At 61.0% G+C, this 57,671-nt stretch carries 44 protein-coding genes (2 of these 44 cut by a window edge); 20 read left to right on the plus strand and 24 right to left on the minus strand.

Annotation, left to right across the window (positions count from 1 at the left end; all coding sequences use genetic code 11):
• The 3 genes in view from AC0V6T_RS02260 to AC0V6T_RS02270 are tightly spaced (at most 2 nt apart) and all read left to right on the plus strand, a layout consistent with a single transcriptional unit that may run on beyond the window.
• A protein-coding gene (locus tag AC0V6T_RS02260) for a heme-binding protein (protein WP_486123969.1) crosses the window boundary here: on the plus strand, positions 1-645 show its end. 1,350 nt of this gene lie to the left of the window's left edge; the window shows 645 of its 1,995 coding nt (coding positions 1,351-1,995); its start codon lies off the left edge, out of view; the stop codon is at positions 643-645.
• A 2-nt stretch (positions 646-647) separates the two neighbouring features.
• Positions 648-2,651, plus strand: coding sequence for a hypothetical protein (locus AC0V6T_RS02265; RefSeq protein WP_486123971.1), 2,004 nt, complete (start codon positions 648-650; stop codon positions 2,649-2,651).
• Positions 2,651-7,162, plus strand: coding sequence for an LVIVD repeat-containing protein (locus tag AC0V6T_RS02270; protein WP_486123973.1), 4,512 nt, complete (start codon positions 2,651-2,653; stop codon positions 7,160-7,162). The genes AC0V6T_RS02265 and AC0V6T_RS02270 overlap by 1 nt, the downstream gene beginning before the upstream one ends.
• Positions 7,163-7,449: 287 nt before the next feature.
• Here AC0V6T_RS02270 and AC0V6T_RS02275 read toward each other — a convergent pair whose 3' ends face one another.
• From AC0V6T_RS02275 to AC0V6T_RS02290, 4 genes are read right to left on the minus strand one after another with little or no spacing between them, the layout of a single operon-like run.
• Positions 7,450-8,334, minus strand: a complete 885-nt coding sequence (locus AC0V6T_RS02275; protein ID WP_007165040.1) for a phosphodiesterase — start codon at positions 8,332-8,334, stop codon at positions 7,450-7,452.
• Positions 8,335-8,336: 2 nt separating this feature from the next.
• Complete coding sequence (locus AC0V6T_RS02280) at positions 8,337-10,292, minus strand: cytochrome c3 family protein (RefSeq protein ID WP_486123975.1); 1,956 nt, start codon at positions 10,290-10,292, stop codon at positions 8,337-8,339.
• Positions 10,293-10,302: 10 nt separating this feature from the next.
• A complete protein-coding gene (locus AC0V6T_RS02285) occupies positions 10,303-11,166 on the minus strand; it encodes a hypothetical protein (protein ID WP_486123977.1) in 864 nt (287 codons plus the stop codon).
• Positions 11,166-13,682 (minus strand): NAD(P)-binding domain-containing protein, encoded by a 2,517-nt coding sequence (locus AC0V6T_RS02290; RefSeq protein WP_486123979.1) that lies wholly within the window; start codon positions 13,680-13,682, stop codon positions 11,166-11,168. Before AC0V6T_RS02290 ends, AC0V6T_RS02285 begins: the two co-directional genes overlap by 1 nt.
• A 111-nt stretch (positions 13,683-13,793) precedes the next feature.
• On the opposite strand from AC0V6T_RS02290, the gene AC0V6T_RS02295 reads away from it, so the two are divergent.
• A complete protein-coding gene (locus tag AC0V6T_RS02295; protein ID WP_486123981.1) occupies positions 13,794-14,735 on the plus strand; it encodes a tetratricopeptide repeat protein in 942 nt (313 codons plus the stop codon).
• 84 nt (positions 14,736-14,819) lie between these two features.
• Here the strand turns inward: AC0V6T_RS02295 and gdhA are convergent, their stop codons facing one another.
• Complete coding sequence (gene gdhA / locus AC0V6T_RS02300) at positions 14,820-16,172, minus strand: NADP-specific glutamate dehydrogenase (RefSeq protein ID WP_007165035.1); 1,353 nt, start codon at positions 16,170-16,172, stop codon at positions 14,820-14,822.
• Positions 16,173-16,392: 220 nt separating this feature from the next.
• On the opposite strand from gdhA, the gene AC0V6T_RS02305 reads away from it, so the two are divergent.
• From AC0V6T_RS02305 to AC0V6T_RS02315, 3 genes are all read left to right on the plus strand, one after another.
• A complete protein-coding gene (locus tag AC0V6T_RS02305; protein ID WP_486123983.1) occupies positions 16,393-18,108 on the plus strand; it encodes a BCCT family transporter in 1,716 nt (571 codons plus the stop codon).
• Between the two features lie 374 nt (positions 18,109-18,482).
• On the plus strand, positions 18,483-21,140 hold the full coding sequence (locus AC0V6T_RS02310) for a TonB-dependent receptor (protein WP_486123985.1): 2,658 nt from the start codon (positions 18,483-18,485) through the stop codon (positions 21,138-21,140).
• A 79-nt stretch (positions 21,141-21,219) separates the two neighbouring features.
• Entirely contained in the window at positions 21,220-23,184 is a 1,965-nt protein-coding gene (locus AC0V6T_RS02315) for a tetratricopeptide repeat-containing sulfotransferase family protein (RefSeq protein WP_486123987.1), read from the plus strand.
• Here the strand turns inward: AC0V6T_RS02315 and AC0V6T_RS02320 are convergent.
• A complete protein-coding gene (locus AC0V6T_RS02320; protein WP_486123988.1) occupies positions 23,181-23,522 on the minus strand; it encodes a tRNA-binding protein in 342 nt (113 codons plus the stop codon). The genes AC0V6T_RS02315 and AC0V6T_RS02320 overlap by 4 nt on opposite strands.
• A 76-nt stretch (positions 23,523-23,598) precedes the next feature.
• On the opposite strand from AC0V6T_RS02320, the gene AC0V6T_RS02325 reads away from it, so the two are divergent.
• From AC0V6T_RS02325 to acs, 6 genes are read left to right on the plus strand one after another with little or no spacing between them, the layout of a single operon-like run.
• Positions 23,599-24,078 carry a (2Fe-2S)-binding protein gene (locus tag AC0V6T_RS02325; RefSeq protein ID WP_486123990.1) on the plus strand — a complete coding sequence of 160 codons (480 nt, stop codon included), beginning with the start codon at positions 23,599-23,601 and terminating at the stop codon, positions 24,076-24,078.
• 3 nt (positions 24,079-24,081) lie between these two features.
• Positions 24,082-26,334 carry a xanthine dehydrogenase family protein molybdopterin-binding subunit gene (locus AC0V6T_RS02330; protein WP_486123992.1) on the plus strand — a complete coding sequence of 751 codons (2,253 nt, stop codon included), beginning with the start codon at positions 24,082-24,084 and terminating at the stop codon, positions 26,332-26,334.
• A gap of 16 nt (positions 26,335-26,350) precedes the next feature.
• Complete coding sequence (locus AC0V6T_RS02335) at positions 26,351-26,791, plus strand: c-type cytochrome (protein WP_486123994.1); 441 nt, start codon at positions 26,351-26,353, stop codon at positions 26,789-26,791.
• Positions 26,792-26,796: 5 nt separating this feature from the next.
• A complete protein-coding gene (locus AC0V6T_RS02340; protein ID WP_486123996.1) occupies positions 26,797-27,741 on the plus strand; it encodes an XdhC family protein in 945 nt (314 codons plus the stop codon).
• Positions 27,734-28,312, plus strand: a complete 579-nt coding sequence (locus tag AC0V6T_RS02345) for a nucleotidyltransferase family protein (RefSeq protein ID WP_007165026.1) — start codon at positions 27,734-27,736, stop codon at positions 28,310-28,312. Before AC0V6T_RS02340 ends, AC0V6T_RS02345 begins: the two co-directional genes overlap by 8 nt.
• 54 nt (positions 28,313-28,366) lie before the next feature.
• Complete coding sequence (acs, locus tag AC0V6T_RS02350) at positions 28,367-30,292, plus strand: acetate--CoA ligase (protein WP_486123998.1); 1,926 nt, start codon at positions 28,367-28,369, stop codon at positions 30,290-30,292.
• Between the two features lie 6 nt (positions 30,293-30,298).
• On the opposite strand, the gene AC0V6T_RS02355 is transcribed toward acs, so the two are convergent.
• Positions 30,299-31,693 carry a TolC family protein gene (locus AC0V6T_RS02355; RefSeq protein WP_486128475.1) on the minus strand — a complete coding sequence of 465 codons (1,395 nt, stop codon included), beginning with the start codon at positions 31,691-31,693 and terminating at the stop codon, positions 30,299-30,301.
• On the opposite strand from AC0V6T_RS02355, the gene AC0V6T_RS02360 reads away from it, so the two are divergent.
• Positions 31,596-31,814 (plus strand): hypothetical protein, encoded by a 219-nt coding sequence (locus tag AC0V6T_RS02360; RefSeq protein ID WP_486124000.1) that lies wholly within the window; start codon positions 31,596-31,598, stop codon positions 31,812-31,814. The genes AC0V6T_RS02355 and AC0V6T_RS02360 overlap by 98 nt on opposite strands.
• On the opposite strand, the gene AC0V6T_RS02365 is transcribed toward AC0V6T_RS02360, so the two are convergent.
• Both AC0V6T_RS02365 and AC0V6T_RS02370 read right to left on the minus strand, forming a co-directional pair.
• Complete coding sequence (locus AC0V6T_RS02365) at positions 31,774-32,820, minus strand: HlyD family secretion protein (protein WP_486124002.1); 1,047 nt, start codon at positions 32,818-32,820, stop codon at positions 31,774-31,776. The two genes, AC0V6T_RS02360 and AC0V6T_RS02365, sit on opposite strands and share 41 nt — an antisense overlap.
• On the minus strand, positions 32,817-34,526 hold the full coding sequence (locus AC0V6T_RS02370; RefSeq protein WP_486124004.1) for an ABC transporter transmembrane domain-containing protein: 1,710 nt from the start codon (positions 34,524-34,526) through the stop codon (positions 32,817-32,819). Before AC0V6T_RS02370 ends, AC0V6T_RS02365 begins: the two co-directional genes overlap by 4 nt.
• A gap of 244 nt (positions 34,527-34,770) precedes the next feature.
• Here AC0V6T_RS02370 and AC0V6T_RS02375 point away from each other — a divergent pair, with 244 nt between their 5' ends.
• Genes AC0V6T_RS02375 through AC0V6T_RS02390 form a run of 4 tightly spaced genes read left to right on the plus strand, consistent with a single transcriptional unit; the run spans position 34,771 to position 40,014 of the window.
• Positions 34,771-35,898: an FAD-dependent oxidoreductase gene (locus AC0V6T_RS02375; protein ID WP_486124006.1), complete on the plus strand. Its 1,128-nt coding sequence runs from the start codon at positions 34,771-34,773 to the stop codon at positions 35,896-35,898.
• 54 nt (positions 35,899-35,952) lie between these two features.
• A complete protein-coding gene (locus tag AC0V6T_RS02380) occupies positions 35,953-38,091 on the plus strand; it encodes an FAD-dependent oxidoreductase (RefSeq protein ID WP_486124008.1) in 2,139 nt (712 codons plus the stop codon).
• 38 nt (positions 38,092-38,129) lie between these two features.
• Positions 38,130-39,407, plus strand: a complete 1,278-nt coding sequence (locus AC0V6T_RS02385) for a NupC/NupG family nucleoside CNT transporter (protein WP_486124010.1) — start codon at positions 38,130-38,132, stop codon at positions 39,405-39,407.
• Between the two features lie 4 nt (positions 39,408-39,411).
• The gene (locus AC0V6T_RS02390; protein ID WP_486124012.1) at positions 39,412-40,014 is read left to right on the plus strand and encodes a CDP-alcohol phosphatidyltransferase family protein; all 603 of its coding nucleotides are present in this window, start codon (positions 39,412-39,414) and stop codon (positions 40,012-40,014) included.
• Between the two features lie 7 nt (positions 40,015-40,021).
• Here AC0V6T_RS02390 and AC0V6T_RS02395 read toward each other — a convergent pair whose 3' ends face one another.
• Positions 40,022-40,825, minus strand: a complete 804-nt coding sequence (locus AC0V6T_RS02395) for a DUF1499 domain-containing protein (RefSeq protein WP_486124014.1) — start codon at positions 40,823-40,825, stop codon at positions 40,022-40,024.
• Between the two features lie 288 nt (positions 40,826-41,113).
• Between AC0V6T_RS02395 and AC0V6T_RS02400 the strand changes: the two genes are divergently transcribed.
• Positions 41,114-41,587, plus strand: a complete 474-nt coding sequence (locus tag AC0V6T_RS02400) for a c-type cytochrome (RefSeq protein ID WP_156777236.1) — start codon at positions 41,114-41,116, stop codon at positions 41,585-41,587.
• 137 nt (positions 41,588-41,724) lie between these two features.
• On the opposite strand, the gene hemA is transcribed toward AC0V6T_RS02400, so the two are convergent.
• From hemA to bchF, 14 genes are all read right to left on the minus strand, one after another.
• Positions 41,725-42,945: a 5-aminolevulinate synthase gene (gene hemA, locus AC0V6T_RS02405; RefSeq protein WP_040464880.1), complete on the minus strand. Its 1,221-nt coding sequence runs from the start codon at positions 42,943-42,945 to the stop codon at positions 41,725-41,727.
• A 38-nt stretch (positions 42,946-42,983) separates the two neighbouring features.
• The gene (gene puhE, locus AC0V6T_RS02410) at positions 42,984-43,823 is read right to left on the minus strand and encodes a putative photosynthetic complex assembly protein PuhE (protein WP_486124017.1); all 840 of its coding nucleotides are present in this window, start codon (positions 43,821-43,823) and stop codon (positions 42,984-42,986) included.
• On the minus strand, positions 43,817-44,878 hold the full coding sequence (acsF, locus tag AC0V6T_RS02415; RefSeq protein ID WP_486124019.1) for a magnesium-protoporphyrin IX monomethyl ester (oxidative) cyclase: 1,062 nt from the start codon (positions 44,876-44,878) through the stop codon (positions 43,817-43,819). Before acsF ends, puhE begins: the two co-directional genes overlap by 7 nt.
• The gene (locus AC0V6T_RS02420; RefSeq protein WP_486124021.1) at positions 44,875-45,216 is read right to left on the minus strand and encodes a hypothetical protein; all 342 of its coding nucleotides are present in this window, start codon (positions 45,214-45,216) and stop codon (positions 44,875-44,877) included. Before AC0V6T_RS02420 ends, acsF begins: the two co-directional genes overlap by 4 nt.
• 3 nt (positions 45,217-45,219) lie before the next feature.
• A complete protein-coding gene (gene puhC, locus AC0V6T_RS02425; RefSeq protein WP_486124023.1) occupies positions 45,220-45,699 on the minus strand; it encodes a photosynthetic complex assembly protein PuhC in 480 nt (159 codons plus the stop codon).
• Positions 45,696-46,418: a photosynthetic complex putative assembly protein PuhB gene (gene puhB / locus AC0V6T_RS02430; RefSeq protein ID WP_486124025.1), complete on the minus strand. Its 723-nt coding sequence runs from the start codon at positions 46,416-46,418 to the stop codon at positions 45,696-45,698. The genes puhC and puhB overlap by 4 nt, the downstream gene beginning before the upstream one ends.
• Positions 46,409-47,236 carry a photosynthetic reaction center subunit H gene (gene puhA, locus AC0V6T_RS02435; RefSeq protein ID WP_007165008.1) on the minus strand — a complete coding sequence of 276 codons (828 nt, stop codon included), beginning with the start codon at positions 47,234-47,236 and terminating at the stop codon, positions 46,409-46,411. The genes puhB and puhA overlap by 10 nt, the downstream gene beginning before the upstream one ends.
• A gap of 85 nt (positions 47,237-47,321) precedes the next feature.
• Positions 47,322-48,755, minus strand: coding sequence for a BCD family MFS transporter (locus AC0V6T_RS02440; RefSeq protein WP_486124027.1), 1,434 nt, complete (start codon positions 48,753-48,755; stop codon positions 47,322-47,324).
• Positions 48,752-49,459 (minus strand): magnesium protoporphyrin IX methyltransferase, encoded by a 708-nt coding sequence (gene bchM, locus AC0V6T_RS02445; RefSeq protein ID WP_486124029.1) that lies wholly within the window; start codon positions 49,457-49,459, stop codon positions 48,752-48,754. The genes AC0V6T_RS02440 and bchM overlap by 4 nt, the downstream gene beginning before the upstream one ends.
• On the minus strand, positions 49,459-50,355 hold the full coding sequence (gene bchL / locus AC0V6T_RS02450) for a ferredoxin:protochlorophyllide reductase (ATP-dependent) iron-sulfur ATP-binding protein (protein ID WP_007165005.1): 897 nt from the start codon (positions 50,353-50,355) through the stop codon (positions 49,459-49,461). Before bchL ends, bchM begins: the two co-directional genes overlap by 1 nt.
• Before the next feature lie 14 nt (positions 50,356-50,369).
• Positions 50,370-54,008, minus strand: coding sequence for a magnesium chelatase subunit H (locus AC0V6T_RS02455; protein ID WP_486124031.1), 3,639 nt, complete (start codon positions 54,006-54,008; stop codon positions 50,370-50,372).
• Positions 53,998-55,560, minus strand: a complete 1,563-nt coding sequence (gene bchB / locus AC0V6T_RS02460) for a ferredoxin:protochlorophyllide reductase (ATP-dependent) subunit B (protein ID WP_486124033.1) — start codon at positions 55,558-55,560, stop codon at positions 53,998-54,000. Before bchB ends, AC0V6T_RS02455 begins: the two co-directional genes overlap by 11 nt.
• Positions 55,561-55,562: 2 nt before the next feature.
• Entirely contained in the window at positions 55,563-56,861 is a 1,299-nt protein-coding gene (locus AC0V6T_RS02465) for a ferredoxin:protochlorophyllide reductase (ATP-dependent) subunit N (protein WP_486124035.1), read from the minus strand.
• Positions 56,858-57,331: a 2-vinyl bacteriochlorophyllide hydratase gene (gene bchF, locus AC0V6T_RS02470; protein WP_486128478.1), complete on the minus strand. Its 474-nt coding sequence runs from the start codon at positions 57,329-57,331 to the stop codon at positions 56,858-56,860. The genes AC0V6T_RS02465 and bchF overlap by 4 nt, the downstream gene beginning before the upstream one ends.
• 325 nt (positions 57,332-57,656) lie before the next feature.
• On the opposite strand from bchF, the gene AC0V6T_RS02475 reads away from it, so the two are divergent.
• Positions 57,657-57,671: the 5' end (the start) of a cobalamin B12-binding domain-containing protein gene (locus tag AC0V6T_RS02475; RefSeq protein ID WP_486124037.1), read on the plus strand. It continues 900 nt past the right edge of the window; 15 of the gene's 915 nt are visible here — the first part of the coding sequence; its start codon is at positions 57,657-57,659; the stop codon falls past the right edge of the window.

Genomic DNA, 57,671 nt, shown 5'->3' on the forward strand with positions numbered 1-57,671 from the left:
ATTGCCGCGCAGGACTTCTCGGCGGCTCCGCCCGAAGTGGCGGCAGTGGTGCAGCGGGTGCGCGATTTCCTTGGCGATCCCAATGCCCTGACCGGGACATTCGCCTTTGCAGACCGTTCGGGCGGCAACCTTGCGCGTCCCTATTTTCCTGACGGTGAAGTCGGCCCGATCGCAGGGCCCCTCTCGGTTGAGGATCCGCAAGAGTTCAGCCCGTTCGCGACTGGGCTTCAGCTGACGCTAGTTGCCGGAAACATCTTCCAGCACGCGGGCTTTATTGTGAGCAACGGGACACAGCCTGATACGCCGCGTGCCTGCACAGGGCTGCCCAACACTTCGCAAGGCACGCCGCGCATTTCCAACGGCATCCAGATATTCCCCGGCTCGGTCCCGATCTATCGCGGCGGCCAGCTGATTGGCGGTATCGGGGTTTCGGGCGACGGTATCGACCAGGATGACATGGTCAGCTTCCTCGGCCTTCACAATGCAGGGGTGCGTACCGGGTCGATCAACAACGCGCCCAACGACATCCGCGCGGACCGCATCGTCGTGAACGTCGCCGGGCGGCAAGTCCGGCTGCGCTACGTGAACTGCCCGTTCGCGCCGTTCCTCGATGATCCGACACAGAACGTATGTGAGGGGCTGTAACCATGTCGGCCTTCTCGCTTCTCCCGCTCGTTATCCTCTCGCAGCCAATGGCGCAGGACTCCGGTGGCGGCGTGCAGCAGGAGCAGCCGCCTGAGCCCGAACAGAGCCAGGGGCAGGAGCAGGATCACAATCGAAGCGTAGGCGAAGGCCTCAACACCACCGCGCGCGAAGAGGGTGAGGATCTCGACCGGCAAATCCTCGAAGGGCGCGAGCGTCCCGGCTTCAATGAAGAGCTTCCCGAAGAGGTAATACAGGTGAACGAGGGCGCCGTTCGTGCCCCGCCGCCGCAGGCTTTCGATCCCTCGCAGGTGCCGATCCCGGATCGCTGGCGTCTGATTGAATCGCTTGGCGTGGTCGAGGAAGACTTCTTCGACCCCTACGCGCAGAACACCTACAAGGGCGACCGGCCGATCTGCATTCCGACCGAGGACGAGCAGGAACGCCGCCGCCGCCTTCGCGAAGCGGCAGAGGCAGCGGGCGAAGAACCGCCCTATGGCAGTGCGCCGTGCGGAACGCCAAAGTTCCTCGGACTCAAATCGCCGGGCAAATGGTTCTTTGTCCTGAACGCGATCAGCGACACGGTTTACGAGCCGCGCACTTTCCCGATTCCCGTCGGCGTTCAGACGACCGAAGACCCGGACCGGCTCGACGTGTTCGGCAACGATTTCTCGACCGTGCTGTCACAGACTTTCATCGTCGGCGCAGCACTGCTCAAGGGTAACACAGCCTATCAGCCGCCATCGGTCGAATACCGCGTCACGCTTGCCTACAACGTGAACTATGTCGACGTGCCAGAGCGGCGCGTTCTGTTTGTTGAGCCGTCGAAGGGGACCGACCGTCTCGACCATTTTCTGGGCGTCCAGGAATTGTTCGTCGACTACCACTTCACCCCGCTCGACACCGATCGGTTTGACTTCATCTCGATCCGTGCCGGCATCCAGCCGTTTCAGGCCGATTTCCGCGGGTTCCTGTTCAACGATCAGCAGCTCGGCGTGCGCCTGTTCGGCAATCGCGACAACAACCGTTTCCAGTTCAACCTCGGCGCGTTCTGGCGGCTTGAGAAGGACACAAACAGCGGTCTGAACTCGGTCGTTCAGGAACCGCGCGACGATTTCGTCTTCATCGCCAACGCCTATCGTCAGGATTTCCTGATCCCGGCGCTGACCAGCCAGATCACCTTTGCCTATAATCGCAACCGCGAGGGCAACGATATCGAGATCGACGATAACGGCTTCCCGGTTCGCCCGGCGCTGCTCGGCGATATTCGCGGGCGCGATTACGACGTGTTCTACCTCGGCTACAACGTTGATGGCCGCATTGGGCGGATCAACATCACGGGCAGCGCCTATTGGGCGCTGGGTGAGGACCGCAACAACTTCTTCACTGGCGAAGAGGCCGACATCAACGCGCAGTTTGCTGCCGTAGAGCTAAGCTACGACCGCGACTGGGCGCGTTTCCGCCTGTCGGGCGCTTTCCAGAGCGGCGACAGCGATCCCTATGACGACACAGAGGGCGGGTTCGACGCGATCTTCGAAAACCCGGTCTTTGCAGGTGCTGACACCTCCTACTGGATCAGACAGACGATCCCGTTCGCAGGCGGAGGCCGCGCGGTTGCGGTCAATGGCCGCAACGGCATCCTCAACAACCTGCGCTCCTCTAAAGAGCAGGGGCAGTCGAACTTCAACAATCCGGGGCTGTGGCTGGTCGGCGTTGGCGCGGACTTTGACCTGACGCCGGAATTCCGCCTTAGCGCGAACGCAAATCACCTCTGGTTCGAAAATACGGCAACGCTTGAGGCACTGCGTGTCGAAGGATCGATCCCGAGCGAGATTGGCTATGACCTTTCGGCCTCGGCCATCTGGCGGCCCAAGGCCAACCAAAACATCGTTTTCCGCCTGTCGGGCGCAGCGCTCCTTTCGGGCGACGGGTTCAGGGACCTGTTCGACAATCTCGGCAACCAGGATGAGTATTACTCGATCCTCGCAAACGTGACGTTGACCTACTGATGCTTGGCAAACTCATCTCGCTTCGAGGCCTCATTTCACCTGCTCAGGCGCTTTTTGCGTTTGCCGTGATGGTGCTTGGCGTATCGGTATTCCAGTCGACCGGATTTGCGGCGGCAGAGGAAAAGCCGGTCTATCGCAATTACAAGGACGCAGGCGTGCTCGCGCCGCCCGCTCCTGCGCGGCAGTCGCAGGCCGAGGCCGATGCGAAGTCGATGGGCTGCAAGACCTGCCACAAGGCAAGCGATGCGGCGACGATGCACGAGACACCTGCTGTCGTGCTGGGCTGCACCGACTGCCACGGCGGTAACGCAGGCGTCGAAGGCAATCCCGCGCTGCCTTACGACCACCCCGATTATGCAGCCGCGCGCGATGCTGCACACGTCCTGCCCAAATATCCCGACAGCTGGCACGCCCCCTCATCGGCTAACCCCAAGCGCTCCTACGCGCTGCTCAACAAGGAATCGCCGGAGTTTGTGAAGTTCGTGAACCCCTCGGATTACCGAGTGGCGCGCGAGGCATGTGGATCTTGCCACATCCAGTCGATCGAAGCCGCCGAACGTTCGATCATGGCAACCGGCGCGATGCTGTGGGGTGGGGCGACCTACAACAACGGCATCTTGCCCTTCAAGAATTACATCCTTGGCGAAGCCTACACCCGCTCGGGCGACCCGGCGACGATCTCGGGTGTTGCCAATGTCATCTCCTCGCCCGGCTATGGCGAAGACGGCACGCTTTCCGAGGCTCAAGAGGCGCGCGGCGTGCTCGGCCAGCTTTATCCGCTGCCGACATGGCACGTGATCCCGCCTGCCGACGTCTTCCGCGTGTTCGAGCGTGGCGGACGCACAATCAACTCGCAATTCCCGGAGATCGGCCTGCCGAGCCCGACCGGCCTCATTCAGCGCCTCGAGGAGCCGGGCCGTCCCGACCTCAAGCAGTCGAATCGTGGTCCCGGCACCGGCCTTCGCGTTGCGATCCCGGCCTTGAACATTCACAAGACCCGCCTCAACGACCCGTTCACCTGGTTCATGGGGACGAACGACCAGCCGGGCGACTATCGCCACTCGGGCTGCGCGAGCTGCCACGTCGTCTATGCGAACGACCGTGAGCCGCGTCACAGCCTCACTTACGCGCAATATGGCCGCGACGGGCAGACGCAGACGGTCGACCCCTGCATCAACCCGGTTGCCAACGCCAACGCCGCCGCTGCTGCCCAGTGCTATTCGCGAGAGAGTGCTGGCTACGGCGGGCGCATTCCTGGCGAAGGCTATGACGGTAACGGCCACGGGGATGACCATGGCGGCGACTACACCGACGGCCACGGCGCGCTGAAGGGGCCAGGCGACGATCCCTATGGCGACGGCCACGACGCGCATTCGGACGAGCCCAAGCGTGAGAGCGGTCACCCGATCCGCCACGTCTTCACCCGCTCGATCCCGACCGCGCAGTGCATGAACTGCCACATGCACCAGCCCAACATCTTCCTGAACTCGTATCTCGGCTACACGATGTGGGATTACGAGAGTGATGCGCCCTTCATGTGGTCCGGCCCGGAAAACACCACCCCGCGCCCGCACGGCATGAGCGACGAGGATTACGAGGCATTCTACAAAGAACAACGCTTCCCCACCGCCGAGGAAGTGCGCGCCATCATGGATCGCAACCCTGAAGGCGCTGCCGCTCGCGGGATGTGGGCAAACCTCGATTTCCTGCGCAACGTCTATGAGCTGAACCCGGAGCTCGAGCACACCCAGTTTGCCGACTATCACGGCCACGGCTGGAACTTCCGCGGCATCTTCAAGCGCGACCGCGAAGGCAATCTGCTCGATGCCGAAGGCAACATCCTGCGCCCCGGCGATCCGGAAACCGACAGCGCTGAGGAATTTGCCTACCACCAGGATCGCTGGCGTCAGCGCTGGCGCAAGGATGGCGAGGAATTGTTCGTCGAGGTTGAGAAGAACCCGGCTGAAAACGACACCAACAATCCCGGCGTCGCGGTCCACATGATGTCGATCCACGCCGAGGCTGGGATGCAGTGTGTCGACTGTCACTTCGAACAGGACACCCACGGCAACGGCCTCATCTACGGCGAAGTCGCCAACGCGATCGAGATCGGGTGCAAGGATTGCCACGGCACCGCCGATGCATATCCGACACTTCGCACCAGCGGTCCTGCCGCGCCGCCCGAAGGCCACAACCTTGCTCTCCTTCGCAACCCGGACGGCCAGCGCCGGTTCGAATGGAAAGAGGACGACAAGGGCCACCGCATCCTGATCCAGCGCAGCCTCGTCGATCCCGAACTCGAATGGCAGGTCAGCCTCACCAAGGACTCGGTCAATCCCGAGCTTCCGGCCTGCGACAACGAAGGCAGCACCTCGAACGGTGCATGCTTCAACGACCGCTCGGCCCGCTCGAAGCTGATGAGCAAATATGGCGGCGAAACCGGCCGCTATGAATTCGGCCCCGGTATCGCCGAGGAAGACCGCGCTCACCGCGATCCGGAAATGGCATGCTTCACCTGCCACCTTTCCTGGACGACATCGTGCGGCGGCTGTCACCTGCCGATCGAGGCAAACTGGAAGACCAAGTCGCACCGCTACGAAGGTGGCGAGACGCGAAACTTTGCGACCTACAACCCGCAGGTTGCGCGCGACCAGATGTTCCAGCTTGGCGTGCACCAGACGACCAAGGGCAACCAGACCGCTCCGATCCGGTCGTCTTCGGCGCTGATCCTGTCCTCGACCAACATCAACCGCGAGCGCATCTACGTGCAGCAGCCGCCGATCAGCGCGGTCGGCTTCTCTTCGCAAGCCTTCGCGCCGCACTTCCCGCACACGGTCCGGTTGAACGAGACCAAGACCTGCACCGATTGTCACCTCTCACAGGCAGAGGACAACAATGCGATCATGGCGCAGCTGCTGCTGCTGGGCACGAATTACGTCAACTTTGTCGGGATGCATGCCTTCACCGGCCTCGAAGGCGGCATCAACGCCATTCGTGTCACCGAATATGACGAGCCACAAGCAGTGCTCGGTTCGTACCTCCACCGTTATTCGTATCCCGACTATTGGCGCCGCCACGTCGAGGACAACGGGCGTGAGCTCAAGAACTGGGTGCGCGGCGAAGCGTTCGATGATGATTATTCGGGCGAGACCAAGCCGTTTGAGGAATTCGTCAACGTCCACGAAGGCACGCGCGACCGCGTCGGCTGCCTTCAGATGCGCGGCGAATATCTGTTCGTCGCCGAAGGGCGGGGCGGTTTCCGCGCCTATGACATCGCCTCGATCGGGAACAAGGGCATCTCGGAACGCATCATTACCGCGCCGTTCTCGCCGCTCGGCCACGATACCCATGTCGACACCGAAGACGCGACCTGCATGGCGGTTGCTACCAACCAGCCAATCGCGCCTGAGCGCAACACCGCCCAGATGCGCGAAGTCAATCAGGAGCAGGCGTTTAGCCCGGTCTATGACTACGCATTCATCACTGACAGCGTCGAAGGCCTGATCGCGGTCGACGTCAACACGCTGGCCGACGGCGAATTCCGCGACAACTTCTTCGAGCGCGCGATCTTCCCCGATGGCTCAGATGCGTGGAACCCGGACGGTGTTCTGACCGGCGCCAAGCACATTACGCTCGCAGGCGATTATGCCTACATCACTGCAGATGCAGGGCTGGTCGTGGTCTACCTTCCCAAGGATATCGCCGATGATCCGGCGACCGCCTGGCGCGATGAGTGCGAAGTCGATCCCGAAAACCCGGCAGAAAGCTGCCTCGCCCCGCGCGTAACCAAGGTCATCCCGATGACCGACGCGCGTGCGACGACGATCCAGTTCCGTTATCTTTGGGTGACCGATGCGGAAGGCCTCAAGGTCTTCGACGTGACCAAGATGGATGATCCTGTCGCGGTCCCCGAAGCGACCTATCCGATTGCCGATGCCCGCCGCATCTACGTCGCACGCACCTATGCCTATGTCGCGGCGAAGGGCGACGGATTGATGATCTTCAACGTGACCAACCCGCGTGCGCCCAAGCTTTACCAGCAGGTAACGCTCGACGGGACGCTCAACGATGCAGAGGATGTTGTGGTCGGTTCGACCAATGCCTCACTCTTCGCTTACGTCGCGGACGGGGTGAACGGGATGAAGGTGCTCCAACTGACCTCGCCCGACAGCCAGCGCAACTTCTACGGCTTCAGTCCGGCGCCGATGCCCGAACTCATTGCCTATGCGAAGACACCATCGCCTGCGATTGCGCTTTCCAAGGGCCTCGACCGCGACCGCGCGGTGGATGAGACCGGCGGCCAGATGGCAGTGTTCGGACGGCTCGGCTCGCGGCCCTTCACGCGCGAGGAGATGGAGAAGCTCTTCATCACCCGCTCGGGCGTGCCGTACCGCGTGACTGACGAGGTCGACATGAGCCGCTGGGTCGGGCGCAACAGCGTTTGGCGCCGCAGCGCTGGCATGGACGCCGAGCCCGAAGAGACGGACGAGATCGCTTACAGCTCACGCTGAGTTAGGGCGGGCGGATTACGCTCCCCCTCACTTCAACTTTCCTACAAGGGGCCGCTCGCACTAGGGTGCGGGCGGCTCTTTGATTTGGTGGTTGGCTTTGTCGGAAGATTGCGCGCGCCGGGCGCGAACTTGGAAAGTCACACGTCCTACAAGTGCAAGCGCGTTCTGGAATGCCCGCAAACCCCGGTTTCGCGCGATTTTCGAGCTACTGGGCGGGGCGAGCACGTTTTTCCAAACGCACCCCCTGCGTGGTCCACTCGCTTGCAGATTAGGTGGGTGCCGAGGGCCTAGACGCGCTCGGCGAACAGGCCCTTCATCATCGGCTTCAGGTGCTCCTCGAAGCGAGCGAGCGTCTGCCAATGGCCGACGGGTTGAAAGTGCGAGACGAACTCGCCACCGCGCCACAGGTGGAGCGAATAGAAGGGTGGCTCTGCTGCGACGATCGGGCGGCTGTCCGCGACCTCGGCATCCATCGGCCTTAGGTCGAGTGCGACCGCCGGCGCGACGGCCGGTGTGACGCTCAAAGGAATGCCTTCGACCACCGAGTGCAGAGGACGGTGGAGGTGCCCTGCCTGGATCGAGATGATCTGGTCATGACCCTTCACGGTGTCATGGAAGCGCTTGAACCAGGCCTCGCCGGGCTTGGGGTCCATCCAGTCGATCCCTGCTACCACCGGTGGGTGGTGCATGAAGATGACTGTTGGCGTATCGGGATGCGCGGCAAGCTCTTTGGCGAGCCAGGCAGCGCGCACCTCGCAAAAGGCGCCGCCATGGCGGCCCGGCTCGAACGAATCGAGACAGAGCACCCGGAGAGCATTGCCCGCTCCATCGTCGCAATCGATCGCGAATTGCGCAAACCCATCGGCCGTGGGACAGTCGGGGAAGGCCTTGAGCAGCTCATCGCGCGAATCGTGATTGCCCGGGATCACATGGACCGGAAAGGGGCACTCAGCGACAAGCTCGCGAATACGGGCGTAGCTGTCTGGCTGCCCGCCGTCGGTGAGGTCGCCTGAAAGGATCAGCATGTCGGGCAGGATCTTCTGGTTCAGCAGATGTCCCAAGACATTGCGAAACCGCACGAAGTTGAATTCGTTCTCTCCCGCCTCCGGCTCAAAGCCGACATGCGTATCGGTGATCTGTGCTATCAGCACACCGCGTTTCTCGCTCTCCATTCTTAGCGTCTTAGACTGCTCAAGATTGCTGCGACATTATCGTTAGCACCATTTCCGGGCATATCTGGATGATCTTCGGGCCGCCAGGGAGAGGTTGGCGTGTGATAGCCGTGGCACATCGCGCAGGTCGAGGGCACGATTTCCTCGGTCTTTGCTGCGGTTTCGCCAAGGTGGCAATCGCGGCAGCTTTCAAGGTCCGGGATCAGCAGATCGGTCGCTTCGTTCGAGGTGCTGGTCGCATGGCACTCGGTACATTCGAGCGAATTGCCGGCTGCGTCTTCCTCATGCGCAGAGTGATAGAACGCACCGTGCATCAGGAAGCGGTTGGGCAGGTTGACCGGCGTCAGGTCGCGCCTGCCATCGGTCATGGTCGGAATGTGGCACTCGCCGCAGACCCCGTCTCGCTCCAGAGCGCGGTTGATCGCGATGTAGAGCCCCATGGGACGGCCAAAGTTCGAGTAGTAACGCCCCCCACGCGCAAACTGCCCCGGACGACCGCGCCCGCTCACGATATCGCCGCGCGGACCGCGGTCCATAGTGGCAAGGTCGGCCATCAGGTCATCGACATTGCCGTGGCGCAGGGTTCGGAAAGCGGGGCCAGCGCGGTCGAAGACGAGGCTGTGACATGCCTCACACGAATCCTCCATGACGACCGGCTTGTAGTCGCCAAGGTCCTCAATCCGGCGCTTTGAAAGGCCAGACTGCTTGAGGTTCTTGAGATCGGCCTGCGACCACTTCACGTTGCCCAGGGTTCCGATGGCAGCATCAGTAAGCCCGCCCTCGCGCATAATGTCGCGTTCCGCGTCACTCCAGTCCGAGTGGCAGTCGCTGCATTCGAGCGGCGCACCATACTTGCCGAGGCTGATCGCCATCCGCGCAACGCCGCCTTGCTCGTCCATGTGTTCGTCATGCGTGAACTTGAGACCGCTCATTTCGACCGGCTCGGTGTCGAGCGACACGCGCACTGGCTTGTCCGAGAAGTGCGCGGTGTAGATCAGCGGACGGAATTGCGGGTGCTTGTCGCCAAAGTCGTTGGCGTTGCCGAAACTGACGTCGGTCAGCCGCGCGTCGAGATCGTCGTGGCAGTCAGAGCAGAATTGCTGGTCCCAGAACTGGTGCTCTTCGGCGGCGAGATCGACTGGTCCCTCATGCTCGGAATGGCATGAGACGCAGCCAAGCGGGCCTTCCTTGCCGAGCGTTTCGGCAATCGACCACTGGATCGCATCGCCGGTGCTTAGAGGCGCCATGCCTTCGCGAAGGCGCGGCATCTCGGCGTGATCGCCAAGGCCAAGTTCTTCGTGGCACGACAGGCAGGTTTCGTCCTGGACCGAGACGAAGGGCGTCGCGTGGCAGGCTTCGCAATTGTCTTCGAGGTGCGCGTGCTCAACGCTCATCCCGCCCGAGATCCAGGCGGCGTCGAACTTGGTTGCGCCCACGACGTCTTTGTCCATCGGGTCGTTTTCGGGCGGCGTGCTTGCAAGGTTGGTGACGATAGGAACCGCGAGCAGGAGGCCCAGGATCGCGACCGTGAAGCCCCATGCCATCGTGCGCTTGCTGGGCAGGGCGGCGGCAAGTGCGAAGGAGGACAGCGCGTCGCCTGCTGCCTCGTCCTTCTCGACCTGCTTGATGATGATCTGGACCGGGCCGTCACCTTCGCGCGAGATCGCGAGGCGCGCAGAGCCGACAGACACTTCGGCCCCGACATTGGGATCAATGGTCCCTTCCTTGACCGAGCGGCCGTCCAGCCCGAATTCGAGCCCACCGAGCGACTCCGCGCTCAGCATTCCGCCGCCCGCATCGGCAAGGCGCACGTGGCGTTGCTCAACCGCGAGGTCGGCCAGGTGAATATCGCTTTCCGCTGCGCGGCCGACGACAAGTTCGGACTTGCCGACTTCACGGTCGCGGACAATCTCGCGGCCCGAAGCGGTGATGTCGATGGTGCGGATCAGGAATGCCATGACGCCAGCCTCACCAGTAGTAGAACACGCTCACGACATGCGCGAGCAGTGCGGCGAGCAGGGCAATCGTCGCCGGAATATGGATGAAGAGCCACACCTCAAGCAGCGCCCTGATGCGCAGGTGGCGGCGGATCTGGCCGAGCTGGTCGGCACGTTTGACGAGCAGCGCATGGACGCGCTCTTCAGCCTCGCTCCCGCTCTCGGAAATGCGAGCGAGGGCGCGGTTGGTCTTGCAGCCCGGATAGGTTCCGGTGAGCCGGCCCCATGCCCCGCCATAAAACACGTCCTGTTCGAGCGCGGCGATGACGAGGTCGGTCTGCTCACGACCCAGCGGCTGCGCTGCGCTTTCAAGTTGGCGGTCGAGCGCGGTCAAAGCATCGAGCATCTCTGCACGCGTCATCTCCTTGCGGTTGGACGAAAGCGTGGAGGGCAAGGTGGCGTAGGCGATGACCCCGTAGATGCCGCTGATGATGACCAGCAGCATCAGGAAATAGGCGAGCGTGTGGACGTTCCACCCGATCTGGAACCCGGTGTGGAGCGTGCCGACCACGATCAACGCAAGGCCGAGGTAAACATGCGCACTGGTCCACGCCTTCAGGCTCCACTGGCCGGTCGTGATCTTGCGTTTGCGGATGCCGAGCAGCGAGAGCCAGACGATCAGCAGCAGCCCGATCGTGCCAAGCGTGTAGCCATACCAGCTGCCGCCATTCGGGCGCGGTTCCTGGTCGATCATCGCGTAACCGAGCCCAGTCACGATGCACAGCATGAGCGCGATCCAGAGCCAGCGGAAACGCCGGTGCTTCAAGAAGCTGACATGATCGGCGTTGCGCCGACGCTCGTCCTGTTTGAAACGGTTGCCTGCCACGCTCGCCATCAGTCTTCGACGTCCTCTGTAATCTTGGCAAAGGTGAGGAACTTGTCAGGCGCCACGCGGATGGCAGCACCGGTCGGGCAGGCGCGCACGCAGGCGGGACCTCCGTCGATGCCAGCGCACATATCGCACTTGATCGCCTTCTTCGCGAGGTCGGGGTCGCCGTGAGACTTGCGCCACGAATACGATGCTTCGCCAGGACCAGGGCCGCTGCCGAAGAACAGCCAGCTGAGCAGCGATGGCTTCTTGGGTGGCACCGGATCCATGCGGATCACGCCGTAAGGGCAATTGCTCTTGCAGTTGCCGCAGCCGATGCAGGTTTCCGCATTGATCGAGACCTCACCATCGGGACCGCGCTGGATCGCGTTGGGTGGGCAGTCGGCCATGCAGTGCGGGTGTTCGCAGTGACGGCATGACGTCGGAACGTGGAGATGAGCAAAACTCTTGCCCGCCTCACGGTCGAGCCGCGAGAGCCCTTCATGCGCGTCGGCACAGGCCCGCTCGCAATTGTCGCAGCCGATGCACAGCTTCTCGTCGATGAGGAGCGCGTCGGTTGCCTCGCCGATGCCTTGTTCGGACAGGAACTTGGCAGTTTCGGTGTAAAGTTCGAGCGCGTTGTCGACGCTGTCTTTCTGGCTTTCGATGAAGTCGGTAGTGCGCCGGCGATCCGCCATCACGTCGAGCGCTCGTTCACGCAACTGCGGCTTCTTGTCGAGCAGTTCGAGGAAGCCGTCGCCCGGTAGGCGGATGACCTCAGACTTCACCGATGCCTTGACCGTTGCTGTGCGTTTTGAGCCGTCGATCACAGCCATTTCGCCGAAGAACGTGCCCGCGGGCAGATAGGACAGGAAGATCTGGCGATCGCCGATCGCCTTCTCGACCAGCATTGAACCGAAACGCAGGATGAAAAGGTCCTTGTCGTCGTCGCCTTCCTGGATAACGATCTGGCCCGCGCGCACTTCCTCTGTCTGCGCGCTGGCGACCAGAGGAGCGATGTCGTCAGGCGTTAGGCCCGATCCGAACATCTGCAGGATCTGGCGCTCGATCGAGATGCGTTTCACAGTCTCGTTCGCTTCGGGCGAGGAACCGATCAGCTTGAGCGCAGCCTTGCGCGACAGTTCGACCACCACAGTTTCTTCCGCAGCGCGGATCGTCGAACCGCGGCGGCGGCCCGAAATCAGACCGACCTCACCAAAGATCGACCCTTGGCCGATCGGCACGGTGATCGAGGGATCGTTCGGGTCGACCTCAACCGCCACGCTGCCTTGCGCGATAGCGAATAGCGAAGAGCCTTGTTCGTTGCGGCGGAAGATCACTTCGCCCGGCGCAAAGGCCGTGCAAGTGGAATCGAGCATGAGCTCACGCATCTGCAGCGTCGATAGACCTTTGAAGATGTCGACGTTCTTCTGGTAAACCTCGAGCCAGTGATCGACCGGCTTGTTGCCGGGAAGGCCAGCAAAGACTTCCTCTAGCAGCGGTTCGTCGGCAGGTTTGGGCGATTCGCCGGTCGCGAGATATTCGACGACGTCGTAGCCCTGGTTCATGCAGTGCTTGATCAGCGGATAGCCCGCCAGCGCCCCGATCACGAAGATGCCTGGCTTGGTCGATTCAAACACCGGCGAGAGGATCGGAAACGCACTGCGGTCTTCGCTGGTGAATTCGACGCCCATCGCCTCGATGAACTTGCGTGGCGGTTGCGAGCCGATGCGCGCAATGATCGTATTGCAGGGAATGGTTTCCTGACCGGTCTCGGTCTCCAGCAACATCTCCCCATCGCGCACCTCGGCAGGCGAAGTCTTGAAGCGAATTTGCAGCTTGCCATCGTCATGCGCGGCCTGAAGCAGGTCGGCGTTACGCTGCTTTGCCTTTGCAAAGTCGGTGCCACGGTTGAGGATGGTGACGGTGTTGCCGAGAGCTTCTTCCGACAGCCCGAGCGCGTTCTCGATCCCTGCATCGCCCGTACCCACGACGGTGATATGCGTGTCATGGAAGTCAGCGGGATCGTCGAGCTGCGAGGTGATCATCGGGTGATCAGCCCCCGGGCAGCGTAGCTTATTGGGGTTACCCTGAGTACCGATGCCCAAGATGATGGTCTTCGCGCGGAATGTCGCCCCGGCTTTTGTCTTGAGCGTGAAGTCGCCTTTCTCGCCCGAAACTTCGACCACTTCGGCGTTGTATTCGACATTGACGCCCATCTCGGCGACCTGGCGATCCCAGGTGTCGAGAATGAATTCGCGCTTTCCTTCGTCGAATTCCATGCCGGCGTGCGCGCCCTCCTCGTACCCGCCAGCGCGCAGCTGGAGGTTCGAGGGCGTCGCCATGACGTGCTTGCCCTTCTGGTATTTGTAGATCGTGTCCGAGAGGTGGTCGGTCTTTTCCAAGAGGACGTGCGACAGGCCGCGCTTGGCAGCCTGACCAGCGGCGCTCATCCCGGCAGGACCGGAGCCAATAATGGCGACTTCATACAAGTCTGACAATCTACCCCCCCCTTTGGATAGATCAAATCCCAGTGCCACCATAAGGAAAGTGGCCCCCAATGCCAGAGTCAATTGCCGTTTTCTGCACCGCTTGCTAGTGAATTTCTTATGTGATCCGATGCAAATAGCGCGATTGAAGGGATTTATAGCATTATGTCTGGGGGTAAGGCGGGCTGGGTCCTGCTAGGTGGTGCGGCTGTGCTTGCGGCCGGTTCGATTGGTTATAACGTTATTGGCAGCGGTGAACCCGAGGCTGAGACCGTCGCTACGGCTGATACTGGCCCGTCGATGGAAGACCTTCGCGCCGCAGCAAACGCGTCGAGCGACGATGCAGGGCCGTGGAGCGAGCTCGCCTTTGCGCATTTTCAACGCAACGAATTCGGCGATGCCGTGAGCGCCTATGAACGCGCGGTCGAGATTGACGACAGCGCCGCTTCATTGTGGTCGGCACTTGGAGAAGCGCGGGTCATGGCGGTGGATGCAGCGAGTGCCGCTGCCGATCCGTTGCCTCAGATTGCACTCGATGCTTTTGAAAAGGCCCTTGAACTCGACCCATCCGATCCACGCTCGCGTTACTTCCTTGCCGTGAAGAAGGATATCGACGGGGATCATCAGGGTGCGATTACCGACTGGCTTGCGCTTCTTTCCGACACGCCTCCGGGCGCTCCTTGGGAATCGGACGTGGTGCGAACAATCCAGCAGGTCGGTGCAATCAACGACATTGCCGTCGACCAGCGTCTGGCAACGGTGATGGAAACCCGCGCGGCGCAGACCCCGATGCTTCCCGGTTCGGGCGCGGCGGCTGGGCCGGCAGCATCGGCCAACATTCGCGGCCCCTCGGCACAGCAGGTTGTCGAAGCGAGCCGCATGCCTCCGGGGGAACAGCTCACGATGGCCGAGGGCATGGTGGCGAGGCTCGAAAGCCGGCTCGAAAGCGAGCCCACCAATGTCGATGGCTGGGTAATGCTGATGCGCAGCCGGATGACTTTGGGTGAGCCCGACGCGGCACGCGCTGCGCTCGATTCCGCTATTGCGGCGAACCCTTCGCGGGCCGGAGAATTGCGCGCCGCAGCAGAACAACTGGGCGTGCGGTGACGGGCTGGGGGCCTATAACCGTCATGAAAAAGGGGCGCCTCCGTGCAAGGAGACGCCCCTTTTTCTTGGCTTGAAGCGAGCGGCTTAGACGACGCCGAATGCGAGCATTGCGTCTGCGACCTTCTTGAAGCCCGCGATGTTTGCGCCCTTCACGTAGTCGACGTAACCACCGTCCTGCTCACCATATTCGGTGCACTTTTCGTGAATGCCCGACATGAGATCTGTGAGCATTTCACCGAGGCGCTCGTGGTTCCAGCTGATGCGCTCGGAGTTCTGGCTCATCTCGAGGCCGGAGACGGCAACGCCGCCTGCATTGGCCGCCTTACCGGGGCCGTACAAGATTTTGGCGTCATGGAAGACCTTCACGCCTTCGAGCGTCGTAGGCATGTTCGCGCCTTCCGACACGCCTTTGCAGCCATTGCTCACGAGCGCCTTGGCCTCGTCTTCGTTGAGCTCATTCTGCGTTGCGCATGGAAGGGCTAGGTCAGCGGCGATGTTCCACGGACGACCTTCGTGGAAGGTCGCACTCTTGAACTCATCGACATACTCGCTGATCCGGCCACGCTTGACCGTCTTGAGATGTTTGACCCAGTCGATCTTCTCCTGGTCGATGCCATCAGGATCGTGGATGAAGCCGCCCGAATCCGACAGGGTAAGAACCTTGCCGCCCAGCTGAGTGATCTTTTCGGCAGCGTGCGTTGCCACATTGCCCGAACCCGAAATGACGGCGGTGTGCCCTTCGACATCCTTTCCCTGGTGCTTGAGCATATTCTGCAGGAAATAGACCGCGCCGTAGCCGGTCGCTTCGGGACGCATCTGCGAGCCGCCATATTCCTGGCCCTTGCCCGTCAAAACGCCTTCCCAGCGATTGGTAATGCGCTTGTACTGGCCGAACATGTAGCCGATCTCGCGACCACCAACGCCGATGTCACCCGCGGGAACGTCGGTGTCAGGCCCGATGTGGCGGTAAAGCTCGGTCATGAAGCTCTGGCAGAAGCGCATCACTTCGGCGTCCGACTTGCCCTTCGGATTGAAGTTCGCGCCGCCCTTACCGCCGCCCATGGGCAGGCCGGTCAGCGAGTTTTTGAAGGTCTGCTCAAACGCGAGGAACTTCAGAACGCTTTCGGTCACGCTCGGGTGGAAACGAATGCCGCCCTTGTAAGGGCCGATCGCGTTGTTGTTCTGAACGCGCCAGCCACGCTGGACTCGGATGTTGTGATTGTCGTCTTCCCAGCAGACGCGGAACGACACGATGCGATCCGGTTCTGCGATACGGCGCAAGATCTGCGCTTCGTGATATTCGACCTTGTCTTCCATAAACTCGAAGATGTCCTGTGCAACTTCATGCACTGCCTGGACAAATTCGGGCTGTCCCGGATTACGCTTTTTCACGCCTTCCATGAACTGTTCGAGATTTACGTGATCAGTAACGGCCATTGCTTTCTCCCCCCACTAGGAAACACGCGACCTATCAAACTATGTTCTTTTTGTTGCGCCCTTGTATCTGCGTAAAGTCCTGAATGCGCAAGGGGCTTGGGAGCGAATGTTCCGAAGTGAACGCAAAAAGGGGGTGGGGTTGCAAAGAGCCGCTTGGCCCCTGTAGGTGCGGTGCTTCCAATAATGGCACCCGCGAAAGGTTGCCGAACCAAGGTTGCACATGACCAGCGAAAGCGCTGACGCCTCTTCTACCGGAAATTATCCGATTGATCCGCCGATCATCGAACTTCCCATTTCAACCCATGACAGCGGTTTTTATGACGGCTTCAGCCGTGAAGTGACGATCCCGGGCAAGATCATTGTCTCGCTGATCATCATGTGGGCGATCTTCTTCCCTGTCAGTGCGATGGAGACGCTGCAGGTTGCCAATTCGACGATTATCTCTTCTTTCAGCGCCTGGTACGTCTACCTCGTGGCCGCTCTGATCGTGGTGTGTGGAGCGCTCGCGCTGGTGCCTCAAACGGGCTCGCTGCGGATTGGCGGGCCGGACGAGAAACCGGAGTTCTCGCGCTTCTCTTGGTTCTCAATGCTGTTCGGGGCAGGGATCGGTATTGGGATGCTGACCTATTCGACGGGAGAACCGCTCGCACATTTTGCGAACAACCCCGACATCATTCGCGGAAGCATCGAGGCAGGCACAGCCGAAGCCGTGCGGCCAGCTTACATGTGGACCTTCCTGCACTGGGGTTTCGGCGCATGGTGCACCTACGCGCTTGTCGGGCTGGCAATTGGATATGTCGCACATCGGCGCGGTCTGCCTCTAACGATCCGTTCGAGCCTTGCGCCCATTTTCGGCAAGTCGATGTCGGGCATTGCGGGCCATGTCGTCGATATCGTCGCGGTGGTCGCCACAATCCTGGGCGTTGCGGTTACGATGGGGCTGGGCGTGCAGCAATTCGTTGCAGGGCTCTACCGGGTCGGAATGGGTGACTGGCTGATGGTTGAAGCGGGCGACGGCAGCGGGCTAACTGCTTCGGCTGTTGCCATCGTGACCGCGCTCTTGGTGCTTGTCGGCGCATCCACGTTAAGCGCGCTGTCAGGAGTTGGGCGCGGAATCAAATGGCTTTCCAACATCAATATGGCCTTGTCGTTTGGTTTGCTGGCATTGTTCGCGACCGTCGGCGTCGGGCTGGGCGGGTTGGAGCTGCTGGCCCTTGGAATCTGGGATTATATCGTCACGCTTCCGGCCAACTCGCTGACCCTGTTCACAAGCGATGGCAGCGCAGCTGGGGATGCACTCGTGCAATGGCAGCTCGACTGGTCGGTCTTCTATTGGGCGTGGTGGATCGCCTTTGCGCCCTTCGTCGGAATGTTCATCGCCCGCATCTCGCGCGGGCGCACGATCCGTGAATACGTGCTGGGCGTGGCTCTGGTGCCGTCGCTGATGTGCTTCTTGTGGATGGCGCTTGCTGGCGGGACGGCGATCGAGCTGGAGCTCAGCGGACAGGCCGGTGGGCAAATCCTTGAAACGGGTATTTCCGATCAACTCTATGCAACTCTTGCGGTGCTCCTCAGCCCGGGAGTGGCATTAATCGTATCGGGTCTCGTGGTGGTTCTCTTGATGACCTACCTCATTACCTCGGCGGACAGCGCGATCCTGATCGTGAACACGATCAACGGCGCCGGGGATGACGAGGGCGCTCGCCGCTATCACATCATCTTCTGGGGCATGGCGCTCGCTTTCGTAGTCGGCTCAATGCTCATTCTTGGCGGTATCGAGGCGATCCGTATCACGATGATCATCGGCGCATTGCCTTTCTCGATCGTAGTCGTGGCGATGTGCGTAAGCATCATCAAGGCGGTCGTATTCGACCTCATCCGCAAACGGCACGGCGTTCCGACGACTGCCGAGGCGTGCGAAAGCTGGGCTGGCTAAGTAACAGTTTTCACGAGGACTTTGCTTTTCACTCGGCGAATAACCAGTAAAAAGTTATATTTTCTGCACTTTTCTTGAGTTATTTGCGGGGCCCCACGCACCTTTGCAAATATAAAATAAGTTGATCTTCGCTCCATTTGAGTGACGAAGAGTTATATTTGCAAATTGCGTTTTTATCCATTTCTGTGTGGTTATTCTGCAACAAGCATCCGCAGCTTCTGCAAAACACACCTGACCCGGTGGTCAGACACGGTTCGGGTTGATACCCGACCCTCACACGCGCGCCGTTACTTTCATGAGCGCGCGGGTTTGCTTGATCCTGCTGATGCGTCCCACGCATCGCGCAAACAACAAAAACCTTAAAGGGGTTCAGAATGAGAAAACAAATTGCTGGCGCGTCGATGGGCGCGCTTGCGGTCGCACTCGCAGCGCCAGTCGCCGCGCAGGAACAGGCTCCGGCCCCTGCGCAAGCAGAACGCCAGGGCGGCGTTCGCACTATCGTCGTCACCGCGCAGCGTCGCAGCGAAGACCTGCAGGACGTGCCGGTTTCTGTCTCGGCCATCGGCGCACAGGAGCTTGAGGAGCTCAACATCGACACGTTCGAAGATTACCTCGAACAGATCCCGTCCGTGACCGCAGGCGGTAACGGCCCGGGCCAGAGCACGATCTACATTCGTGGTCTTGCCTCGACCACGCCGAATATCACGGTGGCAGGTGTCGCAGGTCTCGCGCCGAACGTTGCGCTCTACCTCAACGATCAGCCGCTTTCGCAGCCAGGGCGCAACCTCGACGTCTACGCTGCTGACCTTGAGCGTATTGAAGTTCTGTCGGGCCCGCAGGGCACGCTTTTCGGTGCGAGCTCTCAGGCAGGCGTTGTTCGCCTCATCACCAACAAGCCCGACTTAAACGGCTTCTCGGTCAATGGTTCTGCTGGCGTCTCGTTCACCAAGGGCGGCGAGAGCAGCTATCAGGGTGAAGTTACGGTCAACGTGCCGGTCACCGACACCTTCGCGCTGCGCGGGGTGGTCTATCTCGACGACCAGGGCGGCTACATCGACAACGTCCAGGGCACGCGCGATCTTACGGAAAGCGCTCGCTTCCGCCCTGAAGGCTTCGTGCGCGAAAACGGCGTTCCGGTGAACGCCAACCGCGCCGGTTTCCAGTCGACCTCCGACCTTTCCGGCGTCACCTTCCTCGAAACCAACAACGCCGGGCTTGTTGAAGACGACTTCAACGACACCCAGTATGCCGGTTTCCGCATCAGCGGCCTCTGGGAAGTCACACCTGACTGGACCGTCAACGTCTCGCACCAGCGCCAGAGCCTTGAATCGGACGGCGTATTCTTCGCCGATCCGGAACTTGGCGGTCTCGACGATCTGGAGATCGAGCGTTTCGAAGAAGATCGCCTCGAAGACGATTTCTCGAACACCAGCTGGACTGTCGAAGGTCGCATCGCGATGCTCGACGTGATCTATACGGGCGCATACACCGACCGCGAAAGCGACCAGCGTGCGGACTACACCGACTACCTGTTCGCAGGTCAGTACCTGCCGTACTACATCTGTGACGGATCGGTGAGCTATCCGGGTTCCGCTGATCCCAGCGGCACATGTCAGCCGCCCAACCTTTACATCAATTCGTTCTCCAAGACCGAGGTGTTCACGCAGGAACTGCGTCTGAGCACGCCGGATGACTGGCGTGTTCGCTTCCAGGGCGGCGGCTTCTATTCAGACCTCAGCCTCGAAGAGCGCGTCGACTTCGCCTATCCGGGCAATGTCGCAGCGGCACCGTTCGGTCCGTTCAAAACCAACTTCCCGCAGATGACTGGTTTCGTCTCGGATCCGGGTCCATTCCCGGCTGACACGATCTTCCGCAACGACATTCGCCGCACCGACGAACAATTCGGCATCTTCGGCGAAGTCAGCTTCGACATCGTGCCCGACCTGCTTACGGCAACCTTCGGTGCGCGTTACTATGACGTCGAGGTCGATTTCGAAGGAAGCGCGAACGGATCGTTCTGCAACAGCTTCAGCGCGGAAGACCAGAACGCCTTCGGCACCGATATCAGCGACCTCTATAACGGCGACGGCGTGTTCAACTTCATCGGTTCGTGCGATCCGGCTTTGCGCCAGACGTTCGACCTGAACGACACGCTTGAGGACATCCAGAACGCGGGGCTGAGCGCAGGCCAGGCACAGCAGGTCTTCAACGCCATTCGCGCGCCTGACACGGCATCGACCAGCGGTACGATCTTCAAGGGTACGGTCACGCTGACCCCGACCCCCGATCTGTTGTTCTACGCGACTTACTCGGAAGGCTTCCGTCCGGGTCTGCTCAACCGTCCGGGCGGCGCAGTCGCTCCGGGTACGGGTTTCGTGGTGCCGTTCGAAGTCGATACCGACGAGGTGAAGAACTACGAGCTTGGCTGGAAGATGGACCTCATCGATGGCCAGTTCCGTTTCAACGGTTCGGCCTTCTTCGTGGACATTTCGAACCTGCAGACGCAGATTTTCGATCCCTCGATCACCAACCTCTTCTTCTCGTCGAACGCGGCGGATGCAGAGATTTACGGGATCGAAGCGGACTTCGTGATTGCGCCGTTCTCGACACCGGGTTTGACGATTGCAGGCGCATTCTCGATCCTGGACACCGAGATCACCGACGTGCTCATCCCGACCACCGATGTGATCGAGGGCGAGGAACTGGCATACGCGCCGGGCTTCCAGGGCAACCTGCGCGCTCGGTATGAGTGGGATGTTTCTGACGAGCTGACGGCCTACATTCAGCCGCAGGTTTCCTACTCGGCCTCGAAGTTCACCGACATCATCGAGATCAACAAGATCGAGCTCAATTCCTACACTTTGTTCGACCTTTCGGTCGGCGTGAAGGCAGAGCAGTGGGGCTTCGAGATTTTCGGTGAGAACCTGAGCGACGAACGCGCCGAGATCTCAGGCATCTTCGGCAACGATCGCGAACGCATCATCACAAACCGTCCGCTGACGGTGGGTGCACGGGTGACGTTCAACTACTGAACGAAAGCGATCCAGCAATAGGCGGCGGGGGTGAACGGACTGTTCACTCCCGCCGTTTGCTGTGTAACAGGCGGGCATTATGAGCTCACGCGACGAACAGCTTAAGACTGCGCAGACCGCGCTGCAGGCAGGCCGCTTTGCCGAGGGACTGGCGCATGTCGAGGGGGTGCTGTCGGGAGACGCGGCTGATGGCGAAGCGCTCTACATAGCGGCAGTTGCGTGCCGTTACCTGAAGCGGTTCGATGATGCGTCGACGTATCTCCAGCGGCTCCACGCCGCGATGCCCGAGTATGGGCGCGCTTGGCAGGAGGAAGGCCACCTTGCGCTTGCGCGTGGCGATGCGAACGCGGCGCTGACTGCGTTCGCGCAGGCAACCCGGTTCAATTCTGCGCTCGAAGCAAGCTGGCGCGAGCAGGCGCGGCTGGCAGGCCAATTGGGGCGCGATGATGATGCCGTGGCCGCAAAGGCCCAGCTTGAGCGATTGCGTTCCCTGCCGCGCGAATTGGTAGCGGTGACCAACCATTTGCACGAAGGGCGCTTGCTGCGGGCAGAGGAAATCTGCCGGCACTTCCTTCGCCAGAACCCGCGAAACGCTGAGGGCATGCGACTGCTCGCGCGCATTGGGATTGAGCTTGGCGTGCTCGACGATGCGGAGTTCCTGCTCGAGACTGCAGTGACCTTCGAGCCCGAGAACATCCAGCTTCGCCTTGATTTTATCGACGTTCTGCGCCGCAAGCAGAAGTTCGAACGCGCCTGCGAAGAGGCGGAGGCGCTCTACCAGCGCGACCCGGACAACGCCTTGTTCCAGTCACGGCTTGCGATCGAGAGTATGCAGGCTGGCGAGTACGAGCGCGCCTTTGAATTGTTCGACAAGGTGCTTGAAAAGCTGCCGCGCGACCACTCGACCCTGACGAGCAAGGGGCACGCGCTCAAGACCATGGGCAAGCAAGACGAAGCAGTCGCAAGCTACCGCGCCGCCTTCGCGGTGCGCCCCGATCACGGCGATGCCTATTACGCGCTCGCCAATCTCAAGACCTATCGCTTCACCGACGGTGAGATTGACGCGATGCGCGAGCAGGCGGCGCGCGGCGATCTGGCTTTCATGGACCGCGTTCACATCGCCTTCGCACTCGGCAAGGCTTTGGAAGATCGCGGCGAATACGAAGCGAGCTTCAAGCACTACGATGAAGGCAATGCGCTGAAGCGCGCACAGACCCGCTACAGCGCCCAAGGAATGAGCGAGGAACTGGCGCGGCAGAAAGAGTTCTGCACTGCCGGCCTGTTCGAGAGACTTGCGGGTGTCGGCCACGATGCACCCGATCCGATCTTCATACTCGGCCTTCCGCGCGCAGGCTCAACGCTGCTCGAACAGATCCTCGCAAGCCATTCGATGATCGACGGGACGCTCGAGCTGCCCGATATCCTCGCGCTTGCTCACCGCCTGAGAGGTCGAAAGGCGGGCGCTCCGCTTTATCCCGCCAATCTGCACGATCTGAGCGCCGAGGACTTTGCCAAGTTCGGCAAGCAATTCATCGAGAACACCCGCGTCCATCGTCAGGGTGCGCCGTTCTTCATCGACAAGATGCCGAACAACTTCCGGCATATCGGGCTGATCCATCTGATCTTGCCCAATGCGAAGATCATCGATGCGCGGCGCGCGCCGATGGATTGCTGCTTTTCCGGTTTCAAGCAGCTTTTCGCACAGGGGCAGGAGTTCACCTACGGGCTATACGAGATTGGCCGGTACTATGCCGATTATGTCGACCTGATGGATCATTGGGACAAGGTGCTTCCCGGCAAGGTCCTGCGCGTCCAGCACGAGGATGTGCTTGACGATCTCGAAGGGCAGACGCGGGCGATGCTCGACTTCCTCGAAGTGCCGTTTGAGAAACAATGCCTCGCCTTCCACAAGACCGAGCGCGCCGTACGCACCGCTTCGAGCGAGCAGGTGCGCGAACCGATCAACCGAAAGGGGCAGGGCGCGTGGAAGCCGTTTGAGCCGTGGCTCGATCCGCTCAAGGAAGCGCTCGGCGACCTCGCCTAGGCCATCCGTGCGCCGTTGGGCACCTGCCTGTCTGGCGCAGCGAGAACGATTGCACCTTCCGCATCCGGGAAGCCTAAGACCAGCACCTCGGACATGAACGGGCCAATCTGGCGCGGCGGAAAGTTCACCACCGCCATGACGGTGCGACCCACCAACTCATCGGGCGAATAGTGATCCGTGATCTGCGCTGAGCTTTTCTTCACGCCGATCTCCTCGCCGAAATCGACCCAAAGCTTGATCGCGGGTTTGCGCGCCTCGGGGAAGGGCTCGGCTGCAGTCACGGTGCCCGCGCGGATATCGACCGCCATGAAGTCGTCAAAGCTGATCGTGTCCACCATCGTTCCCCTTTTACAAGCTCGCGCCCATCAGATAGATTGCGGATAGCAACTCAAGAGCGCTCGGGGAAATCAAGTTATGGCAAGTTTCATCCTCAATGGGGAGCCGGTAACAATCGATGCCGATCCCGCGATGCCGATCCTTTGGGTCGTGCGCGAAAAGGCAGGGCTTGCCGGCACGAAGTTTGGCTGCGGCATCGCACAATGCGGCGCTTGCACCGTGCATCTCGATGGTCAGCCGGTGCGTTCGTGCTCGACACCCATCTCTCAAGCAGAGGGCCGCGAAGTCACCACTATCGAAGGTGTTGCCGGACCTGAGGGTGAGCTCTCCGTGATCCAGAAAGCCTGGATCAGTGAGCAGGTCCCGCAATGTGGCTATTGCCAGTCGGGCCAGATCATGAGCGCGACGGCCCTGCTGCGCGACAACCCGAACCCGAGCGATGAAGACATCGATATGGCCATGCGCGGCAATATCTGCCGCTGCGGCACCTACACCCGCATCCGCCGCGCTATCAAAGTCGCCGCCGGGCAAGCTCAACCCCGCAACGAGGAGGCATAAGCCATGAACGACATGTCTCCTGAAAAGAAAGAACGCTCGCGCCTCGCCAAGTGGAGCCGCCGCGGATTCATCGGTGCTGGCGTGCTTGCGGGCGGCGGCCTGCTGATCGGTATCGGCGTTCGTCCCGGCAATCCGATTGGCAAGCTTTCTTCCAAGGTCGCCCCCGGCGCGGATGAGCAGCTGGTCAACAGCTGGGTGAAGATCGACACCAACAACATCGTCACCGCCATCGTCCCGCACTGCGAGATGGGGCAGGGCGCTCACTCGGTGCTCGCGCAGATGCTCGCGGACGAGCTTGATGCGGACTGGAGCAAGGTCAACGTCATGCAGGCGCCGACCGATGGCTCCTACATCGTGACCGACACGGCGCGCATGTTCGTCGCACCGTTCACGATGAACGCCGCCGACTGGATTGAGCCGACCTGGAATGGCTTGTTTACCCAGATCGGTCGCCTCGCTGACGCGCTTATCACTGGCGGTTCGTCCTCGATCCGCACGACGGGTCAGTACCAGATGCGCGTCGCTGGTGCGGCAGCGCGCAAGATGCTGGTCGGAGCAGCTTCCGATGAATGGGGCGTGCCCGCAAGCGAGATCGAAACACGCGACAGCACGCTGATCCACGAGGCAAGCGGCAGGCAGGCAAGCTATGCCGACTTCGCAACCGCTGCGGCAGAGCAGCCCATGGATCAGACGCCTGAGCTTAAGTCACCCGACCAATATCGTCTGATTGGCAAGAGCAAGGCGCGCACCGACATTCCGGCCAAGGTCGACGGCACCGCCAAGTTCGGCATCGACGCTGCCCCCGAGGGTGTGGACTACGCCTATGCGGCAAGCGTTCGCCCGCCCGTGCCCGGTACGCGCGTCGCAAGCATGGACGCGTCAAAGGCCCAGACCATGGGCGGGGTGCTTCAGGTCCTCAATATGGGTGATTTCGTCGCAGTGGTCGCCGACAGCTACTGGCAGGCGCAGCAGGCGCTGGGTCAGATCGACGTCACCTGGACAAAGTCTGAAAGCCCGATCCGCTCAACACAGGACCAGTTCGCAGCCTATGCCAAGGCTATCGACGACGCCGGGGCGACCGGCGGCGAGGAAGCGGCTGCCAAAGGCGATGTGCAGACCGCTCTCGGCAACGCCGCCACTGTGATCGAGGCCGAATACAAGGCGCCCTATCTCGCGCATGCACCGATGGAGCCGATCAACTGCACTGCGCAGGTTACGGACGGCAAATGCGACGTCTGGACCAGCACGCAGGTTCCGTTGATGGTCCGCTCTGCGCTGTCTGATGCGCTCGGCATTTCGAAGGACGATATCACCGTCCATCATCCTTATCTGGGCGGTTCGTTCGGGCGGCGACTTGAGGCGGTCTATGCGGTGATGGCAGCACGGGTTGCGCAGGCGACCGGCTATCCGGTCAAGTCGATCTGGAGCCGCGAAGAAGATACCCAGAAGGCGCTCTATCGTCCGGCTGAATTGAGCCGCTTTAAGGGCGGGCTTGATGAAAGCGGCGCGCTGGTTGCCTATGACAACATCTTCACCCAGCGCCACGATCCGGCTGAAGCCAGCGTACCGGGTATCTACGAAATCCCCAACACCAGCGTCCGCGTCGCAGAAGCGCCTTTGCACTTACCCTTCGCGGCATGGCGCTCGGTCGACCATTCGCAGCACGGCTTCTTCATCGAGAGTTTCATCGATGAGGCAGCGCATGCGACTGGCAAGGACCCGATGGATTATCGTCTCGCGATGGTTTCCGGCTCGCCGCGCCATGTGGCCGTGCTCGAAAAGCTTCGCGAGATGAGCGGTTGGGATGAACCGCGCTCCGAGGGGACGGCGAAAGGCGTCGCAATCGTTGAAAGTTTCGGCACGATCGTTGCCGAGGTGATCGAGATCGACATGAGCTCAGGGAAGCCAAAAATGCTCAATGCGTGGGCGGTTTGCGACGCGGGCTATGTCGTCAATCCGGATGGGTTTGCGAACCAGATTGAGGGCGGGATCGTCTTTGGCCTGACCGCTGCGATGTATGGTGAACTCGATCTAGAGGACGGGGCAATCGTCCAGAGCAATTTCCACGATTACAAGATGCTGCGCATCGACGAGACACCCAACATTGAAGTCGCGGTGATCAATAGCGGGCTTGTCCCGATTGGCGGTGCGGGCGAACCCGGTCTTCCTCCGGCAGCGCCTGCCCTGACCAACGCGATATTCGCAGCCACGGGCAAGCGCCTGCGCGAACTGCCGATTGCCAAGCAGTTTGCCTGACCGAAGGGCGTGAGGGATGAGCATTCGCGCATTGGGCGCATCGGGGCTTGCAATCCTCATCGCCAGCGCCAGCGGCGCATCGGAAACAGAGCCTCCTGCGAGTTTCGATCCAAGCGATGTGGCGTTTGGCCGCGAGGTCTTCGATATGTGCGACGGGTGTCACACGGTCGAGCCGGGCGGGACCTCCGCTGCGGGGCCCAACCTGCTCGGCGTAGTCGGGCGAAGGGCAGGCAGACTTGAGGGATATCTCTTCACCGAAGCGCTGGCTTCCTCCGAGATCACCTGGGACGCCGCTCATCTCGATGCCTATCTGGCCGATCCCGAAGGCTATGTGCCGGGCACCGATATGGAGCGCGGCACGGTGAGGGAACCCGAGTTTCGACGCGCGCTGATTGCCTACCTCTCAAATCTGAATGAAGCGGCGTCGGAGCCAACTGCGACCGAGACAGGCGAGTAGTTGCCTTGGACCTGAAGCACGTCTGCCAATTCCTCGCCGATGCCACTCGCGCGGGAAAGAACTGCGTCCTTGTCACGGTGGTCGCGGTCGAAGGGTCGTCGATGCGCAATCCGGGCACGATCATGGGCGTTGCCGAGGATGGCACCTACGCCGGTTCCTTATCCGGAGGCTGCATCGAGAATGCGGTGGTCGCCGAAGCGCGCGAGGTCTTTACTAGTGGCGACGCTCGGATCGTGCGCTTTGGCGCCGGGTCACCCTATCTCGACATCAAGCTTCCATGCGGTGGAGGGTTGGATCTCCACTTTCAGCCTTTGAAGGACGCTGAGCTTTCAAAACAATGCCTCAGTTCCATCGCGGAGCGCGCTCCCTTCTCCATCGCTCTTGGCACCGATGGGGCAAGGCACGTGGGAGAATGGTTGCCACCGACCTTCGATGCCAACGTCGGCATGGCAGCGTTTGGCCATTGGCCCGAGCCGCTGTTGCAGATCATCGGTCACGGTGCGGGCGTCGAGGCTCTGGCCGTGCTCGGGCGGACACATGGCTGTTCGACGCGGATATTGACGCCGGACGAGCGGATCGTTTCTGGCTTGCGCGAGAAGGGCATCGAAGCGCTGCTGCTTGAGCGTACGAGCCAGACGGAACTCCTAAAAAGCGATTTGTGGACCGCGACGATCTTCCTCTTCCACGACCACGATTGGGAGATCGAGCTGATGGAGCGCGCTCTCACGCAGCCGCATTTCTATCTGGGCGCGATGGGTGGTAGAAAAGCGCATGCATTTCGTAGTGAAGCCCTCGCCGCACGAGGCGTTAGTGAAGAGGCGCTTGCGATGGTCCGCGCGCCGATAGGTCTGTTTCACTCCTCTCGCGATCCGCAGACCCTCGCGCTGTCGACGCTTGGAGAGGTCATTCGCACATACGAGGCTACCCGGTTCGAGGGCGATCTTGGATGACCCACCGCGTCTTGGTGTTGCATTGCTTGCAGCAGGCGCATCGCGGCGCTTTGGCAGCGAGGACAAGCTTGAGGCGATCTTCAGGGGCAGGCGGCTGGGCGAACATGCTGCGATGGCTATTCCGATCGAGGAGTTTGCCGCGTCGTGGGTTATCACTTCCCGCTCAGGCCATGCTTGCGAGCAGCTCTGGAAGGAGCGCGGTCTTGAACCGATTGTCAATCCAAGAGCAGCCAATGGAATGGGCACTTCTGTAGCCTGCGCGGCGAGGCGCGCCGAGGCGGAAGGTCTCGATGGCCTTGTGATTGCGCTGGCGGATATGCCGATGATCCCGCGAGGGCATTTCATGACGCTCATGTCCGCGCTCGATGGACCACAGGCAATCGCCGTTTCCGCTTTCAAAAAACATCGCTCGCCGCCGGCTGTTTTTGGGAGAGGCCACTTTTCGGCACTCGCTTCGCGTGAAGGAGACATCGGCGCGCGGGATCTTCTCGCGAGAGGCGAACCGATCTTATGCCCACCCAACTGGTTGGTGGACATCGACACTCCGGAGGCTCTCAAATCTCTTGATTGAACAATGGACAGGCCGCCCTGAGGGCCCTTAAGTACCGTTGCAAGGAGAGAGATAATGACTGGATTTGTCGAGCGGCCCGAGCAGGCGCACACTCCCAATTGCACCGGTGTTCAATACTCTGCGATGTATGAGCGTTCGCTGGCTGATCCTGATGGCTTCTGGCTTGAACAGGCCAAGCGCCTCGATTGGACCCAGCAGCCAAGCAAAGGTGGTGAGTGGAGCTACGACCCGGTCGATATCAAGTGGTTTGCCGACGGTTCGCTGAACCTTTGCCACAACGCGGTCGATCGGCATCTCGACAGCCGCGGTGACACACCCGCTATAATCTTCGAACCCGACGACCCAGCAACGCCTGCGCGCACGCTCACCTATCGCCAACTCCACGCCGAGGTCATTCATATGGCCAACGCCCTCAAGGCCATCGGGGTGACCAAGGGCGAGCGCGTGACGATCTATATGCCGAACATCGTCGAGGGCGTGACGGCTATGCTCGCCTGCGCGCGGCTGGGCGCGATCCACTCCGTTGTCTTTGGCGGCTTCTCGCCTGAGGCGCTTGCTGGTCGGATCATCGATTGTGAAAGCCGCTTCGTGGTCACCGCGGACGAAGGCAAGCGCGGGGCGAAGAGCGTTCCTTTGAAAGCCAATGTGGACGCCGCCTTGGAAGTCGAAGGGGTCGATGTGACTGGAGTGCTGGTTGTCCAGCACACTGGAATAGGAGTGCCGATGGCCGAAGGGCGAGACCACTGGTTCCATGCGGTCAAATCGGACGCAGATGTGCCATGCGAGACCATGGCAGCCGAGGACCCGCTCTTCATTCTTTATACATCGGGCTCAACCGGAAAGCCCAAGGGCGTGCTTCACACGACGGGCGGTTACGGCGTTTGGACCGCGACCACGTTCAATTACATTTTCGACTATCAGCCCGGCGAAGTCTTTTGGTGCACAGCCGATATTGGCTGGGTCACTGGGCACAGCTATATCGTTTACGGCCCATTGCAGAACGGCGCGACGCAGGTGCTATTCGAAGGTGTTCCCAACTACCCCGATTTCGGGCGGTTCTGGGATGTCGTCGCGAAGCACAAGGTCAGCATTCTTTACACCGCGCCAACCGCGATCCGGGCCCTGATGCGCGAAGGCGATGACTACGTGACAAGCCGCGATCGTTCCTCGCTCCGCTTGCTCGGCAGCGTAGGTGAGCCGATCAATCCGGAAGCCTGGCGCTGGTATTTCGATGCTGTCGGAGAGAGCCGCTGCCCGATCATCGACACATGGTGGCAAACCGAAACGGGCGGCTGCATGATCACCACTCTTCCCGGTGCGCACGACATGAAACCGGGCAGCGCCGGTTTGCCGATGTTCGGTATCCGTCCGCAGCTGGTCGACAATGACGGAGCCGTCCTGGACGGAGCGACCGAGGGCAATCTGTGCATCACCCATAGCTGGCCCGGACAGGCGCGCAGCGTTTACGGCGATCACGACCGGTTCGTTCAGACCTATTTCTCGACGTACTCCGGCAAGTACTTCACCGGGGACGGGTGCAAGCGCGATGAGGATGGCTATTATTGGATCACGGGCCGCGTGGACGACGTGATCAACGTGTCAGGCCACCGAATGGGAACTGCCGAAGTCGAAAGCGCATTGGTGCTCCACCCGCAAGTCGCCGAAGCGGCGGTGGTCGGATACCCGCATGATGTGAAGGGGCAGGGCATCTACTGCTACGTCACGACCAATGCGGGCGTCGAAGGCTCGGACGAGCTTTTTCAGGAGTTGCGCGCGCATGTGCGCAAGGAAATCGGACCCATAGCGACGCCTGACCAGATTCAGTTCACAGACGGCCTGCCCAAGACACGTTCGGGCAAGATCATGCGCCGAATTCTGAGAAAGGTCGCGGAAAACGACTACGGCTCGCTGGGGGACACCTCGACGCTTGCCGATCCCTCGTTGGTCGACCGCCTGATTGAGGGTCGGCAGAATACCTGAGGGACGCTATTCGAGGCCCAGCTCGTCGAGGTTCATCACCGCAGCATTGTAGCTTGTCGTGGCGAGCCTGCCGACTAGCTGGGCACGAATGCCTCGGATCTTGGCATCGGCTGCGCTCTCTTCACGCAGGTTCACGCGGAAGAAGTCGCCAGCGCCAAGTCGAAAACGCCTTCGTTCTGCCGCGACCATGGCTTCGGCTTGTTCCACCTCTTGGGTCGCCAGGTTCGCCAGACGGAGCGAGGCGTCGAGATTGGTCAGAATGTTGTCGAGTTCGACGGATATCTGGTCAGCGACCCTGCGCTCGCGAAGCTCGATCTCGCGCAATTCTGCCTCGGCCCGCTGAAGCCGTCCGCGCGCCGTGCGCCGCTGTAATGGCACAGTGAAGGTAACGCCGATTGTGGTGTCGGTGGAATCGAAAGTCGGTCCGCCATCGCCGATCGCCCCGAAATCGCGCGAAACCTCTGCCCGAAGCTGAAGGTCGGGCTGCAAATCGTTCTGGCGCAGGGCCACCTTGTTCTCAGCGCGCTCCACCGCGAGGCGAAAATTCAGAAGTTCGGGGCGATTGGCGAGTACTTCGCTCATTTCAATCGCCATCAAGCTTGCCATGTCAGGCAACTCGGCAATCACGTCTGACGTTGGGAGATTTGCCCTGGTCGGGACAATCAACTCGCCGTCATACCCCCGAAGGTAATAGGACAGCGAAGTCGCAGCCATCGTGAAATTGCGCTGCGCCTCTCGCAGAAGCGTGCGACGGCGAAGGACATTTTGCTCGTTTTCGATAAGGTCGACTTGCGCTCGCGCACCAAGGCGTACTTCGCGCGACAGCCCGACCGCGCGCGCTTCGGCGATTTCGAGCAATTCCTCGTAAACGCGGATCTCTTCACCCGCCGCCACCCAGCGCCAATATGCGCCAAGCGCTTCGTGCTGAACCTTTAGCTGCACCAACAGCACGTCGAGGCCCGCCTGGCCTGCTGCGAGGCGGCTGTCCTCGACGTCGAAACGGCGTTGATCGATCCTGTTGTTTCGAAGCAGCGACAACAGGCCACCCACCTTGAATTCGCCAAGCTGATTGGTGTTGTAGATATTTTCGTAGATCGGAAAGGTGCCGTCAGACAGGCGGTACGTTCCGTAGATTTCCGCACCCATCGGGGCGAGCGGCTGGCGTGCGCCGACTTCGGCATAGCCGCCTGAAAAAGTGCCGGTGATACGGTCGTAGGCCTCGCCTTCGAGGATCAGATCAAAGGCACCATCAGCGGCAAGCTGGTCCGACCGGGCAGCTGCCTCGCGCTGGAAGCTTTCAAGGATGCTGGGGAACGTGAGCGCAGAAGAGCGCAGCACTTCCTCAGGCAGGAGTGGGCCCGTTTTGATCGCTTGTTCAAGCGGTTCTTCGAGAGCCTCGATATCCTGCGCGTTGGATGGCTGCGCTGCAATCATCGCAGCACATAGTAAAGCAGCTCTGGTGGCAGAGCGGACCTTCATGATCAGTAGCCCTGCGACCCGTTGGTTGAGCCGTCGGCGCTGACCGGCGGAAGTTCGGGCGGGAAATTGTTGAGCTGACGCCAGATTTCATATCCGACAGGCACGGTTTCAAGCAGGATCCAGGCCCGGACCACCGTCCCGATGCGGGCATAGCGATCTTCCGGCCAGCCTTCTTCGGCATTCGGGTCTTCCTTGATGAGTACGCGGAAACGCCCGTCCGGCTGTGCGACCTGGTCGACGGTCTCGACAATGCCGGGGAAGGTGCCGATCGCGACCGAGGGCCACCCGCTGAATTGTACGGCGGGCCAGCCTTCAAACTCGATCCGGGCTTCTTCGCCGGTCTGCACAAGCGCCACATCGCGGCCATCGACGAACACTTCGACAACCCGCGTCTGTGTTTCCGGCACGAATGTCGCGAGGACCTGCCCTGCGCTTATGAACGTCGCTTCGTCGCCTGCATTGATAGACTGGATAAAACCGTTGCGAGGGGCCGTGATCAATTGTTCCGACTGGCGCGCAAGGTTGGTTTCGGTGCGGACGAGGCTTGCCTCGGCTGCGGCCACGTTGCCGCGCATTTCCTCGACCCGGATTTGCGCCTGCTCATATTCGCGGCGGGCTGCGAGGCCTGCCTGAAACAGCTCCTGCATTCGCCGAAGGTCAATCTCTGCGGTCGCGAGCGCGTTGCGCGCTGTCTGGAGCTGGACCTCGACCTGTCCACGTTCGGCTTCGAGTCTTTGCAGCAAATTTGGGTCGATATCGGCGATGCGGACGATCGGGTCTCCTCTTTGGACCCGGCTGCCATCGCCGACATACCACTCCTCGATCCGCCCTGAGACCAAAGCGTTGACTTCCTGCTGGCGCTCATTGGGGTTGAGCGTCGTCACGGTTCCGCGTCCGCCAGTGGTCTGGACCCAGGGGACATAGATCAGGAACAGGACCGCAAGCACGATCGCAATCAGCACCGTTACGAAGATCGTGCGGAAGATACGCGGGGTCCGCACGCTCTGGAGCGCGGTAAAATGCTTCATGTGCAAGGCGCGCAGGGTCATTGCGATGCTCCTACAACGTCATGGAAATGCTCGAAGTCCTCGAAATACCCCTGCTGTTCGACATCGAGATAAAGGAATTTGTCGAAGCCGAGGTCGGTCTCGCGGTTCGAGAAATAGATCACGGTCGAATAAGCTTGCTCGCGCAGTTCCCGAATTGCGGCGGCGAGATGCCTTTCGCTCACGAGATCGAACAGTGGGCTCAGGACCAGAATGCGCGGTTGTTCGAGCAAGGCGTTGGCGAGCTTCAACTGCTGCACTTCGACTGCTGAAAGCGGATAGCCGGTGTAAGCAATCGGCGTATCGAGCCCTTTTTCCAACTTCGACATCGTGTCGATGAGCCCGACGGTTTCGAGAGCCTTGACCATACGCTGGTTCGCCGTGTCGGGGCATGACAGTGCGAGATATTCGCGGATTGTCATGCCGACGAATGTCGCGCGCTCAAGAACGTGAACGTCCTTCCTGAGGTTATATCCCTCGATGTCGCGAAAGTCCGTGCCGCCGATAGTTAGAAATCCAGAATCAGGCCGTCTGTGCATCTTCAGAAGATTGGTGAAAAGCCGCTGGATGCCATGGTGGCGGGCGACAGCCATGATGATCGCGCCGCTAGGAATTTCGAGGTTGAACGTGATCTCATCACTGCGCGCCTTGGCTTTCACGCCGGTGAATACCAGTGTGTGATCACTAAGATCGACAGGGTCCTGCGAAGTCGGCTGCTCTTGCTCGACATCGTAGAACAACGAGATCTCTTCGACTGCGGCGCATAGGTCGTAGAAGTACGTGAGGTAGGTCCCCAGCTGCGCAACACCGAAGAAGGCCACCGAAAGTACGAGTTCCGCCGCGACAAGCTGGCCGAGCGTCAATTGCCCCTGGATGACGAGCCAGCCTCCAAGACCCAGCAGCGCCGCGCTTGCCGCTGCATAGAGCAGCAGGAACGCCAGGGTCTGGGCAAAATGCTGGCGAAAGTGGCGTTTGTGCTGTTCGAGGTAAGCGTGCGTGTATTCGTCCGTCCGGTCGAGCGCGTAGTCGACCCGGCGCTCTGACTTGAAGAAGCCGTTCGAACCGCCGACCGTTTCAAGCCAGTTGGCCGTCTCGTGCTTGGCATGGCTCAAATCGATGCCCGTGCGGATCGCCTTTGCGCCCCAGATCAGCCAGATCACCCAGATGAGTGCCGACATGACCAGCGTGAACACCAGGAACAACGGGTGATAGAGCGACACCAGAACGAAGCCCACTGCGACCTGAAGCACGACCGAGAAGCCGCCAATGAAAAGCACAGGAAGAGCTTTTTGCACGTTCACGACGTCAAAATATCGGTTGAACAGCGCCGACGATTTGCGATCGGAGAAGAACGGATCCTGCGCGTAAACCGCGATCAGCGATATCTCCGCTACCATGCGGGCGTAAAAACGTCGCCGAAACAGCTCCATCAAATGGATACGAAGCGCGTAAAGCAAGCCAAACAGGATCAACAGGCCGAACAATGTCAGCGAGAGCACCACCAGCGGCGCAGTTAGAGCAGTGTTCGCGACCGTGTTGACGAGCATCTGAACCGAGATTGGGGTCGCCAGTGACAGGAGGCTCACGCCCACGCCGTAGACCACCGCCAACCAGTAAAAACTGGCCTCGGGCCGCAGAATTGCGAAGAAGTGCCGGAAAAATGTGACCAGCGAAATTTTCGAGCCGTGAGTAGGGGTCTCGAGGGCCATCTATGCTGTCCTGTCCAGTCAGCTTTGTTTCAATCTATGCACCAACGCTTACTGGAGCCGGATGATCCCTCTACGGTCCCAGTGAAGCCAGCCAAACGGCCAGCGCATTGCAGAAGGCCTTAGATGTATGAGGGCGAACGGTCAAAGCAAGGAAATGCGCCGGATGCCGCATTTTTTGAAAAATGGCTGGCGACGCTGAGCTTGCGCTCGACACAAGCTGCCCAATCAGGGAAGGCTTCGTGTGATGAATATGCCTTCCTCACATGGCAAACCAGAGCATCTGCTGCTGATCGGTGGCGGCCACGCGCATGTCGCGGTGCTTGCCGATTGGATCAGGCATGGGCTGCCCTGTCCGTGCGCCACCATCCTCACGCCTTCGCGGCACCTGAGGTATTCTGGGACAGTACCCGGATGGATTTCGGGCCACTACAATCGTGATGAGGGTCTGGTGGACGTGGCCGGGTTGGCGCTTCGTGCAGGCGCGAGTTTGGTCGAGGGGCGGTGCGCCCTGATTGATCCGGATGCTCGCCGCGTCGAAACTGATGCTGGAGAGCGAGTTAAATTTGACATCGCCTCGCTCGACACTGGCGGTGTTGGGCAAGCGAGCGATGTCTTGGGCAAGGATCCGCGCCTTATCGATATCCGTCCCATCCAAGGCTTCGTTGAGAGGATCGACGCGCTAGGCCCTTCACCCAGAATTGCGGTCATTGGCGGCGGGGCAGGCGGTGTGGAACTCGCCTTTGCCCTTCGCAACCGCGCAGGTTTTGAGGAAAAACCGCAGGTGACGCTCGTCACTGGCACAGCCGGTCTGCTCCCTGAATTCTCAAACTCCGTCAGAAGAACCGCTTTTGAAGAGTTGTCGAGGCAATCAATCGTGCTCGTTCAAGAAGATGCACGCATCGACGAGAACGGACTTTATGCCGGGGGAGAGCCTCTCGAGCCTGTCGACACGATAGTCGCGGCGATCGGCAGTGCAGCTCCTGATTGGGTGAAGGCAAGCGGGCTCGCAGTTGACGAAGCCGGGTTCGCGGTGGTCGACCAGCACCAGCGCTCACTTTCGCACCCACACATATTTGCCGTCGGCGACGTTGCTGCCCGGCAAGATCGGCATGTGCCACATTCAGGTGTTCACGCGGTGTTTGCCGGACCTGTGCTTGCGGCAAACTTGCGCGCCGTGATGGCAGGGCAGCAGCCTCGCGAAACCTACGTCCCGCGCTGGAACAACCTTTACCTACTGTCGACCGGAGATGGCCGCGCGATTGCGAGCTATGGCCGCTTGTCAGCGAAGGGCCGCTGGGTTTCGCGGCTCAAGCACTTCATCGATATGCGATGGCTCAGGAAATACGCTGGTCTTGCTGGCGGATCGGGTTAGAGCCGTAACAAATTGGCCAAGGCGCGCGAAGAAGGGTCGTACAAAGGGGCACACATGAAAAAGATCGTAATCCTTGCCGCGTTGGCTGCGCTCATCGCCGCGTACTTCTTCTTCGACCTGGGGGCGTATCTCACGCTAGACGGGATCAAGCAGGTCTCGGACGATGCAAGTGCGTTCTATGATGAGAACCCGGCGCTTGTGCTTGGCGTGTTCTTCGCCGCTTATGTAGCGGTGACGGCGGCCTCGCTTCCGGGCGCTGCGATCATGACGCTGGCAGCGGGCGCGCTGTTCGGATTGGTGGTGGGCACCGTCCTGGTGTCCTTCGCCTCCACGCTCGGCGCAACGCTTGCTTTCCTGTCGTCGCGCTATGTCCTGCGCGATACGATCGAGAGCAAGTTCGGGGAGCGGCTGAAGGCCATCAACAATGGGCTGGAGCGCGACGGCGCGTTCTACCTCTTCACGATCCGCATGATCCCCTTGTTCCCGTTCTTCGTGGTGAACCTCGTCATGGGGCTTACCCGGATCAAGACCTGGACCTTTGCCTGGGTCAGTCAGGCTGGGATGCTGCTGGGCACAATCGTTTACGTCAACGCAGGCACGCAGCTGGCGCAGATCGACAGCCTTTCGGGGATCGCGTCGCCTGCGGTCATCGGCTCCTTCGTGCTGCTCGGCATCGTACCCTGGATTGCCAAGGGGATCATCGGCCTGATGAAGCGGCGCAAGGTCTATGCAGGCTACACCAAGCCTAAGAGCTTCGACCGAAACATGGTGGTGATCGGCGCGGGATCGGCTGGCCTTGTGAGCTCCTATATAGCCGCAACTGTGAAGGCGAAGGTCACACTCGTCGAAGCGAACGAAATGGGCGGCGATTGTCTCAATACCGGCTGCGTTCCCTCCAAGGCCCTGATCAAGAGTGCGAAGGTCGCTGCCACGATGGAGCATGCGGACCGATACGGCATCACACCGGTCAAACCCGAAGTGCCATTCCGCCAGACGATTGCGCGCGTGATGGAGATAATCAAGACGATTGAGCCGCATGACAGCGTCGAGCGCTATGAAGGCCTGGGTGTGGATGTCATCAAGGGCTACGCAACGATCATTGATCCCTGGACAGTCGAAATCGCGCTGAATGACGGCGGTACGCAGCGCCTGACCACCCGCAGCATAGTTATAGCCAGCGGCGCTGAGCCGGTGGTTTCGCCGATCGAGGGCGTTGAAGATTCTGGCTATCTCACGAGTGAGACCATGTGGGATGCGTTCTCGCAGATGGACAAAGCGCCAGCGCGTGTCGCGGTACTCGGCGGCGGCCCAATTGGCTGCGAGATCAGTCAGGCTCTTGCCCGGCTCGGGTCGCAAGTCACGCAGGTCGAAATGGGCGAGCAACTGCTTGGCCGTGAAGACGAGGACGTTGCCGAAATTGCAAAGTCGTCGCTCGAAGCGTCCGGCGTGAAAGTGCTGACAGAACACAAGGCGGTTCGTCTCGCTGACAAAGTGCTTACAGCTGAAGGCCCGGAAGGCTCAGTCGACATCCCTTATGACGCGCTGATCCTCGCGGTTGGGCGCAAGGCGCGGCTCAAGGGCTTTGGACTAGAGTCACTCGGCGTAGACACGGACAAGACCGTTAATACCGATGAGTTTCTCGCGACGAAATTCCCCAATGTCTTCGCCGCCGGTGATGTCGCGGGCCCTTATCAGTTCACCCACACCGCCAGCCATCAGGCCTGGTATGCGAGCGTCAACGCGCTTTTCGGGCAATTTAAGAAGTTCAAGGTCGATTACCGCGTCATCCCGGCCGTGACCTTCACCGATCCCGAGATCGCCCGCGTTGGCCTCAACGAAACCGAAGCGCGCGATGAGGGCATTGAGTTCGAAGTTACGACATACTGCCTAGACGACCTCGACCGCGCGATTGCCGAAAGCGAGACGAAGGGCTTCGTCAAGGTTCTGACCCCTCCTGGCAAGGACACGATCCTTGGCGCAACCATCGTCGGCAGCCACGCAGGGGAGTTGCTCGCCGAATACACGCTGGCGATGAAACACAAGCTGGGACTCAACAAGATTCTGGGTACGATCCATCCCTACCCAACCATGGCGGAGGCAAACAAATTTGCTGCCGGCAATTGGAAGAAAGCGAACAAGCCTGAAAAGCTTCTCGAATGGGTCGAAAAGTATCACGGCTGGCGACGCGGGTGAGGCAGGCCTAGAGAGGCAGCGCTCAAGGGGATCGCTTTTTGGAATATTTCGATCAGTTTCGCGGGATAATCGGCATTGCGGCGCTGCTCGCACTGGCCTGGGCGGTGAGCGAGGATCGGGCGGCGCGTCCCGGCTGGCTCTGGATATTGGGCGCGCTGGGCCTCCAGGCTGCGCTGGCGCTGTTGATCGTGCGCGTGCCGTTCGTTTGGGACGTAGTGACGCTCGCCAATGAAGGCGTTGCGGCTATCGAACGCGCGACGCTCGATGGATCATCCTACATGTTCGGATATCTCGGCGGGGCGGACCTGCCGTTCGAGTTAAAAGAAGGTGCGCAGCCGCCGCTTATCATCGCATTCCAGATCTTGCCGCTGGTGATCGTGTTCTCTGCGCTAGCCGCGCTGCTGTGGCATTGGGGCGTTTTGCGCTGGCTGGTGAACGGGCTGTCTTTCCTCTTGAGACGAAGCCTTGGTGTTAGCGGCGTTGTCGGGTTGTCGGGCGGGGCGAACATGTTTCTCGGCGTTGTCGAAAGCCCGCTCGCGGTTCGCGCCTATTTCGCCAAGGTCAGCCGCGCCGAGCTGTTCCAGATCATGGTGCTCGCGATGGCGACGATCTCGGGCGCGATCCTGATCCTCTACGCGACAACGCTTCGCCAGACCGTGCCCGATGCGGTGGGCCACATGATCTCCGCCTCGCTCGTATCGCTGCCCGCCGCGCTCCTGATCGCAAAGCTGATGGTGCCGGGCAACCCGGAGGATGCTGCGACCGACGCCGACGAGGACGAGCCGGGGCTCAAATATGAAAGCTCCATCGACGCGATCGTCAAAGGTACGATGGACGGGATGCAGCTGTTCTTGGCGGTCATCGCGGTCATCATCGTGATCTTCGCGCTCGTGTCGCTGACAGACCAGGTGCTCGCTCTCCTCCCGCTTGTCGGGGACGAACCGATCACTTTGAAGCGCGTATTCGGATGGCTCTTTTCACCCTTCATGTGGCTTATCGGGGTGCCGTGGGCCGAAGCACAGGCGGCGGGCGGATTGATGGGCACCAAGGCGATCCTCAACGAATATGTCGCTTACCTTGAGCTTGCAGCCTTGCCGCAGGATACATTCGGAGAGCGCAGCCTTTTGATCGTCACCTATGCATTGTGCGGGGTCGCAAACCTCGCGAGCGTCGGCTTGCTAGTCTCGACCATCGGAACCCTGTGCCCAGAGCGCCGTGCGGAAGCGGCAGGTCTTGGCATGAAAAGCTGGATCGCGGGCAACATCGCCACGGCCATGACGGGTGCATGGATCGGCCTCGTGACATTCGGAGCCTGACGCGATGCTCGATGCTAAGCTGCGCCCGATCATCGACCCGCCACTCAACTGGGCAGGGCGAGCGCTGGCGCGGATGGGCGTGACCGCCAATTTTCTTACGTTCACCGGACTCGCGTTGGGGTTGGGTGGTGCGGCCGCGATCGGGTTTGGCGAGGTCGCGATTGGCCTTGCGCTCATCATCGCCAACCGCCTGCTCGACGGGCTGGACGGTGCGGTCGCTCGCGCCACCACTCCAACCTCGTTAGGCGGATACTTCGATATCGTCGCAGACTTTGCCTTCTACGTATCGATTCCGCTCGGTTTTGGCGTCATGGCGCCCGAGAACACGCTCCCCGCCTTGGTCCTTGTCGCCAGTTTCGTCCTGACGGGGGTCAGCTTTCTCGCCTTTGCCGTGATTGCCGCTGAGCGCGGCGAGGAAACGCAGGCGTATGGAAAGAAGAGCTTCTTCTATTCAACAGGCCTAGCCGAGGGGACAGAAACAATCGCGGTCTTCGTTGCGATGTGCCTGTTTCCCGCATGGTTCGGCGCGATCGCTTATGGCTACGCGGCCTTGTGCGTGCTCACGGTCTTTCAGCGCAGCGCAATGGCCGCCGCGCAATTCAGGTAGGCAGGATTTAGCGCTGGCCGATCTGTTCGGCGACGCGGCCTCGAAGCTCCGCGATACGCTTGGCATTGGCGCCCAAATCGCTGCGTCCAACGCGGCTCACCGAGCGGAAGTCGATCTCGCTCTCGCCTACGCGGGCGACAACATCGTCCTTGAAGCCGTACCAGAAGGTCTCGGCGACGCCCTCAACGCGGCCCTGTTCAACATCGGAGCGAATGTCGACGAAGCCCATATTGCCCATCGCGGCGGCGACTGCAGCAACAGCGTCTGCCCTGCTTGCACCGCCCAGCGGGAGCGGGGACAGGTCAGCGTAAGTGTCGTTGATGATCTGCGCGTGGCTTTTGATCGCAAGCTCTGGCGCGGCGCCTGCATACATCTCGATCTCGCTCAACGGTGTCTGATAGTCGCTCAGCGGATTGGCGCCGCTTTCCTCGCGCGCCGCCATGGTCTCAGCCGAGAAAGCCGGAGGATCAGCGGTGTCGGTGGCAACATCGTGAATCGGATTCTGGCCCGCGGTCGAACGCGCTGACATGAAACTCGTGAACATCAGCGCCGGGAGCACGATGCCCACCAAAGCGATGCCGATGGTCATTTTGCTGCGCGGCTTTTTGACGAGGCCGATGATGAGCGAGATCAGCGCAATCGCAGCGACGATGCCGAGCAGGATCGGACCTGCGGTGAAAGTCATGCTAACCAGACCTGTCACCCAGCCCCACAGGCCGACTTTTGTGCCCAGCGCTGCGATCATGAAGTAGATCGGCAGGAACACGATCAGGGCGAGGACAAGCTTCGAATGCCACGATAAGTTTTTCATCCGCGTGTCTTTAGCGTTCGTATGTCGATTGGCAATCCATTCGCTACGTGTCCGGTTGGAGGGGGTGAATTCTCAAGCGGGGTTTTTTCCGAGGAATCGGAAACCAATCGCCAGGCAGGTCGTTGTTGGTTTGCATCGATATCCTGTGAACCCGTGCTACTGCCGGGATGCGACGGTGTTGAAAATCCGGACCTTGGCTTCTACACAGGGGTCGGGATCAATTTGGACGGTTCGCAGGCGCTCTCCAGCAGGGGGGCCCTGCGAATAAGTAAGAGGGAATTAGATCCTATGCGTAAGATTGTTATGAGCGCTGTCGCTGTACCCGGCATGCTCGCACTGGCCGCTTGTGGCGGCGCCCCCGCAAATGAAGAACCTGCCGACGCCGAAGAAGTGGCCGAGGTCGAAGAACCCGCTGAAGAAGAAGTCCCGATGGACGTCGCCTTCGCTGACCTGACCGGCGATGCGTCTGCTGGTGAAACCGTCTTCGCACAGTGCCGCACCTGCCACCTCGTTGAAGAAGGCAAGAACGGCGTTGGCCCGTCGCTATACGGCGTGATTGGCCGCGAAGCCGGCTCGATCGAAGGCTTCAACTATTCGGACGCCAACGCGAACAGCGGCATCACCTGGACCCCCGAGGTGATGTTCGAATATCTCGAAGCACCGCGTGAATATATGCCCGGCACCCGCATGGCGTTCCCGGGCCTCAAGGACCCGCAGGACCGCGCTGACGTCATCGCTTATCTCGACGCGACAGACGAATAAGCTGAAGGCTTTGACCGGGACCCCGGTCACACACAAAAGGAAAGGGCGGCGTGGGATACTACACCGCCCTTTCTTTTGGCCCAGGCCCGGATAGGTTTGGGGGGAAGGGCCCGGCCTCAATCTGTCCGCTCCGGCTCTCAGGCAGCGATAGCGCCGCGAGCAAGCTCACACTGCGACCAGATTTCGCTCAGCGCCTCTGTCAGCCGAGTTATATCGCCATCGTCATGGACAGGTGAGGGTGTGAGGCGCAGTCGCTCGGTCCCGACCGGAACGGTGGGATAATTGATCGGCTGCACATAGATGCCGTGATTGTCCATCAGCCAGTCGCTGATCATTTTGCACTTCTTCGCATCGCCAACCATCACTGGAATGATGTGGCTGGGATTGGGCAGGTGCGGAATTCCCAGAATGTCGAGCTGTCGGCGTACTTGCGCGACCCGCTCACGCTGGAGTTCACGCTCGGCATCGCTATCCTTGAGATGCCGGATGCTTGCCGCCGCGCCGGCTGCAACGGCCGGCGGGAGCGCGGTCGAGAAGATAAACCCGCTGGCAAAAGTACGCACGAAATCTACAAGGTCGCGGCTGGCAGCGATATATCCGCCCATGACGCCGAAGGCCTTGCCCAGCGTGCCCTCGATCACTGTAATGCGATCCATCAGGCCCTCACGCTCGGCAACGCCGCCGCCGCGCGGTCCGTAAAGGCCGACAGCGTGCACTTCGTCGATATAGCTCATCGCGCCGTGCTTTTCGCAAACGTCGAGGATTTCCGCGATCGGTGCGATGTCGCCATCCATCGAATAGACGCTCTCGAACGCGACCAGCTTGGGCACTTCGGGACCGAACTCCGACAGATGCCGGTCGAGGTCTTCGACGTCGTTGTGCTTCCAGATCTTGTAAGGTGCGCGTGAGTGGCGGATGCCTTCGATCATTGAGGCGTGGTTGAGCGCATCGGAGAACACGACACAGCCCGGAATCTTGCTCGCAAGAGTGCCGAGGCCCGCCCAATTAGAGACATATCCGCTGGTGAAGAGCAGCGCGCTTTCCTTGCCGTGCAGATCGGCAAGCTCAGCTTCGAGCTCGACGTGATAGTGATTGGTGCCAGAGATATTGCGCGTGCCCCCTGCGCCCGCGCCGCATTCATCGAGGCACGAATGCATCGCCTCGATGACCTTGGGATGCTGGCCCATGCCGAGATAGTCGTTCGAGCACCACACCGTGACGGCACGCGTCTCGTCATCGACGAAGCGCGTCGCATGCGGGAACTTGCCGCAATGGCGCTTGATGTCGGTGAAGACGCGGTAGCGCCCCTCTTCGCGCACCGCATTGAGCTGCTCCGCGAAATAGGCTTCGAAATTCATGGGAATTCCCCTGTTCTGCATGGTCTTGTTGTCGTTGCTCATGACGGCCGAGAGCCCCCCTTGCCGCCAAGGTTTGAGTGCGAGCCGGAGCGTGCCCCGGCCTGCGGTAATGCCCACCCCCACAGCATCCCATCTCTGAAGGGCAGGGCGAGGAAAAGATGTTCAAGCACGCCAAGCAGGCACAGCGCGGTCAGCAGGCTTGCACCCGTCATCTCTGCGCTGCCAAGCGGCGCGGCAATCGCAAGGCTGGCAAACCAGGCCGAAGCCGCGAGGATCGCGGATACCGAAACCGCAAGCAGCCAGGTCATACGGTTGCGACCGAAATAGCTCTTCAGATAGCTCAGGTGAGCGGGGAGCATTTCAGTCGTCGAGTTGGGAACGCCGACAAACAGGTTCACCTTGGTCGACAGGCGAAGCGCGAACATCAGCACGAAAACCATCGCTCCGATCTGGTTTGCCGCATTCCAAGAAAGCGTAATCAGCATGAGGGCGGTAAGTGCGAGAGCCACTTCGTGATGGATCACGGTCGCGCTTGCTTGCATGAACCGGTCCATGCCTCGCGCGCCCGGCTGGCACGCCGACCTGCGCGGGCCGGCAGCAGCGCCTGTCAGAAAACCGACTTCGTGCCAGCCCCAGACCAGCAGCGCTCCGACAAACGAGACGTAGACTGCGGCAACGCTGACGTTTTGTGAGGCCAGCAGGATCGCGATTAGCCCAGCGATTCCGGCAGCACCACCCAATGCAACGCTGCGCCTGAAAGTTGCGCGACCGCGATTGTCAGGACCAACGCTCACGGAAAAGGCGATGAGCCCGGTTGCGAAGAACCAGATCACGACCGTTACGATGAACGGCAGAATATGGCCGCTCCAGCTTACCACGCAGGGTGCAGCCTGATCGTCTGCGGAAGTGTGTTGGGCTTCGTGCGGTGGAAATACATCTTTGCAAAGTTGAGGCCGGCACCAGCCATGCCGCTAACGCGCTTGGCGAAGCCGCCAAGACCGCCTTGCGCCTTACCTTCCTCGATCCGAAGGGCCGCCAGGCGAAGCGCTTCCATGTTCGCACGGAAGGTCGGGTCATCGATGTCCAGTTCGACCGGGAAGACCTGTCGGCTGATCTGGTTGCAGATCGAAAACACCTTGTAGTCATACTCGGTCGGATCGACGCCCAACGCCCGGTGAAACACCGGACGATTGTGATCGCGCACATACATCGTGGCGTAAACCGACAGCAGGAAGAACCGGATCCACAGCTTGTTGCGGCCCTTGAGCAGTTCAGGGTCCGCGTGCATCAGCATCGCAAACGCCTCGCCATGACGGAACTCGTCGTTGCACCACTCTTCGAACCAATCGAAGATCGGGTGGAACTTGTGCTGCGGGTTCGCGGCGAGGTGGCGATAGATCGTGATGTAGCGCGCGTACCCGATCTTTTCCGACAGATAGACCGCGTACCAGATGAATTTCGGCTTGAAGTAGGTGTACTTCTTGGTCCGTGTCAGAAAGCCCAAATCGACGCCGACGCCGGCATCCTTGAGGCTCTCGTTGATGAAGCCCGCGTGCCGACTTTCGTCGCGAGCGAGCAGCTTGAAGAGCTGCTTCACATCGGGGTTTTTCGTGCGCCGCGCAATCTCTGCATAGAGCACGCAGCCCGAAAACTCAGAGGTCATCGAGCTGACGAGGAAGTCCATGAATTCCTTGCGCAGTTCGGGTTCGAGGCCTTCGATGACGCCCTTGAAGCTGTCATTATGTTTGAAGTGCTGCTTGTTGGGATCGCCGATCATCTCCTCGATCAGCGCGTCCCATTCCTCACGCACCAGCGATACGTCGATCGCATCGAGAGCGTCGAAATCGGTCGTGTAGAAGCGCGGCGTGAGCATCGTGTCTTCGGTCGCCAGCGCCATGGCCTCTTCGCTCGTCATAGGCTTGTAAGCGTTCATTTGATCCTCCCGGCATTGAAGCTGACTTCGTAGAGTTCGGCCAAGTCGAAATAGGCAGCGCAGCGGGTCAGCAGCCGCTTCAGCGGTCCTGCGCGCGTGACTGTCGCGGTGCGTTCAAACACTTCGCGGCTTCCGAACGGAATTGAGATTGGATCGCCGTGGACGCGGACCTTGTCGCCCGGCTCCATCACGATTTCCTCGGGCAGTTCTACATGCGCGTGGAAGTGCTCCGACGACTGTTCGACCGTGATGGTGCAGGGCGTATCGAAGCGACGCGCGCTGGGCGCTGTTGCGGCGCCTTGTGTGGCTTTAGCCGATCCCTGGGCTAGCGTTGCCATTGTTCAGCTTCCTCTCTCGAGCATGGCTGCGAATGTTTCCCGGTTGCCGGGACCGAATGATCCGAGTTCGACCGTCGCATCGGTCGTGCTGTCGATCAGGGTGAGTTCGCCATTGTCCCACTCGATCAGATCGAAGGGCACTTCACGCCCGATGCCGTTGACGCGGCGCTGGTAGGTCAGGCTGCGCAGCGAGGTGCGAACAAAGCCGCCGGTGCCGGGGCCATAGCTTTCGATCACCTCGCCGGTCTCAGCATCTTCGACCCTGACCGTTCCGTCGGTCTCGTCGAAGAAATAGAGCGCGCGCGTGTCGAGCGGCTGGGCGCCGGAAGCGGCGCGCGCTTCGCTGGGCACCGATTGCCGCTCGAAATAGCCCATCGTGGTGCCCGCCGTCAGGGCGAGAACGCTCACGATCAAGGCTCCTGCCATCATGAGAGGCACACGGTGGACGACGATCTCGTCATCTTCGTATTCGCGGACGATCATGCATGCGCTCCCTTGAGCTCGCTGTCGGAATAAGCGCCCGCCGCAGCAGGGCCGTTCACCTGCTGAGGCTCCTGGGGCGCGGCGTCCTTGATCTGCATCAAGTTCTGCTCAATCGCGGTGTGATCGGCGCAGGCCTCGGCCAGCATTTTCGCCACCGCCTGTGCATCAGGCACAGCCCGGAGCATCGGCTCGGGCTTGGCAAAGCGCCACGGGCGTGCGTGCGGCCACAGAAGCGCATATCCAAGCGTACGCTCACCAGCCAGCTGCACAGCGATATCGCCATGGCTCTCGCCGCGCATCCTGAGGTCAGCTGAAGTGACATGCTTGAGCGGAACATTGACCCGCGTTTCAAGCGCCATCCCGATCCGCATGATCAGGCGCGCATCGGTCAGGATATAGAGCGTCGTGCGCCTGCTCACCCAGGCCAGTGCATGCAGGATTGCAACCGCCAGCACACCGAGGACCGTGCAGACAATCGCCGCATTGATGTTACCGAAGGCAGCCGAAACGCCGATCAAGAGCAGGAAGTATATCCCGACACTGCGCGTGTGGAAGGCCGTGCGGGCGAGCACCGACAATTCGGGCTGCCCGCGCCAAAGCACCGTCTCTTTGTCGCTCGGCGTGCCCATTGGATCGCCGAAGGCCTTGGGGCCGACGGCCTCAAGGTCCTCCAGGCTGTCTTGCGCGCCTGCGTCCGGCTTGCTTTCGTTTACAGCCACGGCTCAGAGCGCTCCGCGGTCGCATACATGTAGCCCCCGCCAAAATAGCCCTGGATCTTGTCTTCTTCGAGACGGGTGATCTGGCCGGCGGTGGCAATGGCAGGAACCGCGTCGAACTGGTCGGCGCGAATGGCGGTGATGTCGATCAGAGCGGTCTGGTCATCCACCAGCGGAGTGATCCCGCCAAGGAAGCCTTTGCCCTGAACTGCGCAAAAGCCCATCGGTGCGAGGACTTTCTTGCCCGAATTGGTTGTCACCTCGAGATAGCGGATGATGTGCTCTGCCTGGTCGACCCAGACATCGCTCACCACGCCCGCTTTCTTCTTGTCGGCGGCATAGACTGGCAGCCCGACCGGATCCATGTCCATTTCGGCGATCGTGATGCCGTGGCTGGCTGCGATCGGAACGATGCGCGGTGCACCTTCCATGGTGAGGTCGGGATAGTCGTTGCGGTTGGCGTAGGCTGCCGGGCCGAGGCCATCGGCCATGGCATCGCCGGTTGGTACGAAAGGCGCGCCAGCTGCTCCGAATGCTTGCTTGGCCGGAATATCGACCGGATCACGCGCTACGTCTTCAGGAGTGTAAGTGCCGCGACCGTGCGGCAGCTTGAAGGTCTTTTTCCCCGCATCGAACAGCGGCGTTCCGCGTTCGACCACGCCGGTTTGCTCATGCTCAAGCGGATAGCCTTCGCGGCGGCTCTCGCGGTTGAGATAGATTACGAGCCCGACGAAGAAGATGAAAAACAGGATGAATGCCAATTCGGCAACATCAAACACGCCCACGATGTAAGCGGTCCCCAAAAGGTTGGTGGCAGTCATGGTACTTTCCTCTCAAATGCAAAGGAGCGGACACGCCTCTCGCCCCTTGCTGCGGTAACGGCCGCGCTATCCCTGCTGGCGCGGCTCATGTCGGGAACTCGCGCAGGCCGAACGGCTGGCCTGCGCTATCCCTTGAACGGTTGTCATTGGTGCGAGAGTTGCCGACAAGCGGCCCAATCGCGGCGAGACCTGCAAGAAGCAGCAGGATTTCTAGAGCGTAGACGGTGGTGTAACCGGCTGCGCGGCTGGACAGGAGGGCGGCATCGGCGTTGACGCCGATGGCTGCGATCACATCGCGCAGTGCGCCGCCAGCAGCGATGCCTGCACCAGCGCAAGTCGCCTGAACGGCGCCCCATGCGCCGAGCGCGAGACCGGCAGTTTCGCTCTTCGCGAGCGCCATTGCCTCAATGAGCGTGCCGACCGAAAACATGCCGAGCCCCAGACCGATCAGCGCCGCGCCGACGAAAAGCATGGCCGGTGATCCAATGGGTGCGGCGAACAGCACGAGCAGAAATGCATTAAGCCCTGCAACAAGACCAAGGCCCGCGATCCGCAGCGGATCGCCGCCGCGCGACAGGGCGCGGCCCGAATACATGAAGCCCAGCAGCGCTCCGAGTGCCCAAAGGCCGGTCAGCGTCGTTGTCGCGCCGACCGAGAGGCCGAGGATCTCGCCGCCATACGGTTCGAGCAGCGCGTCTTGCATGGCAAAACCGGCAGCGCCGATGCCAATGCCGGTCAGCAGCCGCGCATTGCGCCCGTCGCGCACAAAATTGTTCCAAAGCTCGCTGAAGCTGGGAGCGTCCGGGTCAGGCTTGGTCCGCTCGGGCGCTCGCGCTTCCTGTTTCCAAAGCGCAATGACATTGAGCACGAGGGTCAGAACGGCAGCGCCCTGGATTACCTGCACAAGCCGGGTGGGCGAGAAGTCAATCAGCAAACCGCCAATGACGAAGGCTGCCAGCATCATGCCCACCAGCAGCATCACGTATAGAAGCGCAACCGCGCGCGGGCGCTTGTCTTCGGGCGCAAGGTCAGTCGCGAGCGCAAGGCCAGCGGTCTGTGTCACATGGAAGCCAAGGCCCGTCAGCAGAAAGGCAACCGCTGCCGCGCCCAAGCCCAGTTCGAAGCGGCCCTCGATCTCAAGCAGAAGAAGCGCGAAGGGCATGATAGCCAGCCCGCCAAACTGCATCATCGTGCCAAACCAGATGTAGGGTACGCGCCGCCATCCGAGTGCGGAGACGTGCTGGTCGGACTTGTGCCCGATCAGCGCACGGAAGGGTGCAACCACAAGCGGCACCGCGATCAGCAGCGCGATAAGCCAGGTCGGAGTGCCGAGCTCGACAACCATGACCCGGTTGAGCGTGCCCGAAAGCAGCACCATCGCCATCCCGACGCTTACCTGGAAGAGCGCAAGTCGTAGCAGCCGCGAAAGCGGCAGCTCGGTGCTGGCCGCATCCGCAAAAGGCAGCAGCCCTGCGATCATCCGGGCAAACCGGTAGGATTGGCGAGGGGTTTGGCTCATCCGCGTCTCACCAGTTCGAGTGCCTGCGAGGTGTAAAACCCGCTCGAAATGCGCTCGCTGCGACCGATCTTCCAGTCAGAGAGGCGGCCAAGACGTGCGCGTAGCTCGGTTTCCGAGACGGGCACGATAGCGGGTGAACGGTCGCTTTTGGGGAAGGCCTTGCCCACCGTATGCATCGCGCCAAGAAGCTTCGTGTGCGGCGCAAAAGTGAACAGGATCGATCCTGTCGTGCGTTCACTCAGGCCTTCAACGGCGTCGACCAGGTCCTCGGGCGAATAATGGATAAGCGAATCCATCGCGACGACATGCGCGAAAGTGCCGTGCGAGGGATCGAGCATGTCGCCAGCCCGCCAGCGGACCTTCCCATGACCAGTAAAGCCGGTGGCGCGTTCTCTGGCGACCTCGACCAAACCGCCCGCTACATCGACCGCTGTGACGTCTGCGCCGCGGCAGGCTGCGTCGATTGCGAGAGCGCCTGTGCCGCAACCGGCATCGAGAATGCGCGTGCGGCGCAAATCCGAGGGAAGCCAGCTCACCAGCAACTCGCGCATGGACTTGCGCCCGGCGCGCACGGTCGCGCGGATACCGCTGACCTTTGCGTCGGAGGTGAGGTCGATCCACGCCTGTTTTGCGGTGGAATCAAAATAGGTCGCAAGCGCCTCGCGGCGCATCGTGTAGGGCGTGTCGTCGATCCGGGTGGCCATCACTCAAACCCCAGAAAATCGAAGATGTCCCGGTCCTTCATCGGCTGCGCGGTCGATGGCTCAACCCCCGCCCAGAGCATCGCTGCAAGGCGCAAATACTCGTCCTGCGCGGCAATCACTTCGGGATCGTCGCCCATTTCAAAGAGTGTGCACTTCTTGAGCCGAGAACGACGGATCGCGTCGACGTCGCGGAAATGCGCGAGCCGTTGCATACCAATCTGGTCGCAGAAACGATCAATCTCATCTGTCTCGCGGCTACGATTGGCGACGACGCCTGCGAGGCGGACGTCGTAATTCTTGGATTTCGCACCGATGGCTGCGACGATGCGGTTCATCGCGAAGATGCTGTCGAAGTCGTTCGCGGCCACGACCAGTGCTCGCTCGGCGTGTTGGAGGGGGGCAGCAAAGCCGCCGCACACTACGTCGCCAAGCACGTCGAAAATGACGACATCGGTGTCTTCGAGCAAGTGGTGCTGCTTGAGCAGCTTGACCGTCTGCCCAACGACATAACCGCCACAGCCGGTGCCTGCCGGAGGCCCGCCGGCCTCGACGCACATGACGCCGTTATAGCCTTCGAACATGTAGTCCTCGGGCCGCAATTCCTCCGAGTGGAACTCGACGGTTTCCAGCACGTCGATCACAGTCGGCATCAGCTTCTTGGTCAGAGTGAAGGTGCTGTCGTGCTTTGGGTCGCAGCCGATCTGGAGCACGCGGTGGCCAAGTTTCGAGAACGCAGCCGAAAGGTTGGACGAGGTCGTCGACTTGCCGATCCCGCCTTTGCCGTAGACCGCGAACACTTTCGCGCCCTTGATCTGGTCGCGCGGGTCGAGCTGGACCTGGACCGATCCTTCCCCGTCAGGCTTCGAAAAGCCGGATTTCGGTGTGTGCAGGTTCATGTCGTCGATCCCTCTTATTCTTGAGCCACGAAGACGCCTTCGAGGCGATCTTCGAGTTCGTCATTGGCTTCGCGCAGCGCAGCGAGGGTGGCCTCGTCGGGCTCCCACAGATGGCGGTCGCAGGCTTCAAGCAGGCGTCCGGCCACGCGCGCGCTGGCTTTCGGATTGAGCTCGGAGAGACGTCGGCGCATCTCTTCGTCGAGCACGAATGTCTCGGAAATCTTCTGGTAGACCCACGGCGCAACCTTGCCCGTGGTTGCCGACCAACCGAGCGTGTTGGTGACGTGCTGCTCGATGTTGCGAACACCTTCGAAACCGTGATCGAGCAGGCCTTCGAACCATTTAGGGTTGAGCGTGCGCGTACGGGTTTCGAGGTCGATCTGTTCGGCGAGTGTGCGCACTTTGGCGTTCCCGCGCGTCGCATCAAGGATGTAGACAGGAGCATCTTTGCCTTTGGCACGCGCAACCGAGCGGCTGACCCCGCCAAGTCCGTCGACATATTGGTCGAGGTCGGTGATACCGACTTCGATGCTCTCAAGGTTCTGGTAGGTGAACTCGACATCCTTGAGCGCCGAGGTGAGCAATTCGCGGCGCTGCACGGGTTCGCCATGCACGCCGTAAGCGAAGCCCTTGTTGATCTCGAACGCATTGGCGAGTTCGTCAGGGTCCGCCCAGACGCCGCCATCGATCATCTGGTTCACCTGCGCGCCGTAAGCGCCTTCCTGGTTGGAGAAGACCCTTAGCGCCGCCGTTTCCAGATCGACGCCATGCGCCTCGGCGTGGCTGAGAGAGTGCTTGCGCACGAAGTTGGCATGGGCAGGTTCGTCGGCCTGAGCGGCGAGGAAGGCGGCTTCGGCCAGCATTCGGGTCTGCAGCGGCAGCAGGTCGCGGAAAATGCCCGAAAGCGTCATGACAACATCGATGCGCGGGCGGCCGAGTTCTTCGAGCGGGATAAGCTCTGCCCCGCACAGCCGGCCATAGGAATCGCGCCGAGGCCTTGCGCCCATCAGCGTCATCGCCTGCGCGATCTGGACGCCTTCGGACTTCATGTTGTCCGTACCCCACAACACCATCGCGATGCTGCTCGGAAATTCCGCACCGCTTTCGACATGGCGAGCAAGCAGACGCTCGGCCTGTTCGGCGCCCTGTTTGCAAGCATATGCGCTCGGGATGAGGAAGGGGTCGAAGCCATGAATGTTGCGGCCCGTCGGAAGGACATCGGGGTTCGCCACCACATCCCCGCCGGGAGCAGGCTGGACATAGCCGCCGTCGAGCGCGTGGATCAGCGAGGCGAGTTCGTCGCTTGAGTCGAGCTTTTCACCGAGCGCTTCGCGGTCGGTGTCTTCTCCCGAAGCCTCCACCATCGCGTCGAGCATAGCCTCGCGCCGGTCGCCAGCTGGGTTGCTCCCCAGGACATGCAGACCATGCGGGATCAGCGCCTCTTCCAGCTCGTAGAGCTTGGCCGGAAGCTCCGATAGGTCCGCATAATCGATGTCGAGCGCGTCGCTCTGGTCGGTAATGATCTGCGCCAGGTCCGCGCGCTCCTGCGGGTCATCGCTCATGCGCCAGCGTTCGACGCTGGCCTTGAGTTCGCTGAGCCCCTTGTAAAGGCCAGCCTGCGCGAGAGGCGGCGTCAGGTAGCTCACAAGTGTCGCCGCGCTGCGCCGCTTGGCGAGCATCCCTTCGGTCGGGTTGTTCGCGGCGTATAGATAGTAATTGGGAATGTTGCCGATCAGGCGTTCTGGCCAGCATTCGCTGGTCATGCCGGTCTGCTTGCCCGGCATGAATTCGAGCGCACCGTGTGTGCCGAAATGCAAGACGCTGTGCGCGCCGAAGTCTTCGCGGATGTAGCGATAGAAAGCGCTGAAGGCGTGCGTCGGCGCAAAGTTGCCAGCAAACAACATGCGCATTGGGTCGCCTTCATATCCGAAGGCTGGCTGCACCCCGACAAAGACGTTGCCGAAATGCGCGCCGAGAACCTGAATATGCGAGCCGTCTGTCTGCGCCTTGCCGGGAGCCGGGCCCCATTGCGCCTCGATCTCGGCGAGGTGTGTTTCGCGGCGGACATGTTCGTCGGCAGGCACACGGTGCGCGACGTTGGCGTCAGCGCCAAATTGCTCCGAATTGCCCTTTAGGATCGCGTCACGCAGGGCATCGACACTTTCGGGAAGATCGACCGAATAGCCTTCTGCTGCAAACCGGGTGAGCGTCGCGAAGAGCGATTCGTAGACCGCGAGGAACGCTGCCGAACCTGTGGCGCCTGCATTGGGCGGGAAGTTGAAGAGAACGACCGCGAGCTTGCGGTTCGACCGCTCCGAACGGCGAAGTTCGATCAGTTTGGCTACGCGATTTGCCAGCGCTTCGGCCCGCTCAGGGCAACCTTGCATTGGATTGAGGCGCTCGGATGCCACGTGCTCGCACTTGCGTTCGCAACCATTGCAAACGGGTGATCCGGGAGCGGGGCGACCGCCAAAGACGCTCGGTGTGATCGAACCGTCGAGCTCGGGAAGTGCTACCATCATGGTCGCTTCGAGCGGGAGCAGGCCCTGGTCGCGCGAGCGCCATTCCTCGAGGCTTTGGAATTCGATGGCGTGCGCCGCGACGTAAGGCACATCCAGATCGCCCAAAATCTCGCGTGCGGCCTTCGCGTCGTTATAGGCGGGGCCGCCCACAAGGCTGAAGCCGGTCAGATTGACGATGGCATCGACCACGGGCTCACCGTTCTCGACAAAGAATTTCTCGATGGCCGGGCGGGCATCGAGCCCGCTTGCAAAGACGGGAACGACCTTCATTCCCGCCGCTTCGAAAGCCGCGATAGCGCCGTCATAGTGGCCGCTATCGTGTCCCAGCAGGTAGGAGCGCAGCAGGATCAGTCCGACCGTGCCGTTCTTGCCGTTGCCGTTTGCCTTGCCATCGCGCGGCAGCAGGCGCAGCGTCTCTGAGATCCGCTGCTTGGTGCGCGGGTGATAGACGCCGGTCTCAGGATACTCGATCGGTGCGTCGGCCTTGGTTTCGCCGCGGCGATCAGCACGCTCGCCCGCAGCGTAGCGGTCGATCAGGGCGCGGGCCATGGCAATGACGTTCTCGTCCGAACCAGCAAGCCAGTATTGCAACGTCAGGAAATAGGCCCGCACGTCCTGAGCGGTGCCCGGAATGAATTTCAGGATCTTTGGCAGGCGTCGCAGCATCTTCATCTGCCCCGCGCCCGAACTTGCTCCCGCCTTTTTCGATCCGCGCAGCTTCTTGAGAAGCGCGAGCGGGCCCTTGGCGGGCGCATCCATGCGGTAGCCGCCCATGCGGGTCAGCTTCACCACTTCGCCTGCCGACATAAGGCAGACCATCGCGTCGCATTCCTCGCGCCGCGCTTCGAGCGTGGGGAGGATTGCGCGCACATGGTCGTCGAGGAACAGCATCGTTGCGATGACGATGTCGGCGTTCTCGACCGCTTCCTTTGCGCTCTCGAGCGCTCCGTTCTCGCTGCCCCATTCGGATGCGGCATGGAGCGTGAGTTCGATGTTGTCCTCGGCCAGCACCTCGTCAGCCCGATCAACCGCGCCTTTCAGGTGGTTGTCGAGCGTGATGATGGTGACGCGCACAGGAGCCTTGCGCTGGTCACCACCCGGAGGGGAGGGATGGTCCGCCCTACCGTGCATAATGCGCTTTGGCGTCGTACAAGGTTTCAAGGTCGATCTCTGAGCGGCCCTGATCCTGGGCGAAGGCCTCGGTATTGCGCCGCGCCTTGCCTCTTACAAAGAACGGGATTTTCTTGAGCTCGCGCTCTGCCTCTACCGTCCAGATGCTGTCCGGGTTCGTCGGCGTTTGAGGAATGACCGGCTCTTCTGGCACTTCGGCGTCGATTGTCGGGGCGCGTGGTGAGTGTGCTGCGTGATGCGATGCACCGGCTTCGTCGGAGAATTCGAAATCCTCGCGGAACATGGTGAGCAGGTGCTCTTCAAGGCCCATCACCAGCGGGTGCACCCAGGTATCGAAGATCACATTCGCGCCCTCGAAACCCATTTGCGGGCTGTGGCGCGCCGGGAAGTCCTGCACGTGAACCGGCGCCGAAATCACCGCGCAGGGCATGCCGAGCCGCTTGGCGATGTGCCGCTCCATCTGCGTGCCGAGCACGAGTTCGGGCGAAGCCTCAGCAATCGCATCTTCTACCGCAAGATGATCGTCGGTGATGAGCGGTTCGACGCCGTAGAGCTTTGCCGCTTCGCGAATTTCGCGGGCGAATTCGCGGTTGTAGCAACCAAGTCCGCATACCTCGAAGCCAAGCTCGTCCTGAGCAATGCGCGCGGCCGCGACGGCATGGGTTGCGTCTCCGAAAATGAAGACGCGCTTGCCGGTGAGATACGTCGAATCGACGCTGCGGCTCCACCATGGAAGCCTGGATGATTGGTCGCCGAGGGCAGGCGTGGGATCTGCACCTGCCAACTCGGCGACCTCGGCAATGAACGCGCGTGTGGCGCTCACACCGATAGGCGTTGTGCGGACCGTTGGCTGCTTGAACGTACGTTCGAGCCAGCGGGCCGCCTCATCTGCGATTTCGGGATAAAGTACGATGTTAAAGTCGGCAGCGCCAATGCGCGCGATGTCCGACGGGGTCGCGTCCAGCGGCGCGACGAGATTGATCTCGACGCCCAGCGCATCGAGAATTTTGCGGATCTCGACCAGATCGTCGCGGTGGCGGAAGCCAAGCGCGGTGGGGCCGAGGATATTGGCCCGAGCAGCGCGTCCTTCACGCGGGGCCGGCGTGAGGTCCTTGTCCGCCAGATGCCGCACGATCTGGTAGAATGTTTCCGCCGCGCCCCAGTTTTCCTTGCGTTGGTAGCTGGGAAGCTCAAGCGGGATTGCCGGGCAGGGCAGGTCCATCGCTTCGGATAATCCGCCCGGATCGTCCTGGATCAGTTCAGCCGTGCATGAAGCGCCCACGATCATAGCCTGCGGCTTGAACCGTTCCGCTGCGTCGCGCGCGGCGTCTTGGAACAGCTGGGCTGTATCCTTGCCAAGATCGCGCGCTTCGAATGTGGTGTAGGTTACCGGCGGACGAGCGCCGCGACGCTCGATCATGGTGAAGAGCAGGTCGGCATAGGTGTCGCCCTGCGGCGCGTGGAGGACGTAATGCAGGCTCTTCATCGCGGTGGCGATGCGCATCGCGCCAACGTGGGGCGGTCCTTCATATGTCCAGACAGAGAGCTGCATCTTTACACCTCCAGCCTGTCACGGCGGCGCAGGGGCCGGGCGAAAAGCTCAGCGAGGTCGCCTGCCTGATCGAAACCGTGGATTGGTGAGAAGACAAGCTCAATTGCCCACTTCGTGCTGAAGCCTTCAGCCTCGAGCGGATTGGCAAGGCCGAGACCGCAGACGGTCAGATCGGGCTTGTCCTCGCGCACACGGTCAAGCTGGCGCTCGACGTGCTGGCCTTCGCTGATGCGTGTCGATGGCGGAATGAGGTCAAGCTCCTGAGCGTAGTGAGCGCGGTGGAGATAGGGCGTCCCGACTTCGACCGGAATCATGCCAAGCTCGGTTGAAAGGAAGCGAGCCAGCGGCACTTCAAGCTGCGAATCCGGCAAGAAGCTTATGCGCTTGCCCTCGAGGTTTTCGCGGGCATGCTCGATGGCGCGCTTTGCCCGTTCGCGGCCCGGTGCGACGACGGCGTTGAAGTGCGCTTCGTCGATACCGAACTCGCGTGCGGCAGCGTGGAGCCAACCGGTTGTGCCCTCCGCGCCAAACGGGAAGAGCGCATCGATCCGCTTCGCTCCACGATCCTCGAGCGCCATTGCCGTGTCTGACAGGAAAGGCTGGGCTAGGAGGTAGCGCGTATTCGGGCCGACAGGCGGCAGGTCGCGGGCATTGCGGGCAGGCAGGACGCCGACATTGTCGATACCGAGCTGATCGAACAGCCGAAGGAACTGGTCCTCTACGATATCGGGGAGCGAGCCGACCACGAGCAATTGCGTGGGCGCGTCCGCTGCCAGAACCGGCATTTCCGGCACAAGCGCGGCGAGGCAGGCGTCTTCGCCTTGCGTGAAGGTCGTCTCGATCCCGCTGCCCGAATAATTGAGGATGCGTACATTCGGCATGTGCTGTGCGCCGAGACGCTGTGCAGCCTTGGCAAGATCGAGCTTGATGACCTCAGAAGGGCACGAGCCAACGAGGAACAGCGTCTTGATATCGGGCCTGCGAGCCAGAAGCCGGGTTACCACTCGGTCGAGTTCGTCCTGCGCATCGACCATGCCTGCAAGGTCGCGCTCTTCCATGATCGCGGTTGCAAAGCGCGGTTCGGCGAAGATCATCACGCCCGCTGCCGATTGCAGAAGGTGCGCACATGTGCGCGAGCCGACCACCAGGAAGAACGCATCCTGCATCTTGCGGTGCAGCCACACGATCCCAGTGAGCCCGCAGAACACCTCGCGCTGTCCGCGTTCACGCAGGATCGGGCGTGATTGTGCGGCCTGAGGGGCATCGCAGCCAGCCAGTGGAGTGTCGAGCGGCGGCGTCATGCGGGCACCGCCTCGGCATTGTTGCCCTGCAGGCGCGCCATGCGCAGTTTCCAGAGAAACTGTCCGGCATTGATGACATAGGCCGCGTAAGCCGCCAGCGCGACGCCGAGTCGTTGCTCCATCGTGCCGATCGCACCAAAGAGCATGGCAAGGTAGAGCGTGTGCAGCGCAAGCACCGCCATCGAGAAGACGTCTTCCCAGAAAAAGGCGGGGGCGAAGAGCCACTTGCCGAACACGACCTTCTCCCAGATCGAGCCGGTGATCATGATGGTGTAGAGTACCAGCGTCTTAATCACGATCGAGGCGTCCGCGAGCCATGCGCCTTCGCCGCTTGAAAGCGTGCGAAGGACAAGTCCGAGACTGACAAGGAAAACAAGGAATTGCAGCGGCGCGAGGAAGCCCTGGACCAAGGTCCAGACCGACTCGTCCCTCCGTCGGCGCTCCTCTGGTGAGTAGAGCGCCCCCTGGATCCCCGCTTGTCCTCGCGCACTGCCGGAAGGCGGTGCGGAGCCAGCCGAGGATGAGAGATCTTGTCGAGTCATCCTCATCGATAGCCTTTGCTGTCAGAATGCAAGACTACGCCCCTCGACCTGCGAGTGTCAAACAAATTAGACGTAAAATAAAGTGGACAGTCTGACGGCGAGTTCCTTAGGCTATTTGCTAAGGAAGAGTGATTGGTGTAGTGGAGTCGCGTTGACGGAACAGGTGTCGGGCATCATCCGACCTCGTCAGCCTCGACGCGGGGACCCGCGCCATCACCGGAGACTATCAGCCGGTGGACGGGAAGGGTCAGCAATGGCAGCTCAAAAG

This window comes from Erythrobacter sp. S158 (genome assembly GCF_057364915.1).

What these genes read in the sequence shown, in the direction of transcription:
- AC0V6T_RS02325 (WP_486123990.1), top strand. Translation starts at nt 23,599, where the DNA reads ATGGCAAGTTTCATCCTCAATGGGGAGCCGGTAACAATCGATGCCGAT.
- AC0V6T_RS02275 (WP_007165040.1), bottom strand. Translation starts at nt 8,334, where the DNA reads ATGGAGAGCGAGAAACGCGGTGTGCTGATAGCACAGATCACCGATACG.
- acs (WP_486123998.1), top strand. Translation starts at nt 28,367, where the DNA reads ATGACTGGATTTGTCGAGCGGCCCGAGCAGGCGCACACTCCCAATTGC.
- AC0V6T_RS02310 (WP_486123985.1), top strand. Translation starts at nt 18,483, where the DNA reads ATGAGAAAACAAATTGCTGGCGCGTCGATGGGCGCGCTTGCGGTCGCA.
- AC0V6T_RS02395 (WP_486124014.1), bottom strand. Translation starts at nt 40,825, where the DNA reads ATGAAAAACTTATCGTGGCATTCGAAGCTTGTCCTCGCCCTGATCGTG.
- AC0V6T_RS02285 (WP_486123977.1), bottom strand. Translation starts at nt 11,166, where the DNA reads ATGGCGAGCGTGGCAGGCAACCGTTTCAAACAGGACGAGCGTCGGCGC.
- AC0V6T_RS02375 (WP_486124006.1), top strand. Translation starts at nt 34,771, where the DNA reads ATGAATATGCCTTCCTCACATGGCAAACCAGAGCATCTGCTGCTGATC.
- AC0V6T_RS02390 (WP_486124012.1), top strand. Translation starts at nt 39,412, where the DNA reads ATGCTCGATGCTAAGCTGCGCCCGATCATCGACCCGCCACTCAACTGG.
- puhA (WP_007165008.1), bottom strand. Translation starts at nt 47,236, where the DNA reads ATGACTGCCACCAACCTTTTGGGGACCGCTTACATCGTGGGCGTGTTT.
- AC0V6T_RS02335 (WP_486123994.1), top strand. Translation starts at nt 26,351, where the DNA reads ATGAGCATTCGCGCATTGGGCGCATCGGGGCTTGCAATCCTCATCGCC.
- AC0V6T_RS02360 (WP_486124000.1), top strand. Translation starts at nt 31,596, where the DNA reads ATGCTGGGGAACGTGAGCGCAGAAGAGCGCAGCACTTCCTCAGGCAGG.
- AC0V6T_RS02290 (WP_486123979.1), bottom strand. Translation starts at nt 13,682, where the DNA reads ATGGTGGCACTGGGATTTGATCTATCCAAAGGGGGGGGTAGATTGTCA.
- bchM (WP_486124029.1), bottom strand. Translation starts at nt 49,459, where the DNA reads ATGGCCACCCGGATCGACGACACGCCCTACACGATGCGCCGCGAGGCG.
- AC0V6T_RS02370 (WP_486124004.1), bottom strand. Translation starts at nt 34,526, where the DNA reads ATGGCCCTCGAGACCCCTACTCACGGCTCGAAAATTTCGCTGGTCACA.
- AC0V6T_RS02400 (WP_156777236.1), top strand. Translation starts at nt 41,114, where the DNA reads ATGCGTAAGATTGTTATGAGCGCTGTCGCTGTACCCGGCATGCTCGCA.
- AC0V6T_RS02295 (WP_486123981.1), top strand. Translation starts at nt 13,794, where the DNA reads ATGTCTGGGGGTAAGGCGGGCTGGGTCCTGCTAGGTGGTGCGGCTGTG.
- puhC (WP_486124023.1), bottom strand. Translation starts at nt 45,699, where the DNA reads ATGATCGTCCGCGAATACGAAGATGACGAGATCGTCGTCCACCGTGTG.
- acsF (WP_486124019.1), bottom strand. Translation starts at nt 44,878, where the DNA reads ATGAACGCTTACAAGCCTATGACGAGCGAAGAGGCCATGGCGCTGGCG.
- AC0V6T_RS02315 (WP_486123987.1), top strand. Translation starts at nt 21,220, where the DNA reads ATGAGCTCACGCGACGAACAGCTTAAGACTGCGCAGACCGCGCTGCAG.
- bchB (WP_486124033.1), bottom strand. Translation starts at nt 55,560, where the DNA reads ATGCAGCTCTCTGTCTGGACATATGAAGGACCGCCCCACGTTGGCGCG.
- bchL (WP_007165005.1), bottom strand. Translation starts at nt 50,355, where the DNA reads ATGAACCTGCACACACCGAAATCCGGCTTTTCGAAGCCTGACGGGGAA.
- gdhA (WP_007165035.1), bottom strand. Translation starts at nt 16,172, where the DNA reads ATGGCCGTTACTGATCACGTAAATCTCGAACAGTTCATGGAAGGCGTG.
- AC0V6T_RS02305 (WP_486123983.1), top strand. Translation starts at nt 16,393, where the DNA reads ATGACCAGCGAAAGCGCTGACGCCTCTTCTACCGGAAATTATCCGATT.
- AC0V6T_RS02270 (WP_486123973.1), top strand. Translation starts at nt 2,651, where the DNA reads ATGCTTGGCAAACTCATCTCGCTTCGAGGCCTCATTTCACCTGCTCAG.
- AC0V6T_RS02455 (WP_486124031.1), bottom strand. Translation starts at nt 54,008, where the DNA reads ATGCACGGTAGGGCGGACCATCCCTCCCCTCCGGGTGGTGACCAGCGC.
- AC0V6T_RS02365 (WP_486124002.1), bottom strand. Translation starts at nt 32,820, where the DNA reads ATGACCCTGCGCGCCTTGCACATGAAGCATTTTACCGCGCTCCAGAGC.
- hemA (WP_040464880.1), bottom strand. Translation starts at nt 42,945, where the DNA reads ATGAATTTCGAAGCCTATTTCGCGGAGCAGCTCAATGCGGTGCGCGAA.
- AC0V6T_RS02420 (WP_486124021.1), bottom strand. Translation starts at nt 45,216, where the DNA reads ATGGCAACGCTAGCCCAGGGATCGGCTAAAGCCACACAAGGCGCCGCA.
- AC0V6T_RS02440 (WP_486124027.1), bottom strand. Translation starts at nt 48,755, where the DNA reads ATGAGCCAAACCCCTCGCCAATCCTACCGGTTTGCCCGGATGATCGCA.
- AC0V6T_RS02465 (WP_486124035.1), bottom strand. Translation starts at nt 56,861, where the DNA reads ATGACGCCGCCGCTCGACACTCCACTGGCTGGCTGCGATGCCCCTCAG.
- AC0V6T_RS02380 (WP_486124008.1), top strand. Translation starts at nt 35,953, where the DNA reads ATGAAAAAGATCGTAATCCTTGCCGCGTTGGCTGCGCTCATCGCCGCG.
- AC0V6T_RS02280 (WP_486123975.1), bottom strand. Translation starts at nt 10,292, where the DNA reads ATGGCATTCCTGATCCGCACCATCGACATCACCGCTTCGGGCCGCGAG.
- AC0V6T_RS02320 (WP_486123988.1), bottom strand. Translation starts at nt 23,522, where the DNA reads ATGGTGGACACGATCAGCTTTGACGACTTCATGGCGGTCGATATCCGC.
- AC0V6T_RS02330 (WP_486123992.1), top strand. Translation starts at nt 24,082, where the DNA reads ATGAACGACATGTCTCCTGAAAAGAAAGAACGCTCGCGCCTCGCCAAG.
- AC0V6T_RS02265 (WP_486123971.1), top strand. Translation starts at nt 648, where the DNA reads ATGTCGGCCTTCTCGCTTCTCCCGCTCGTTATCCTCTCGCAGCCAATG.